The organism is Salipaludibacillus aurantiacus (assembly GCF_900111295.1).
Classification (GTDB): Bacteria; Bacillota; Bacilli; order Bacillales; family Salisediminibacteriaceae; genus Salipaludibacillus; species Salipaludibacillus aurantiacus.
Genome location: NZ_FOGT01000001.1, coordinates 115,055 through 171,906 on the forward strand (window position 1 = coordinate 115,055; position 56,852 = coordinate 171,906).

General features: G+C 40.9%; 63 protein-coding genes (2 of these 63 running past the window's edge). 12 read left to right on the plus strand and 51 right to left on the minus strand.

Annotation, left to right across the window (positions count from 1 at the left end):
• Both BMW59_RS00530 and BMW59_RS00535 read right to left on the minus strand, forming a co-directional pair.
• Positions 1-62: the start of a twin-arginine translocase TatA/TatE family subunit gene (locus BMW59_RS00530; protein ID WP_093047062.1), read on the minus strand. It extends 136 nt beyond the left edge of the window; the window shows 62 of its 198 coding nt (coding positions 1-62); the start codon lies at positions 60-62; the stop codon falls past the left edge of the window.
• Positions 63-172: 110 nt separating this feature from the next.
• The gene (locus BMW59_RS00535) at positions 173-541 is read right to left on the minus strand and encodes a hypothetical protein (RefSeq protein ID WP_093047063.1); all 369 of its coding nucleotides are present in this window, start codon (positions 539-541) and stop codon (positions 173-175) included.
• A gap of 93 nt (positions 542-634) precedes the next feature.
• On the opposite strand from BMW59_RS00535, the gene BMW59_RS00540 reads away from it, so the two are divergent.
• Positions 635-1,528 carry a diacylglycerol/lipid kinase family protein gene (locus tag BMW59_RS00540; RefSeq protein WP_093047064.1) on the plus strand — a complete coding sequence of 298 codons (894 nt, stop codon included), beginning with the start codon at positions 635-637 and terminating at the stop codon, positions 1,526-1,528.
• Here the strand turns inward: BMW59_RS00540 and BMW59_RS00545 are convergent.
• Genes BMW59_RS00545 through BMW59_RS00560 form a run of 4 tightly spaced genes read right to left on the minus strand, consistent with a single transcriptional unit; the run spans position 1,515 to position 5,681 of the window.
• Positions 1,515-2,267 (minus strand): NRDE family protein, encoded by a 753-nt coding sequence (locus tag BMW59_RS00545; RefSeq protein WP_093047065.1) that lies wholly within the window; start codon positions 2,265-2,267, stop codon positions 1,515-1,517. The genes BMW59_RS00540 and BMW59_RS00545 overlap by 14 nt on opposite strands.
• Positions 2,255-3,601 carry a purine-cytosine permease family protein gene (locus tag BMW59_RS00550; protein ID WP_245732886.1) on the minus strand — a complete coding sequence of 449 codons (1,347 nt, stop codon included), beginning with the start codon at positions 3,599-3,601 and terminating at the stop codon, positions 2,255-2,257. Before BMW59_RS00550 ends, BMW59_RS00545 begins: the two co-directional genes overlap by 13 nt.
• Before the next feature lie 20 nt (positions 3,602-3,621).
• Positions 3,622-4,134 (minus strand): hypothetical protein, encoded by a 513-nt coding sequence (locus BMW59_RS00555; protein WP_093047066.1) that lies wholly within the window; start codon positions 4,132-4,134, stop codon positions 3,622-3,624.
• Positions 4,131-5,681, minus strand: a complete 1,551-nt coding sequence (locus tag BMW59_RS00560) for a sensor domain-containing diguanylate cyclase (RefSeq protein ID WP_093047067.1) — start codon at positions 5,679-5,681, stop codon at positions 4,131-4,133. The genes BMW59_RS00555 and BMW59_RS00560 overlap by 4 nt, the downstream gene beginning before the upstream one ends.
• A 266-nt stretch (positions 5,682-5,947) precedes the next feature.
• On the opposite strand from BMW59_RS00560, the gene BMW59_RS00565 reads away from it, so the two are divergent.
• Both BMW59_RS00565 and BMW59_RS00570 read left to right on the plus strand, forming a co-directional pair.
• Positions 5,948-6,997, plus strand: a complete 1,050-nt coding sequence (locus BMW59_RS00565) for a toxic anion resistance protein (RefSeq protein WP_425441242.1) — start codon at positions 5,948-5,950, stop codon at positions 6,995-6,997.
• A gap of 81 nt (positions 6,998-7,078) precedes the next feature.
• Positions 7,079-7,942 carry a hypothetical protein gene (locus BMW59_RS00570; RefSeq protein ID WP_177174133.1) on the plus strand — a complete coding sequence of 288 codons (864 nt, stop codon included), beginning with the start codon at positions 7,079-7,081 and terminating at the stop codon, positions 7,940-7,942.
• 50 nt (positions 7,943-7,992) lie between these two features.
• On the opposite strand, the gene BMW59_RS00575 is transcribed toward BMW59_RS00570, so the two are convergent.
• Positions 7,993-9,285 (minus strand): anti-sigma-I factor RsgI family protein, encoded by a 1,293-nt coding sequence (locus tag BMW59_RS00575; RefSeq protein ID WP_093047069.1) that lies wholly within the window; start codon positions 9,283-9,285, stop codon positions 7,993-7,995.
• A complete protein-coding gene (sigI, locus tag BMW59_RS00580) occupies positions 9,285-10,034 on the minus strand; it encodes an RNA polymerase sigma-I factor (RefSeq protein ID WP_245732887.1) in 750 nt (249 codons plus the stop codon). Before sigI ends, BMW59_RS00575 begins: the two co-directional genes overlap by 1 nt.
• Before the next feature lie 202 nt (positions 10,035-10,236).
• Here sigI and BMW59_RS00585 point away from each other — a divergent pair, with 202 nt between their 5' ends.
• Both BMW59_RS00585 and BMW59_RS00590 read left to right on the plus strand, forming a co-directional pair.
• Positions 10,237-11,196, plus strand: a complete 960-nt coding sequence (locus BMW59_RS00585; protein ID WP_177174134.1) for an MBL fold metallo-hydrolase — start codon at positions 10,237-10,239, stop codon at positions 11,194-11,196.
• Between the two features lie 126 nt (positions 11,197-11,322).
• Complete coding sequence (locus BMW59_RS00590; RefSeq protein WP_093047070.1) at positions 11,323-12,288, plus strand: DUF2777 family protein; 966 nt, start codon at positions 11,323-11,325, stop codon at positions 12,286-12,288.
• A 115-nt stretch (positions 12,289-12,403) separates the two neighbouring features.
• Here BMW59_RS00590 and BMW59_RS00595 read toward each other — a convergent pair whose 3' ends face one another.
• From BMW59_RS00595 to BMW59_RS00610, 4 genes are all read right to left on the minus strand, one after another.
• Positions 12,404-13,984 carry a PH domain-containing protein gene (locus BMW59_RS00595; RefSeq protein WP_093047071.1) on the minus strand — a complete coding sequence of 527 codons (1,581 nt, stop codon included), beginning with the start codon at positions 13,982-13,984 and terminating at the stop codon, positions 12,404-12,406.
• The gene (locus tag BMW59_RS00600; protein WP_093047072.1) at positions 13,977-14,456 is read right to left on the minus strand and encodes a PH domain-containing protein; all 480 of its coding nucleotides are present in this window, start codon (positions 14,454-14,456) and stop codon (positions 13,977-13,979) included. The genes BMW59_RS00595 and BMW59_RS00600 overlap by 8 nt, the downstream gene beginning before the upstream one ends.
• A gap of 31 nt (positions 14,457-14,487) precedes the next feature.
• The gene (locus tag BMW59_RS00605; protein ID WP_093047073.1) at positions 14,488-14,697 is read right to left on the minus strand and encodes a hypothetical protein; all 210 of its coding nucleotides are present in this window, start codon (positions 14,695-14,697) and stop codon (positions 14,488-14,490) included.
• Positions 14,698-15,173: 476 nt separating this feature from the next.
• The gene (locus BMW59_RS00610) at positions 15,174-16,298 is read right to left on the minus strand and encodes a conserved virulence factor C family protein (protein WP_093047074.1); all 1,125 of its coding nucleotides are present in this window, start codon (positions 16,296-16,298) and stop codon (positions 15,174-15,176) included.
• Positions 16,299-16,447: 149 nt separating this feature from the next.
• Here BMW59_RS00610 and BMW59_RS00615 point away from each other — a divergent pair, with 149 nt between their 5' ends.
• Positions 16,448-17,179: a metallophosphoesterase family protein gene (locus tag BMW59_RS00615; protein ID WP_093047075.1), complete on the plus strand. Its 732-nt coding sequence runs from the start codon at positions 16,448-16,450 to the stop codon at positions 17,177-17,179.
• A 60-nt stretch (positions 17,180-17,239) separates the two neighbouring features.
• On the opposite strand, the gene BMW59_RS00620 is transcribed toward BMW59_RS00615, so the two are convergent.
• From BMW59_RS00620 to BMW59_RS00635, 4 genes are all read right to left on the minus strand, one after another.
• A complete protein-coding gene (locus BMW59_RS00620) occupies positions 17,240-17,665 on the minus strand; it encodes a TlpA disulfide reductase family protein (protein ID WP_093047076.1) in 426 nt (141 codons plus the stop codon).
• 23 nt (positions 17,666-17,688) lie between these two features.
• On the minus strand, positions 17,689-17,991 hold the full coding sequence (locus tag BMW59_RS00625) for a thioredoxin family protein (RefSeq protein WP_093047333.1): 303 nt from the start codon (positions 17,989-17,991) through the stop codon (positions 17,689-17,691).
• 134 nt (positions 17,992-18,125) lie between these two features.
• Positions 18,126-19,982 carry an SLC13 family permease gene (locus BMW59_RS00630; protein WP_093047077.1) on the minus strand — a complete coding sequence of 619 codons (1,857 nt, stop codon included), beginning with the start codon at positions 19,980-19,982 and terminating at the stop codon, positions 18,126-18,128.
• Positions 19,983-20,193: 211 nt separating this feature from the next.
• On the minus strand, positions 20,194-20,820 hold the full coding sequence (locus tag BMW59_RS00635) for a cyclase family protein (RefSeq protein ID WP_093047078.1): 627 nt from the start codon (positions 20,818-20,820) through the stop codon (positions 20,194-20,196).
• Between the two features lie 194 nt (positions 20,821-21,014).
• On the opposite strand from BMW59_RS00635, the gene BMW59_RS00640 reads away from it, so the two are divergent.
• Positions 21,015-22,199, plus strand: a complete 1,185-nt coding sequence (locus BMW59_RS00640; RefSeq protein ID WP_342739396.1) for a YeeE/YedE family protein — start codon at positions 21,015-21,017, stop codon at positions 22,197-22,199.
• Between the two features lie 82 nt (positions 22,200-22,281).
• On the opposite strand, the gene BMW59_RS00645 is transcribed toward BMW59_RS00640, so the two are convergent.
• Together BMW59_RS00645 and BMW59_RS00650 are read right to left on the minus strand one after the other, a co-directional pair.
• Positions 22,282-22,476 (minus strand): hypothetical protein, encoded by a 195-nt coding sequence (locus BMW59_RS00645; RefSeq protein ID WP_093047080.1) that lies wholly within the window; start codon positions 22,474-22,476, stop codon positions 22,282-22,284.
• Positions 22,477-22,529: 53 nt separating this feature from the next.
• Positions 22,530-23,102 (minus strand): cysteine hydrolase family protein, encoded by a 573-nt coding sequence (locus tag BMW59_RS00650; protein ID WP_093047081.1) that lies wholly within the window; start codon positions 23,100-23,102, stop codon positions 22,530-22,532.
• A 169-nt stretch (positions 23,103-23,271) separates the two neighbouring features.
• On the opposite strand from BMW59_RS00650, the gene cbpA reads away from it, so the two are divergent.
• Positions 23,272-23,895: a cyclic di-AMP binding protein CbpA gene (cbpA, locus tag BMW59_RS00655; protein ID WP_093047082.1), complete on the plus strand. Its 624-nt coding sequence runs from the start codon at positions 23,272-23,274 to the stop codon at positions 23,893-23,895.
• A gap of 152 nt (positions 23,896-24,047) precedes the next feature.
• On the opposite strand, the gene BMW59_RS00660 is transcribed toward cbpA, so the two are convergent.
• The 3 genes from BMW59_RS00660 to BMW59_RS00670 all read right to left on the minus strand — a co-directional run bounded on the left by BMW59_RS00660 (position 24,048) and on the right by BMW59_RS00670 (position 25,635).
• Positions 24,048-24,494 carry a TcaA NTF2-like domain-containing protein gene (locus tag BMW59_RS00660; RefSeq protein WP_177174135.1) on the minus strand — a complete coding sequence of 149 codons (447 nt, stop codon included), beginning with the start codon at positions 24,492-24,494 and terminating at the stop codon, positions 24,048-24,050.
• Between the two features lie 232 nt (positions 24,495-24,726).
• Positions 24,727-25,086, minus strand: a complete 360-nt coding sequence (locus tag BMW59_RS00665; RefSeq protein WP_093047084.1) for a YppE family protein — start codon at positions 25,084-25,086, stop codon at positions 24,727-24,729.
• 36 nt (positions 25,087-25,122) lie between these two features.
• Positions 25,123-25,635 carry a MerR family transcriptional regulator gene (locus BMW59_RS00670; RefSeq protein ID WP_177174136.1) on the minus strand — a complete coding sequence of 171 codons (513 nt, stop codon included), beginning with the start codon at positions 25,633-25,635 and terminating at the stop codon, positions 25,123-25,125.
• Between the two features lie 171 nt (positions 25,636-25,806).
• Between BMW59_RS00670 and BMW59_RS22140 the strand changes: the two genes are divergently transcribed.
• Positions 25,807-25,935 carry a hypothetical protein gene (locus tag BMW59_RS22140; protein WP_255717048.1) on the plus strand — a complete coding sequence of 43 codons (129 nt, stop codon included), beginning with the start codon at positions 25,807-25,809 and terminating at the stop codon, positions 25,933-25,935.
• 102 nt (positions 25,936-26,037) lie between these two features.
• On the opposite strand, the gene BMW59_RS00675 is transcribed toward BMW59_RS22140, so the two are convergent.
• On the minus strand, positions 26,038-27,006 hold the full coding sequence (locus BMW59_RS00675; RefSeq protein ID WP_093047086.1) for a DUF2515 family protein: 969 nt from the start codon (positions 27,004-27,006) through the stop codon (positions 26,038-26,040).
• A gap of 171 nt (positions 27,007-27,177) precedes the next feature.
• Here BMW59_RS00675 and recU point away from each other — a divergent pair, with 171 nt between their 5' ends.
• Positions 27,178-27,789 (plus strand): Holliday junction resolvase RecU, encoded by a 612-nt coding sequence (gene recU, locus BMW59_RS00680; RefSeq protein ID WP_093047087.1) that lies wholly within the window; start codon positions 27,178-27,180, stop codon positions 27,787-27,789.
• 35 nt (positions 27,790-27,824) lie between these two features.
• Positions 27,825-30,596 carry a penicillin-binding protein 1A gene (locus tag BMW59_RS00685; protein ID WP_093047088.1) on the plus strand — a complete coding sequence of 924 codons (2,772 nt, stop codon included), beginning with the start codon at positions 27,825-27,827 and terminating at the stop codon, positions 30,594-30,596.
• 44 nt (positions 30,597-30,640) lie between these two features.
• Here BMW59_RS00685 and BMW59_RS00690 read toward each other — a convergent pair whose 3' ends face one another.
• The 19 genes from BMW59_RS00690 to BMW59_RS00780 all read right to left on the minus strand — a co-directional run bounded on the left by BMW59_RS00690 (position 30,641) and on the right by BMW59_RS00780 (position 48,376).
• Positions 30,641-31,165 (minus strand): YpoC family protein, encoded by a 525-nt coding sequence (locus BMW59_RS00690; protein ID WP_093047089.1) that lies wholly within the window; start codon positions 31,163-31,165, stop codon positions 30,641-30,643.
• Positions 31,162-31,824, minus strand: a complete 663-nt coding sequence (gene nth, locus BMW59_RS00695) for an endonuclease III (RefSeq protein WP_093047090.1) — start codon at positions 31,822-31,824, stop codon at positions 31,162-31,164. The genes BMW59_RS00690 and nth overlap by 4 nt, the downstream gene beginning before the upstream one ends.
• Positions 31,825-31,827: 3 nt before the next feature.
• On the minus strand, positions 31,828-32,544 hold the full coding sequence (locus BMW59_RS00700; protein WP_245732888.1) for a DnaD domain-containing protein: 717 nt from the start codon (positions 32,542-32,544) through the stop codon (positions 31,828-31,830).
• A gap of 135 nt (positions 32,545-32,679) precedes the next feature.
• Positions 32,680-33,969, minus strand: coding sequence for an asparagine--tRNA ligase (gene asnS, locus BMW59_RS00705; protein WP_093047092.1), 1,290 nt, complete (start codon positions 33,967-33,969; stop codon positions 32,680-32,682).
• A gap of 139 nt (positions 33,970-34,108) precedes the next feature.
• On the minus strand, positions 34,109-35,290 hold the full coding sequence (locus BMW59_RS00710; protein WP_093047093.1) for a pyridoxal phosphate-dependent aminotransferase: 1,182 nt from the start codon (positions 35,288-35,290) through the stop codon (positions 34,109-34,111).
• Positions 35,291-35,331: 41 nt separating this feature from the next.
• On the minus strand, positions 35,332-35,823 hold the full coding sequence (locus BMW59_RS00715) for a cell wall elongation regulator TseB-like domain-containing protein (RefSeq protein WP_093047094.1): 492 nt from the start codon (positions 35,821-35,823) through the stop codon (positions 35,332-35,334).
• 10 nt (positions 35,824-35,833) lie between these two features.
• Positions 35,834-36,007 (minus strand): YpmA family protein, encoded by a 174-nt coding sequence (locus BMW59_RS00720; RefSeq protein ID WP_093047095.1) that lies wholly within the window; start codon positions 36,005-36,007, stop codon positions 35,834-35,836.
• 90 nt (positions 36,008-36,097) lie between these two features.
• The gene (locus BMW59_RS00725; protein WP_093047096.1) at positions 36,098-37,402 is read right to left on the minus strand and encodes an amidohydrolase; all 1,305 of its coding nucleotides are present in this window, start codon (positions 37,400-37,402) and stop codon (positions 36,098-36,100) included.
• A gap of 12 nt (positions 37,403-37,414) precedes the next feature.
• Positions 37,415-40,234 carry an ATP-dependent DNA helicase DinG gene (gene dinG / locus BMW59_RS00730; RefSeq protein ID WP_177174137.1) on the minus strand — a complete coding sequence of 940 codons (2,820 nt, stop codon included), beginning with the start codon at positions 40,232-40,234 and terminating at the stop codon, positions 37,415-37,417.
• A gap of 249 nt (positions 40,235-40,483) precedes the next feature.
• Entirely contained in the window at positions 40,484-40,867 is a 384-nt protein-coding gene (gene panD / locus BMW59_RS00735) for an aspartate 1-decarboxylase (protein WP_093047098.1), read from the minus strand.
• Positions 40,868-41,737, minus strand: a complete 870-nt coding sequence (gene panC, locus BMW59_RS00740; protein WP_093047099.1) for a pantoate--beta-alanine ligase — start codon at positions 41,735-41,737, stop codon at positions 40,868-40,870.
• Positions 41,730-42,575 carry a 3-methyl-2-oxobutanoate hydroxymethyltransferase gene (gene panB / locus BMW59_RS00745; RefSeq protein WP_093047100.1) on the minus strand — a complete coding sequence of 282 codons (846 nt, stop codon included), beginning with the start codon at positions 42,573-42,575 and terminating at the stop codon, positions 41,730-41,732. Before panB ends, panC begins: the two co-directional genes overlap by 8 nt.
• Positions 42,576-42,861: 286 nt before the next feature.
• Positions 42,862-43,824 (minus strand): biotin--[acetyl-CoA-carboxylase] ligase, encoded by a 963-nt coding sequence (locus tag BMW59_RS00750; protein WP_093047101.1) that lies wholly within the window; start codon positions 43,822-43,824, stop codon positions 42,862-42,864.
• Positions 43,821-44,963 carry a CCA tRNA nucleotidyltransferase gene (locus BMW59_RS00755; RefSeq protein WP_093047102.1) on the minus strand — a complete coding sequence of 381 codons (1,143 nt, stop codon included), beginning with the start codon at positions 44,961-44,963 and terminating at the stop codon, positions 43,821-43,823. Before BMW59_RS00755 ends, BMW59_RS00750 begins: the two co-directional genes overlap by 4 nt.
• Before the next feature lies 1 nt (position 44,964).
• Entirely contained in the window at positions 44,965-46,098 is a 1,134-nt protein-coding gene (bshA, locus tag BMW59_RS00760) for an N-acetyl-alpha-D-glucosaminyl L-malate synthase BshA (protein WP_093047103.1), read from the minus strand.
• Position 46,099: 1 nt separating this feature from the next.
• On the minus strand, positions 46,100-46,813 hold the full coding sequence (gene bshB1 / locus BMW59_RS00765; RefSeq protein ID WP_093047104.1) for a bacillithiol biosynthesis deacetylase BshB1: 714 nt from the start codon (positions 46,811-46,813) through the stop codon (positions 46,100-46,102).
• Positions 46,803-47,216, minus strand: coding sequence for a methylglyoxal synthase (locus tag BMW59_RS00770; RefSeq protein ID WP_093047105.1), 414 nt, complete (start codon positions 47,214-47,216; stop codon positions 46,803-46,805). Before BMW59_RS00770 ends, bshB1 begins: the two co-directional genes overlap by 11 nt.
• Positions 47,217-47,240: 24 nt before the next feature.
• The gene (gene dapB, locus BMW59_RS00775) at positions 47,241-48,041 is read right to left on the minus strand and encodes a 4-hydroxy-tetrahydrodipicolinate reductase (RefSeq protein WP_093047106.1); all 801 of its coding nucleotides are present in this window, start codon (positions 48,039-48,041) and stop codon (positions 47,241-47,243) included.
• Entirely contained in the window at positions 48,038-48,376 is a 339-nt protein-coding gene (locus BMW59_RS00780; RefSeq protein ID WP_093047107.1) for a nucleotide pyrophosphohydrolase, read from the minus strand. Before BMW59_RS00780 ends, dapB begins: the two co-directional genes overlap by 4 nt.
• A 211-nt stretch (positions 48,377-48,587) precedes the next feature.
• On the opposite strand from BMW59_RS00780, the gene BMW59_RS00785 reads away from it, so the two are divergent.
• Complete coding sequence (locus BMW59_RS00785; RefSeq protein ID WP_093047108.1) at positions 48,588-49,460, plus strand: YitT family protein; 873 nt, start codon at positions 48,588-48,590, stop codon at positions 49,458-49,460.
• A 194-nt stretch (positions 49,461-49,654) separates the two neighbouring features.
• Here BMW59_RS00785 and BMW59_RS00790 read toward each other — a convergent pair whose 3' ends face one another.
• The 10 genes from BMW59_RS00790 to BMW59_RS00835 all read right to left on the minus strand — a co-directional run.
• Positions 49,655-50,344, minus strand: a complete 690-nt coding sequence (locus BMW59_RS00790; protein WP_093047109.1) for a zinc metallopeptidase — start codon at positions 50,342-50,344, stop codon at positions 49,655-49,657.
• A gap of 86 nt (positions 50,345-50,430) precedes the next feature.
• Positions 50,431-51,246 (minus strand): sporulation protein YpjB, encoded by an 816-nt coding sequence (locus BMW59_RS00795; RefSeq protein WP_093047110.1) that lies wholly within the window; start codon positions 51,244-51,246, stop codon positions 50,431-50,433.
• A 92-nt stretch (positions 51,247-51,338) separates the two neighbouring features.
• Positions 51,339-51,929: a lipoprotein heptaprenylglyceryl N-acetyltransferase LhaT gene (gene lhaT / locus BMW59_RS00800; protein ID WP_093047111.1), complete on the minus strand. Its 591-nt coding sequence runs from the start codon at positions 51,927-51,929 to the stop codon at positions 51,339-51,341.
• A 61-nt stretch (positions 51,930-51,990) separates the two neighbouring features.
• Positions 51,991-52,821 carry a menaquinol-cytochrome c reductase cytochrome b/c subunit gene (locus tag BMW59_RS00805; RefSeq protein WP_093047112.1) on the minus strand — a complete coding sequence of 277 codons (831 nt, stop codon included), beginning with the start codon at positions 52,819-52,821 and terminating at the stop codon, positions 51,991-51,993.
• A gap of 33 nt (positions 52,822-52,854) precedes the next feature.
• Positions 52,855-53,526, minus strand: coding sequence for a menaquinol-cytochrome c reductase cytochrome b subunit (gene qcrB, locus BMW59_RS00810; protein WP_093047113.1), 672 nt, complete (start codon positions 53,524-53,526; stop codon positions 52,855-52,857).
• Positions 53,527-53,543: 17 nt separating this feature from the next.
• A complete protein-coding gene (locus BMW59_RS00815; protein WP_245732889.1) occupies positions 53,544-54,050 on the minus strand; it encodes a QcrA and Rieske domain-containing protein in 507 nt (168 codons plus the stop codon).
• Between the two features lie 135 nt (positions 54,051-54,185).
• Entirely contained in the window at positions 54,186-54,665 is a 480-nt protein-coding gene (locus tag BMW59_RS00820) for a YpiF family protein (protein ID WP_093047114.1), read from the minus strand.
• A 69-nt stretch (positions 54,666-54,734) separates the two neighbouring features.
• Complete coding sequence (locus BMW59_RS00825) at positions 54,735-55,286, minus strand: ReoY family proteolytic degradation factor (protein ID WP_093047115.1); 552 nt, start codon at positions 55,284-55,286, stop codon at positions 54,735-54,737.
• 165 nt (positions 55,287-55,451) lie between these two features.
• Positions 55,452-56,726 carry a tetratricopeptide repeat protein gene (locus tag BMW59_RS00830; RefSeq protein ID WP_093047116.1) on the minus strand — a complete coding sequence of 425 codons (1,275 nt, stop codon included), beginning with the start codon at positions 56,724-56,726 and terminating at the stop codon, positions 55,452-55,454.
• A 94-nt stretch (positions 56,727-56,820) separates the two neighbouring features.
• A protein-coding gene (locus BMW59_RS00835) for a hypothetical protein (RefSeq protein ID WP_177174138.1) crosses the window boundary here: on the minus strand, positions 56,821-56,852 show its 3' portion. 841 nt of this gene lie beyond the right edge of the window; the window shows 32 of its 873 coding nt (coding positions 842-873); its start codon lies off the right edge, out of view — the gene reads right to left on this strand; its stop codon occupies positions 56,821-56,823.

A 56,852-nucleotide genomic window follows, 5' to 3' on the forward strand; every position in this document is an offset into this window, starting at 1 on the left:
AATATCACTAACGCGATTACAAGTATTAATATTAAACCGGGAATTCCAATATTGGATAACATACTAACCCCCCCAACCTTAATCTCAAACTGCAAGTATTACACTCTCTATTATAAAGGCTAAGACAGGATTTTACTATAAACATACTAAATTCTCAAATAAAGTTCATATTTCATTCACTTAGTGACAATGAATTAAGTAATTCTTCGATGGGTACGCCTGCTCCAAACCCTATTGCATCTCCTTCTCTCACTTCAGGGATATGCTCTTCGGAAAAAGTTATTTCTCCAATCAGTTGTAATTCCTCTTCCTCCAGTTCGTTTTTAAGAGGAGCTTCCTGTTTCTTACTTTCACTTTCATTAGAGACTCCGGGAGTATCAGAGACATCCCTGCTCACTGAAGATCCCGAGTCACTGTCCGCCTCATAGTTTTCTATTTCTGCCGTTTCACCAAGACGGTCAATGGATATTAAATTAAAAAATACCCCCCAGACTGCAAACGTCATGGCAAAAAACACACCTAAAGTTACCCACTTTATCATCTTATCCTCATCTCCCATGTACGTCTTTTTAAACAAAAATGCTATAATACGAGAAACTTACTCTTATTCAAATTATTGTTAAGGAGCCTCTCAATGTATCTCTTAATTGTAAACTCGCATTCAGGACAATCTGTTTTTAAAGATTTTGCACAGAAGCTGACAATTAAACTGGACACATCTTTTGTACCATATTTTACCCATGATTATCAAGAGGATGATTTTTGGGTGCAGGTAAAAAGTTTTATTAAGGAAAAGAAAAGCGGGTTATTGGGAATTGTGGTTGTAGGAGGAGATGGTACTTTGCACCGGGCAATAAATGAATTACACCAGTTCAACCTTCCTTTTGGCCTCGTCCCGGCAGGATCCGGCAATGATTTTGCAAAGGCACTTAATATTCCTTTACAGCACGAAAAAGCGTTCGCAAGAATATTAACGCGAACACCTGACACATACGATCTCATTAAAGTAAACAATCACCTCGTACTTTCTGTAGCGGGAGTGGGAATAGACGCAGAAACCGCTGCCAGGACACGTAATTCTTCACTGAAAAAATGGCTGAATCGTATTGGACTCGGCAAACTCAGCTATTTAATTACTTTTATTACCATTCTCGGTTCCTTTACCCCCTATTCACTGGAACTGACCCAACAAGACGGCCAAAAACATAACTTTACTAAAGTTTGGCTTACTGCGGTCGGTAATACCCCTTTTTATGGAGGGGGCATTCCTGTATGTCCGCAGGCAGATCCTCAGGACGGCTTAATGGATGTAACTGTTGTCCACCGGTTATCATGGTTTAAGTTACTTTTAGTGCTGCCTGCAGTATTTTTTAAGTTTCACACAAAGCTTCCGTATGTGACATGCCTTAAAACTAAACAGATGACTGTGACTACTAAAGCTTCAGTATTAATTCAAGGCGATGGAGAATTAATCGGGCATACCCCACTGGAGATCTCTATTCTGCCTAGCAGCATCAGGTTTTTCTAACAGGGAAATGATAGGTAATGCTCAGAAATTCGGGTACATAACTTTTTTCTGTAAAGGTGATATTCCCGGATCGGTCAGCCAGAATAACCGTACTGCTTCTGGTCCCATAGTTTTCAGTTTGGATAAATACAGGAGAGAGTTTTCTCTCGAGGGCAATTCCTACTCCGGTATCCGGCAATTCCTTGTCGGCAAATGGCTCATTAAATGAAAGAAGCTGGAGTAAATATTCAACCAGCCTGCTTCCCGTATAGGCGGTGCTTTTTTCGATTCCTTTCTTTAACATAAGAGACTTAGGCCAAGGTGAATTTAAAGAGGCGTTACTTAAAACATGGATACCGCGGGTTAGAACCTTTTTGTCTCCAGACTGGTTAGTGATAAAAGTTAGTTTATTCAGATTACCGTATAACAGGTTAAAGCCGCCATACTTGTCTCTCATATTCAGATTCTGTTTGAAAGTGTTCCTTTTATTAAAGTACGAACTTATTAGTTCCCCCCGGGACCTTAAAGCATCACTATCAGAAGATGGTCTTCTGACATTAGTGAGAGCTGCCAAATCCCCTGACGAAGAAATCCCAAGCCAGCTCCCTCCTCTTTCCAAGTCTTTTCCTCCGAGTACAGAAGGATCTTCCGGCCAGAAGTGAGCTTCCTTAGTTCTTCTGTTATAAAATTCGTCCCGGTTAGCTGCCATTATAAATGGATAGTCCGGATGCACATTCAGAGCCGTACCTATAATACACATGGATGACGCCTCCTAGTCATTAAATAAAGTATTGTATAACACAGCACAGAGAGGTTAAAAACAGCGAAGCCCGGGGAATAGCCTTCTGGAATAAAAAGGTAGGTCAAGATTCCCGCAAAAACAGTCATAAACGCAGGAATATTTATTTTATTTCCTCCATTAGCCAGATAATTTAACGCTTCTGCCGGTATGGACAGTTTTTTTACTATTACATAGTCAGCAACTATGACACCGGACAGCGGAATAATTAACGCGCCTAACGCAGAAATAAAAACTTCCGCTTCGTCAACGACCTGCGGAAAACCGCTTAAAATAATTCCCGCCCCGCCGAAAAGAAGAGCACTCCTGATTCTTTTAAGTTTAGGAAAAGTATTCAGTAAACTGTATCCCCCTGTATAAGCATTGTTCATATTGATAGTTAGCATACTGAATAAAGCCGAAACCATTATTACAATTAATAACATGGCCGATCCGGTCCATTGGCTGCTAATCAGAAAAGGATTCCAGTGACCCGCCGCGGCAGCTGTATAAGCACCAAGCAAAGCAGTAATTAAAAATCCTAAACCATTGCCGATATAAATGCCAAAAAAAGCATGTTTGGACGACTTGCTGTAACGGGCCATATCAGCAGATGAGCTGACTCCTGAAATATATTGAACAAACGCAAGACTCGCGTAAAAAAGCATCACAGGTATACTGCCCATTCCTTCCCCATAAATAACCTCCGTAAACGAGGCCCCTTCCGGGTGAGAAGTAATAAATACATAAAACATGGCAGCTGCTGAAAATAATAAAAGAGGAATAAAATAAGCTGTGACTTTCCGAATGGCCTGAAATCCTATTAAAGCAAGGCAGACCATAGCGACAGCCAGCACCATTGACAAAAGTGTAAATGGCAGATAAATGTTAAATCCCCGGCTTAAAATTTCCTGAACCATATATGTGCCGCCGATGGTCTGTACACTGAACCAGTAAAGAGAAGTAACAGTCCTCACAGGCGAAGAAAGCCACATGGCTCCTTTATCCCCTATCATTGTTCTAATGACGTATTGTGCCGGCAAACCATATTTCGCCCCGGGCAGAGACAGCAGTGAGACAAATAAAAAAGCAATCCACGCGCCGGCAACTGTAGATAAAACGGCTCCTGTAAACGACAGGCCGCCTTCCAAAACGGCCAGAGCAGGAACAAGCATATTCCCTGCATTCACGGAGACACCCATTTGTATTTTAGTATAATCAGCTGCTGTGGTGGTTTTTAAATGCTTCGGCACAGGTTCCAGACCAAGCCGTTCTATTTTGGAATGATAATGAAGCTGTTTCAGTTCTGAAGACACTCTTTTCACTCCTGTCTAATTCAGACCGGTTCATCTATAATTAATATCCGGTCATCCCTTCTGATCTGTCTATAAACTTCATCAATAAAAGCTATTTTTGTGACCGGGTGAATCAATATGTATAATTTCATATTCTGATGCTCTTTCTCATTAATTAAATTTTCATGTTTAAAACGGTCCAGAGCAGGAATTCTTAATTTATCTGAACTCATATAAGCAATATGTGTCTCTCCCTCTGTTGTTTTCAGATATATTCTCAACCCTTCAATTTCCGGGAAGATAAACGATCTGAATACCGGTTCAGCCTTAAAGCTGGAAAGCGGAGCCTGAAAAATATCCGGGTTTCTGTTGGGAAGAGAAACAAAATAAGTCAATTCTTCATAAGAATAATAAATATCCTTAACCTGTTTATTTAACTTAACAAGTTTCTTCTTTGAGCTCCATTTTATAAGGAAGATTAAAAAAGATCTACTTAAAAGAATGGTACTTAGGAAACAAAAAATAGTTAGAAACGCGCCAGTTAACTGAATCATAAATATACCTCTCTCTCTTGTTCGCAGTAGACGGCCACCTGATCGCGTCCTTTCTTTTTTGCACGGTAAACAGCCTCATCTGCTTTCTGGATTAAGTCACTGCCGCTTTCTGCCAGTTCCGGATAACTGGCTACACCTATACTTACAGTTATACGGTGCAAGGGCTGGGTTTCTCTTCCATTAAATGGATAGGTCCTGACTGCTGTACGAATAAGTTCAGCCGTTTTTTCACCTTGCCGTAAGGTCTTTTTCGGAAGGAGAACAATAAATTCTTCTCCCCCAAACCTGCACACGACATCCTCTTTAGCTACCGCTTTTTTTAACAGCCTCCCAAACTGAATTAATATTTCGTTTCCTAAGAGGTGGCCATGCGTATCATTAAAATTTTTAAAATGGTCAATATCGAGCACAAGAGCTGTTAAACAATTATTTTTAGCAGCAGCTGTTTCAAGTAAGTGTGGAAGCATCCTGTCCAGAAACCTCTTATTTTTCAATCCGGTTAAAGCATCTTCAATCGCAGTGTTTTCTGATTTCTCATAGAGCATGGCGTTCTCGATTGCCATTGCTCCCTGTGTTGCAAGCGGCATGATATTATCCAGATCTTCATGCTTTATCGGTTCATTATCTACTATGTTATCTATAATCATTAATCCAATCACTTTTCCACGGGTTAACAAAGGGATAACAGCAAATTCTTTCATTGAAAACGTCTCTTTCATATGTTTCAGCAGTCTGTCTTCTTTATCGACCTCTCCCTTAACAATGATAGGTTCCATCTCTGATAATACATGGTAGCACAATGGCTGTTTTTCATTAATTGTATAAGAGTAAGACCTTATTTTTCGATTTAATTCCTGATCATTTACTTCTGCTTCCCGCTGAAGCTTGATAAAATCACGTAATGTTAATTTTTGCATCACGACATTTTCCCAAATAACATGCCCCTCCTCCATACTTAAGGGCCCTATTCCAAGGCGCCCGGAGTATTGATTTGGGTTCGATTCTTCCTGAAGCAGAATAAAGGCTCTGTTGAATCCCAGACCGTATCCCGCTGTTACCGCTGTTAAAAAAATGTGTATTACTTTGTCCAATTTAAGGGTACTTTGCAGTGCTAGTGACACCTCTCTTAATACATGAAGGTTTTTGGATTGTTTATAGAAAAATTCCTGCCATTGTTTCAATTGTGTGTTATGCCGGCGGAAGTAATAGAGTATTCCCCCGGTCGATAATCCAAATAAAACGTATCCGCCCGCTGCCATGATCCAGACTTCCAGCGTATATAAATTAAATAACAATAAAAGACCCGCCATAACCGCGGCAACCGTCATAGCCCCCATCCAACCATATGCAGCGGCAAAAATGTACAGTAGAAAAAAAACCAGCCATCCTGAATGGTCTAAACCGAGTAATAAGATATTTCCAATTGTAAAAAGGACACCAGCTGCAATAAAAATTTTTCTGTTTATATGACTGGTAAATTGAAACCTGTACATATTCAAAAATAAATATATTAAGCTATTAATAATTAGTAACATAACTAACAGCATAATTTAACTCCTCCGGCCCAAAAATTGTAAGCGGCTTATTTTTCTATTCCCTAAAAAAGAAATCACTTCCAATATCCTGTTACCATTTTACCATATTCCATCAGGGAGTTTAGTTTATTTATTTTATGCAGGAGGGTATCTTTAGTTTGTGTCATCAGTTTTATAGCTGTATAATTTAAGGTATATACGCATAACCTGAAACTTTTTTTCATAACAGAACGTAAAAACTTATAAGATAAATTTCCTCAAAAACGGAGGTTTTAACTGTGGATGAAAATAAAAACTACCAGCCAAAATCGGAAAATGATTCTGATATTCAAAATAATGAGGACAAGGTGAACTATATAGAAAATCTGCGGAATGAACAAAGCATTGGTGAAATCCTTGATTCAATAGGAAAACTCGGTGCCAGAGAGCAGGAGAAGGCAGGTGAATCACTCGAGGCTTTAAAACGCCCAGTCAGCGATATGATGAATGAGCCAAATCACGATTTGCCTGACCAGCTTTCAAAGCTTAAGGAAGTTGTAGGCGAGTTAGAGCCTAATTATCTGCAGCAGGGCAAATTCAGACAGTTTTTAACAAAAATGATTAGAAAAAGCCCGGTTGAAAAGTACGCTCAGAAATATCAGTCTATTGAAGCTGAAGTGGATACTATTATCGAAGCACTGCTTCATGGGAAAGACCGACTTCAGGAAGACACTGTCATGCTTCATCAGTTAAAAGATGTGGCCCGTGAAAGAATTCAAGGGTTAAATGAGCAGATCCAGATTGGGAAACAGCTTAATGTGATGCTTGAAGATGAAATGAAAAAAGATGAATGGCAGGAGGACCCTACACCAGTTCAAAAAGGGCAGCAGAAAGTCCTTTCAAGAGTAAAGAATATGCAGCAGGCGGTGCTCGTGCTTCAGCAGTCGCTTGCCTCTGTAGATATTATTGTAGAAAATAACGAAAAACTTGAAGAAGCAATTTTTAATGCTATAACCATGACTAAAAACATTATTACTGTTACTGCATCCATTCAGCTCTCTCTCAGTAACCAGAAAAAAGTCATCGATGCTGTTCATAACGTAAACAAAACAACGGAATCCATGCTGTTAAATAATGCGGAAATGCTGAAATCCAATACAGAAGAAACATTAAAAACACTTGAAGAGCCAGCGGTGGCGCTGGAGACATTTAAAAAAGCATACGAGGATGTCTACTCAGCTATTGAAATGACTGAACAGTCAAACGAACGAATTATCGCATCGAGCAAAAAGTTTATTACAGAGATGGACGAACTAAATACTCAAATGGAGCGGAAACTGTTAAATTAATCCGCTAGCGAGGTGAAATCAGTGAATTGGCGTGAGCGGTTATGGGAACAAAACTGGGTTATCCCTCTGTTGCCCAACTATATGAAACCTTTAAATGAACCTGCGCTGTTAAATGAGCATACGAAAGAATTCGTTTATGAAGCCGAGGAATTTATTTCAGATCTCTCTGCTCTGTCCGAACTGCCTCGCTTAAATAAAACTTTTAAACGGAGCATCCAGGGGTTCGCTTATAAAATTAAGATAAAACAAAAGAAAATCCATTTGGAAATGGCTGACACAAGCAAATCTCCATCAAATATTAAGAAAAGAGTATATATCACTATCTACAGGAAAAACGTTAAGATGGAAAACGGATTTGGTAAAATTATCGATTCTACAATTTATTATCAGTTCAATGGAAAAACAGTTGTAAGAAATATCCGGAAACACCCCTTATTTCTCTCGCTTTTTCACCATATTCACCGGCTGGATCTTTCCCTTTCCGGAGAAAATGTGAATGTCGAGGAATTAAGAGGCCATCCTGTTCAGGAGGAACAGAATTTGGCTCCTGCCGAAGATGAAAAAGGCCAACTGAAAATGTTACTCAGTTCAGCTGAGCACACGCGCAACTATTATAGAGCCGTTGCACCTGATATAGAAAAGAGTTTGGAGAATATATATTCCGAGCTCCTCCGATGCACTGAAGACTTTCATTTACTCGACCTGGAGGAAAAACATCATATGAAACGTATGATTCAGCATGATCTTCCTAACCTTTTAAATACTTTCCAATCACTAAATGAAACCCAAAAGAAAGAAAAGTATAAGGAAATGATAAGCACACTCTCTAATATGACTAATTTCCTTAGAAAACAAGCTGATGACCTTCAGTCAACACGGATGGACCGAATGAACCATCTCCTTAAATTAAATGAATTAAGGTACAGCAATGATTCAAACAAATAATACTGCTGCCAAGCATTAAAAAGATGTAAGCGGACGTTGCTTACATCTTTTTAATTTCCTTTACCTTTGTTGTTTCCTGTTTCCCCCTCATTGGCAGACCCGGGCTTTCCTCCTCCGGCATGATCCGGTTTACCATTTCCCCCATGATCTGGTTTACCGCCTCCGGTATGGTCTGGCTTGCCGCTCCCCGCATGGTCTGGTTTGCCGCTGCCCGCATGATCAGGTTTTCCGCTGCCGGCATGGTCTGGTTTGCCACTGCCCTTCCCCTCTTCATTACTATTGTTGCTTTTATCTTCTTCAGAGACCTGATTTTTATTGGAAGATTGCGATCTATTCTCCTGCTTGTTCTCTGTTTGACCCTCTTTATTTCCTAAGCTTTCATTTTTATTTTCAGAAGACGGACTTTCGGATCGGGAGTGGTTATTCTTCCCCTCTCCTTTTCCGGGAGGTTCATCTTTATGCGGATGACTTTGCTGTCCAGCCGGGTTTAAAGAAGAAGAGTCCTCACTGTCTTTCACCTCCGCCCCTTCTGAAACCTCATCTGCCTCAGGTTCAGCTGGCCCACCATGATTACCGGAATCACTCTCACTTGTCATTTGTTGCATAGAATCTGTTTCATTCGGTGAATATCCCAATATTTCCTGAAGGTCCTGAATCGGAATGTCACTTACAGATGATGAGTCTAAGTCTATTTCTTTGTTATAAGATAAGAGCAATAACTTTACAGGTGACATAGAGGCTTCCCGGGCTTCATTTACGAGTTCTCTTTCTACGTTAACAAAATAAATTTCAAATCCGTATTCTTCGGTAATTTCTGATGACCATGCTTCCAGTTCTTTTTTCCAGTTCCCTTTCTTTTCAAATGAAAAAGGAGAACTGAAATATAAAGCATTGGCAGGTTCAACTAAACCATTTTCCAATCCTTTTTTTATAAGTAAAGACGTGGCATTCACTAAAGACATACCGTCCATCGGCTCCTCTACTTTACTTAACAGCAATTTGCCTTTTTTATTATATCCTTCAGTATATAAGATGTCATAATTTTCATCGACAGCCATCTCTATACTCGGGTTAATATCCAATGATACCACTCCATGAACCTCAGAGGACTGCAGTAAGGAAGAAAAAGGGAAGACCAGTATGAAAATTAAAACAAAGGCTGCAGGTACACTATATAATTTCTTATCAACGTTATGGAAGAAGGTGTATAAAGCAACTGGAGAAAATTCTATCTCCTCGCCTATTTGGGCCTGTTTTTCAGGTTTAGCCCGAATGATTTCGCCATCCTTCGTTAACACGATCACATGACGCTTTTTCACTTCCATAACGACCCCTTTGTTCACTACAACCACTCCCTTAAATAATCCTTCAGATATTTATAGTCTTCGAGCAGAACTATCACAATAGCTATAATATACTTTCTGTTTCTTTCAATTGTTTTTCGGCTCATGGTAATATAATTCATAAGCTGTTTTACAGGCAGTCTTTTTTTTGTTAAAAGAGTATTCAGGATTTCTTCCTGCCCGACAATTGTTTTAGCTATTTCAACCATGTTCATTCGTGCATCGTGATGTTTAGGACATTGTTCTGCCACCTCGCTCAAAACTATTCCGAAGGACTTGAGCCTTTCTTTTAAATGGAGAATTTCTTCCCGCCTATATTCGCTTTCAAGGTCTCTGTAATAATCCTGAAAAGCTGCTGACACTTCTGCTACATTCTCCATATTTTCTTTGTCTTCTTCTTTATAATCAAAGGATAAAGGCGTTTTTCTTCTCTGTTCCATGCGTATGTAATCTATTACTCTTCTTCTGATTACTAAATTGGCAAATGAGAGAAACGAGCTTCCCTTATCCGGAGAGTACTGGTGGATCGCTTCACTGAAAGCTATCATGGCAATACTGAATTCATCATCGGTAGCCGGATTTATAAACCTTTTACAGACTCCGGCAGTAACTTTGCGTATAAATGGAATATATTGATTTATCAATTCATTTTCAATATGATTGTTGCCTGATTGTATCTCTTTTATTTTTAAGTTAATATCATTATTATGGTCAGGTTTCGCTAAAAGGCGCTTTAGCACAACAGACACCTCGCTATGTGTGCAGTATTATAATTCGGCTCCCCCACTTATTTTAAGGGGGGCGCAATTAAACATCATATACATAATTTGTGTGTCTGACAGGTGACCTTACTCCTAACTATCAATTACATTTTTATGTTAGACCCTTTACAAAAAGATGACGTTTCACTACAATGATGACAATTAAATAGGACAGAAAGGATGACAAACCTTGGCACAACGAGTGTATAGTATTAATAAGCATACTTACCTGATTGACGGTTTTGATCTGAATAAGGAAAGACGAACCGGTACTTACGTCCTAACACATCCTATCAGCAATGACTTCTCGATTATAGAAACCGGTCCCAGCTTATCTGTCCCTCATATAAAAGAAGGACTAAAAGAGCTGAATTTATCTTTAAACCACCTTAAAAATATTATTGTGACGCACATCCATCTTGATCACGCAGGAGGCGCAGGACTTTTGCTAAAAGACTGCCCGGCAGCTGAAGTATTCGTCCACCCTAAAGGAGCAAGGCACTTAGCAGACCCTTCAAGGCTTGTTACTGGAGCCAGGGCTGTTTATGGAGACAAGTTTGATGATTTATTTGATCCAGTTCTGCCGATCCCCGAGGTAGCCATTACTGCCTTGGACGATAGAGAAAAAATACTGTTAGATGCAGAAAGAGAATTGCTTATCCTTCATACACCAGGCCATGCTGAACACCATATCAGCATTTATGACCCGCTTACAAACACGGTGTTTACCGGGGATACAATAGGCATACGATACGCCAGCCTTGAAGATAAGGGTGTTTATTTGTACCTCCCTTCTACTTCTCCAAACCAGTTTGATCCGAATAAAATGAGAGATTCACTCAGCACAATCCTTGATCTTAAACCTGAAACAATTGCTTTTGGGCACTTTGGTACGTCTTCAGCCCCTTTGCTCGTAAAAGACCAGCTAATAAAGTGGCTGGATGTGTTTACAACTGAAGGAGAACAAGCTTATGAAAATAAGGAAGACCACTATCAATTGAAAAATACCCTGCTTAATTATGTAAGTGATTTTTTATCTGAGGAACGTATCTCTGCAACGGATCCAGTATATGAAGTTATTCAGCTTGACCTTTTAATAAGTGCAATGGGGATCCTCGACTATTTAAGCAAAAAGGATAAAACCAAATAAAAATTGTAGACAAAACTTATCAAGACCGATAAAGCAGTGACCGGACAGTAGTATAATAATTAACGGAAATTCCTTTTCGGCATAATATTTATAGTAGTTAAAGTTTTCACTAAAGTGGGGTTATGTATGGACAGAAAGACAGCGAAAGAATATACAGGTCAACAGGTTTTACTCGATGAAGGTGAGGAAGGCACTTACGTTGGAGTGCTTTTGGAAGTTCTCACTGAACCTAAGACTCCCTGGTCAGGCAAAGTACAAATAACAGGAGTACTATCCTGCCCGTCAATTAACTTAAATAACGGACAGGGGGTCCACCTGTTTTACAGCGCAGATGAGGTCACCGAAGTGGCGGGAAGAAAAATAAGCCTGCTTAAAACCGCGTTTAACAAGTCTTTTAATGAATCTTTTGCAGATGCGCTGAAAACAAAATGGGACAGTCTGAGGGATATGAACGATAAAAATGATAAATATTTATCAATCATTCAGCAGGAACTGAGAAAAATTAATTCAGAGCATGTCATTTATGAAGAGGCCTTTGTCTATTATCAATTAGTTAAAAAGGGCAGAAACCTCTATATCTATGATGAACAGAAACGGGAATCACTTTCTTTGGAGGATTGCCCTTTTGAATTCGAAGTGGAAGTTAATGGACAATGGAAAACGGCGTTTTATAAAAAAGGATTTACTTTTGAAACGCTGCAGCAGGAAAATGTAGAACTGCAACACGGGTCTACAGTCCGATTGAATCGGGCTCAGTTTGATCCTTACAGAATATTATTGAACGAACTTGACGACCCTTCTCTGCTTGCTTTGGAAAAAGGTTTGAAAAAGTTAGGTATCGGACATGAGCATTCTGTTTATTGCCACAATTCATTACTGATTAAATTGTTAAGTTCATTTAACGAGACGTCTTTTTCCGGGGTGAACTTTTTATCCTATGCTAATGAAACAAACCAGTTTGCAGTCCAGCACCATTACGAACGGACGATATTAGAAAACGAGCCTGACATAACATTTGACCGGTTTGAATTTACTTCTGATGATGGGCAGCGAGTACTTACCTCTTATGCCACGCATGTTTCAAAAGATTAAGTTAAGAATGCTTGCCGCCCCCTGCCTGAATAAATTAAGTTTTTAAAGAGTCATATTTCTAAAGCTTAAAATAAAAAACATCAGGCCTTTTCCCTCAGGAAGGCTCTGATGTCTTTTATTTATTGCCGTCTTCCGGTGTTCCATAGGAATACCAGGCATATCTATCCTCTATTTGCCGTCCGCTTACATGACGAAGGGAAAACGTTTTTCCCATAAGACTCGTTAAAACTGACACGTGAACCGTATATAAGTCATCCATCTTTTGTAAAACATTTTGTGAAGACTCAAAATCCTGTATTCTTCTTTTAGGTAAAATTACTTCCGTCTTAGATAAGGCACGGGATCTTATACAAAGAAAATCTTCATAAGCTGTAATACCGGCAGCCCGGTACTGAATATATCCTATAAATGCTGCAATTAGCGGCAAAGCAACTGAAAACCATCCATAAGGAAGAAAATAAGTAGCTGCCGCCGATAAAGCCACGGCTGGAGCAATCAATTTAATCATATACCTTCGCAGACTTTCTTTTGGAAGGCCTTCATAAACAGGCGTAAATGCAAATTCCGGGACAAACTTTCCGAGCAGTTCTTCCACTTCCTCCCGCTTACATAGCGGAATTAATACTGTAGAAAGGTCTTCTTCCTTTGTCCCTCCCCCGGTACTTTCAACATACACAGAAACATACCGGAAAGGCTGCCGGATTGGGCTTTGAACTATTCTGACTGCGGTGATTCTTGAAGAGTTGAGAGTTAGTTGTCTCTGCTCTAGCACCCCTCTCGAAATATGAATATCCACCCCGTTTTTTTTGATTTTAAAAAATCCGTATTTCAGAATAGTACTGGTCAGCGTAAATAACCAGGCAATAAAAAGTATTATAACTAATAAAGACCCAATCAGAAGTAGACTGGAATGGATAAACCAGCCGATGACTTGATCCAGCAGCCATTCAGGGAGAAACTGAGGGGCCTGGGAGACAACCGCAGCGATAAATGTGGCGGCGATCCCTACTCCGCTTGATGTTAAAGCCGCTATGACGAGACGTCTTGACCCAAGCTCCCACTGTTCGTCCGGCTCGGTTTCTTCAATAGTCTCTTCTAGATGGTCATCCAACTCATCTTCAGCTAAATGAACTGCAGCTGCTTCGGAATCCTTTGTAACTCCCCCCTCTTGAAACGTTTCTTCCTCGGTAGTTTCTTCAGCTGGACCCTCATTTTCCGAAGTGTTTAAGTCGTGTGAAGTGGCAGAAGCAGGATGTTTATTCAATAATTTGCTTTTAATTTTCAAAGCTTCTTCTCTTTTTAAGGCAACGATACGGAACTCAGGTTCGCCGCCTCCCCCTGCCGTCTCAATTTTTACTTCTACAAGCCCGAACAGGCGCTGAACTAATTTGGCATTTATATCAATACTTTGAATGCGGTCTTTTCTTATAAACCTGTTCTTTTTAAATATTAACCCTTGTTTAATCTGGAGTTCATCAAATTGGAGATTATAATAAAACTTCCACCAGCTTACGAATCCATTAAGTACAGAAAATAACAGGATACCTGTGAAAAAGATAAAATAAAATATTGGATTTGCCGCCTGTGCTGACTGTCCAAAAATAAAGACAGCAATTAAGGTAATGATCATTTGTTTTAAATTACTTAAAAAACTGATAAATATGGATGCCGGATGTTGTCTTTTCCAATCATTCATCTGGATCAGCTTCCCTTGCTAATTGAGCGATATGGTCCCGCAGAGCATCTGCTTTTTCCAATGAAAGCCCTGGAATTTCATGAACCGTTGCCGCTGTAGATATAGTCACACTTGCCAGGTTGTAATAGCGGAGGATTGGGCCTTGACGCGTATCAACATGTTGAACCCTTATCATAGGAATAATTATTCTTCTAACGACAAAGACTCCAAACATTAACTCTACTTCATTTTCATAAATTTTATAGCGCCAGCGCTTCCATTGCATTTTCTGAATAACAAAAATATTAAGCAGTGATAATAAAATAGCAAATGCAATTAACACATATAACGGCCACCCGGGAAGATTCCAAATGAGTGAAACTCCCCAGTAACCTAACGGGAGTAAGAAATAAAATAGCGCTCCCAGGCCTGCTGTTAGTTTCCAGACTTTCAAAGTTTGCTTTGCTAAAAATTCATCAGGCTTTGGTCTCATTCATTTTTCTCCTTTTATGTACATTTCTCCCTCAGTCTTCCTCATTGACGTAAATAATCTCCACCCCTTCTGATTTCAGATAGTTAATAACTTGTTCATTTAATTCTTCATCTCTTAACAGTCCAAGTGAGGGTGCAAGCTCCAATTGTTCCAATTGGCCCTTTTCTGCATCCTCAATAAGTTCAATAATCTCTGTCATCTTTCTGTCTTCCAAAACATCGATAAGCTTATCCCTGCTCATTAAAATTCCTCCCAATACTGTTGATAGTTGTATGCTATCATAGTCATATTTGTTTTTCCATTTATTATAATGCCCTGCCCCATTTAATAATACATAATTAATCAGGCCTGTTGAGTAAAGTAAAATCGGAAAAATCCAATTTCCTGCTCAGATAATAATTATTCTAAGTTGCTGATAGAAGGGGGAAATTTGCTGATAGAAATCTTTTTTTGCTGATTGAATTATTTTTCCGCCGATAGAAATCATTTTTCGCCGATTGGACCCCCAATTTGGCTGATAGAGACGCTATTTCACATGTAAATTTAATTTTAACTGGTTAAACAGCTCCTGTAACTCATATCACTGTTTTTATTTTTTAAGAGTCCTTCTTTTTTAAGTATATAAAAGCGAAAAACCGAACAAATACCCGTAAGAATTGTTCGGCTCTCTTTATCGTTACTATTCTTTTGTCCCGGCATCACACTTGCCGCAGTCTGTTATTTCTCAAAGGCGTCTGTCATCTGCTTCCAAACTGAACCTTTTGCTTCTTCTCCACCTTCAATTCGAGCTAGAGCTAATTTTGCCTGCATGCTCACTTCAAATTCAGGATCGTTTTCAGTCTTTTGTAAAGCAGGAATCGCAGACTCATCTCCTATTTCATAAAGGAACATTGCAGCACGCCATCTAACTAGTTTACTGGAATCATCCAGCGCTTTAATCATCGCAGGAATTCCTGCTTTGCTTCCTATATCAGACATCGCATCACCCGCTGTACGCCTGACAGTTACGGTTTTATCCAGTAAAGCTTTTTCCAGATAAGGTATCACTGCCTCGTCTTCTATCATTCCTAAATAAACTGTAGCAAGCCGTCTAATTGAAGGTTTTTCATCCTGCAGCGCTTTTTCCAGTACAGGAAGATCTTCAATGTCAGGGTTCATTTGTTCCAGCAGTGCGAAACGCTTTTTCCAGTCTTCTTCATCAAGCATGTCCACTGTTACTTTTAACCATTCTCTTTTTGGCTTCTCAAGAGTCAAACTGTCATTACTATTTGTTGCAGTTTCAACTAATTCTTTCAAACGCCTGTCCGAATAACTGGCCTGAATTTCCTCTGCCACCTCATCAGCCACTTCCTTAAGATCTCCGTAGCGCGGGCGCTGTTCACGCCATTTTCTTAATAGAACAACATTATCATCTTCCTTTGTAGCTTTTGCCACAGCTTCAATGAACCGTTCAGGCAGCCCGACTCTTTCTTCTGTTTCTCCATCGGAAACTTTAATTTGCATCGGAATACCCTTAAATTCCTGTATTTGAACGTTCACTTCTCCAAAGTGCTCATCAACTTGCGCTTCTGAAGTTTTTTCAGCCTCTTCTCCAAAAACCTTTCTTACTTCAGGAAGAATAACTTTCCAATCCACTTTTGGCGTGCGTTCGACCGCAATAAAATCTGCTACGTGATAGACTCCTTTTACTCCATTAATATTAAAAATTTCCCGTATGAACGTCGGTGCCTCGTCTTTATTGTTTAATGTATAGTTATTCGCTTTCCCCTGGGGAAGAGACTCGCTCAGCGTCAGTTTCATTGTATTCGGACTTGGTGTAGGTTCCAAAGATACTATTTTCATTTTCAGAAGCCCCTTTCTACTATCATTATGTTGTTTTTTTATCTTATCATAAAGCTTTGTTTAACCCAATGAGAGTGCCTGTGGTTCACTTATTTCCTACAGTTTGTTAAAGTAGAGGCAAAATTAGTTTTAATAAGGGGGCAATTATTATGAAACTTGCTCTTATTTCCGATATTCACGGAAATGAACAGGCTTTCAAAGCAGTGCTCGAAGATATATCTGCTATAGGTGCAACTCATGTGGCTGTACTTGGGGATATTTCTTTTCGAGGTCCAAAACCTAAACAGTGTCTTGATCTTGTGAGAGATCTTGATGGGAAAGTGATTAAAGGAAACGCCGATGAATGGATTGTAAGAGGAGTCAATAAAGGGGAAGTCCCTGATAAAGCGTTACAGATGATGCAGGAGGAGCAGGCATGGGCAAAAGAACAGATGACCCAGGATGATTTAACTTACTTAAACGAATTACCGGAAACAGTCGAAATTCCACTTTCAAACCAGTGCCAGTTGTTTGCCTGCCATGCTACACCCGACAGTTTATTTGATATTATTTCAAACGAAGCTGACAATAAAGAGTTTTCTATTTTCACACAAACAAACGAACGGGCTGACTATTATGCGTACGGCCATATCCACCTCCCTTTTTTAAGGTCTTTTGAAAGCAAAAAAATAATAAATACAGGCAGTGTTGGTCTGCCTTTTGACGGAGATGCACGAGCGTCGTATGTCCTCTTTGACAGGAGCCTGAAAGATATACAAGTGCAGTTCAGAAGAGTTTCTTATGATGTGGAAAAAGCATGTTTTGATCTTGATGAATGCGGCTATCCTGAACCTGCACGGCAACTTATAAAAAACATTTACCGGAACGCTGTAAAACCTTAATTAAACAAGCAGATGTAAAAAGCTATTCCGCCAGTCGGAATAGCTTTTTTAATACTATAATTATTCTGATAAGACCTGTCCGATCCTGGAAACCATTTGCTGAAACGAAGCTTTGTCATTGAACCTTTCAACTATTTCATGTTCTTTATTAAGCAGAAAAGTTGAAGGTACAGACATACAGCGGTAAGCGTCATACATTTCAGTCCCGTTATCAAATAGAGAAGGAAAAGAAAACTTGTTTTCTTGGTAATACTTTTCTGCAGCTTCATTTTTATGTTCTCTGCCTGGAACGTTAATCATCAGTACTTCAAGGTTGTCCGTCTGCATAGCCCGGTATAATTGTTCTTTATTTGCCAGGTCTCTTTGGCAGTCAGGACACCATGATACCCAAAAAGTAAGCAGTACTGCTTTCCCTTTATAGTCTGATAAAGATCTCGTCTTATTACTGTTAAACATATCCCGTAAAGAAAAATCAGGAGCTTTCATGTGATTCACCTTTCTGTTCTTTATTAATTCCGGTTTTTTATAAAGTCATAAACGTTGGAAACAGATTCGAACGCATACAATTTACTTTCGGGTTTTCCGTCTTCAAACCTGACCAAACAAGGGACACTTTCAATTCCCCATACTTCAGCTTCTTTCTTAAAGTAATTCAGATCAGCTTCTATCGCTACTTCCGCCTGCTCAGCTTTTTCAACGATATTTAAGAAATAGCGCGCTAATTCGCATGTCCCGCACAGAGGGGCGTAAAAATAAACCCATACCTGTTTTTCCGACTGCAGCCGGTATTTTAATGACTTATAATCATTCACACTATCCAATCTCAATTCCCCCTATTACACCTTCAGCAAACAATATACCATAGAGTGTCAAAAGACAAAAGGATACCGTATTTACCTTGAGTTTTGGCAAAATCCACTCAGTATTACCATCTGTGAACCAAGTATTAATAAGGGAAGAAAAACGGAATAGTGAACATCATCACAATAAACAATATAATCTGGAGAGGAACACCTGCTTTTACGAAATCCATAAATGAATAACCGCCTGCTGTCATAACCAGGGCATTTGGCGGAGAAGCAACCGGGGTTGCGAAAGCCATACTGGCAGCTACTGATACTGCAATTAAAAAGGGATAGGGACTGACACTCATTTGCAAGGCAGTCGTAATTGCTATAGGTGCAAATAAAACGGCTGTAGCCGTATTACTGATAAATTGGCTGAAAAGCATAGTGAAGAAATAAAATCCTGCCATAACAGTTAACGGACCCAGACTGCCCAGCCAGTCTATCATCACATTTGATAAAAACTCTACCCCTCCTGTCTTTTCTAGGGCGGTGGCCATAGGAAGCATGCCGCCTATTAATAGAACACTCTCCCAGTTTATTCTTGAATAGGCTTCATCCATATTCCGCAAACACCCTGTTAAAACCATCGCCATGGCCGCCAGCATTACTGCAGTAACCGGGGCTGTTATTTCAAAAGTCATGAGAAGAAGCATTAAAAGCATAATTAAACCAGCTAACGGAGCCCTTCCATTTGCTTTAGCCTTGGAAGCCTGTTCTCCCGGCTGCCCTACCACCACCACATCCTGATATTCTTTCGCTATAAGTTCAATTTTTTTCCATTCTCCCTGAATAAGCAGAGCATCGCCAAACTGAAGCCTTTCGTCTGCCCATTCCTGAAAAAAGTAGCGTCCTTTACGATTCATCCCGACTATATTAAGTCCATATTTCTCTCTGAATTCCAGACTGCTAACTCTCTCATTAATGAATTTTGAATGAGGTGTGAGCAGCAGCTCTGCTATTCCAATTTCTGCATTAATAAGGCTTTCATGTATGTCTTCCTCTGAATGAGAGTGCAGAAGTAAGCCGTAATCTTCAGTAAAACTGTCAATTCCCTCTTTTTCGCCTTCCAGAAAAAGAATATCTCCTCTTTTAATGACTGTATTAGCATAGGCAGGTTTCCTTATTCTTTTCGACTGGAATGTTTTTTTATCCCGCCACTTCCGTTCAATGGTTAATATATAAATGCCGTACTTGTTCGTTAATTTTAAATCTTTTAATTTCACTCCTGTCAGCCTGCTGTCTTCATCAGGGAGTGAAACACGGTAAATTTTATCGGTTACACCGTAAATTTTCATTAACTCGTCAGGGGCAGTGGATGAAGACTGGCCGTCTTTTACAGCTATCCTGTCCGGGATCAGATATTTTCCGAAAACCATAAGAAAAAGTATGCCTGTTATAAGTGCTACTAGCCCAATAGGTGTAAAATCAAAAAAACCGAGTCTTTCATAGCCGTAATCAGCAAGGGTCTGACTGGCAATCAAATTTGGAGGTGTTCCAATAAGAGTCAGGACTCCCCCAAGACTGCTGGCAAACGCAACAGGCATTAAAAACTTTGACGGACTCTCATTCATTTTCAAAGCGACGCTTATAATGACAGGCATTAACACAGCCACCGTGCCAGTATTACTCATAAACGCACTTAATACAGCTACTAAAACCATAAGCATAATTAAAAGTAAAAATGGGTTCCCCCGCCCCCACTTAATTGTAAGTTTTCCAGCAGCTTCTGCCAGGCCGGTTCTGAAAATCCCTGCTCCAACAATAAAAAGGCCTGCAATCATTATGACCAGGCTATTAGAAAAACCGCTTAAAGCTTCTTCTGTAGTGATAATGCCAAGGAGTAAAAGCGTAAGTAAAGAAAGGAGAGCTACAACATCAGACCTGAGCTTTCCCCACATAAAAAACAGCGTAGTTACAATTAAAACAGTAAACGTCAGTAATAAATCAGTGTTCATTACATAACACCTCTTCCCTGATTTAAGGAAACCACTATATGTAAAGGCTTTCACATACCTCTTTAAACAGACGGGAGCACAAGTGCTGCTCCCGTAAAACTTTTGAATACCTCAACTGATTGACAGGACGCTTTGCTGCAAGAGTCATATGAGCCTTTAATGCTATTATAACTTAATGACAGGACGCCAAAATAAAATTATCATAACAACATTATGAACGTTTGATTTCTTTCAGCACCGCTCTTACCGGTGAACCGTCTCCCCCCTTCAGCTTAAGCGGAAATGCGGTTAGTTCATAGATGCCCGGCTGTACGTGATGAAGATCAAGCCCTTCAAGAATAAAGGTACCTGCTTCTTTAAAAGCGTGGTGAGCAGGCAGTGTCTTACTCTCCAGCGGATCTACCGAGGGAGCATCAATACCTGCAAGTTCCACGCCTTTCTCACCGAGCAGAAGGGCGGCCTCCTCTGTAAACACCGGGAAAGAATCATAAGAATGCCCTCTTTCACTGCTTGTTGTTTTAAATAAAACTTTCCTGGTTCCTTTAAAATCTATGTTTTGAAGAAAAGATTCTTCAATAACGAGTAGGTTCACCGCTTCCACTACGATACATTCCCCGCTAACTGATTCGAGAGGAATCTCATCGACCCTCATTCCTTTTTCATCATAATGGTAAGGGGCATCGATGTGTGTCCCTGTATGAGTACTCATGACTACTCTCCCTACGTTGACAGAGTCTCCTTGCAGTATTGCCATCGTGGGGTCGTATTCGAATGGCTGATCACCAGGCCAGACTGCCATATCTGATGAAAGAGACCTTGTAATATCGATATAAGACATGCAATCACTCTCCCTTTTTAACTTAGTTTAACATGGTACTTTTTGAAGCAATATTATTTACAAAAAACACACTATCCTTTATCCTTTCATATAGATTATTAATCCCGATAAAATCTATATGTTTTGGAGTGATAGTAATGAATAATCTCGCTTATAAATCCGGCAGGGAAACGTCAGCACCCCCTCTGCCACCGATGCAAACATCTTTTTTTGCAGCAGGTACTATCCTTTTTATTATATTGGCCGTTATCAGCTATTTAATTGCAGGAGCACCAATGGCCGTACTGTCTGTATTTGGGCTTGTACTTGGGTTTACTTTATTTCATGCCCGCTTCGGCTTCACTTCCGCTTTCAGGAGATTTGTTGCTGTAGGCAACGGTGAAGCATTACGGGCGCATATGGTTATGCTTGCGGTAGCAATTACCCTTTTTGCCCCTATTCTGTATTTTGGTGTTGGACTATTCGGGGCCGAACCATCAGGGTATGTCTCCCCGGTCGGTACAAGTGTAATAGTCGGGTCTTTTCTGTTTGGTATCGGTATGCAGCTTGGCAACGGCTGTGCTTCCGGCACTCTCTATTCTATAGGCGGCGGACGCTCCTCAATGATACTCGTTTTAATCAGCTTTATCGCAGGATCGGTTATTGGCGCATGGCATTTTGAATTCTGGACAGAAACTATGCCTAATTTCGAAGGGATTTCCCTGGCAACTGATACAGGACTTGGCTTTTTCGGCGCCTGGGTGTTGCAAATGGTTATTTTTGGCGGAGTGATCTTACTTACTTTTTATGTTGCTAAAAAAAGAAAATCCCCAGTGATGAGTTCTCTGCCATCTTCAAGAGGCATAAAACGAATTGTAAGAGGGTCTTGGCCCCTTATTGCCGCAGCTGTTATTTTAGCCGTATTTAATGCTTTAACACTAATGGTGCGCGGAGAACCTTGGGGTATTACTGGCGCTTTCGCTTTATGGGGCTCAAAGATCGCCCAATTTATCGGTATTGATGTCCTTTCTTGGGGATACTGGTCGGGCGGCCGTGAAATCCAGCTTGAACAGTCTGTCTTCCAGGACACAACGAGTGTAATGAACTTTGCAGTTATGATAGGAGCCTTTATGGCAGCGACAGCCGGAGGGGTATTCAGCTTCAAAAAGAAAATCCCATTAAAGATTGCTCTGGCGTCTATTATTGGAGGACTCTTGATGGGTTACGGAGCCCGGCTTGCCTTCGGGTGCAATATTGGAGCTTATTTCGGAGGTATCGCTTCTTTCAGTGTACACGGCTGGCTATGGATGGTTTTCGGCATGCTTGGTACATTTGCGGCGTTATTTATCAGGCCGTTATTCGGGCTGCAAAACCCTAAAAAAGATGATAAATTCTGTTAAATCATAAAGAAAGGGAGCCGTCCTCAAAAGCATGCTTTTGGGGCCGCTCCCTTTTCTCTATTCATAGACCTGAATAGCTCTACTACTCGTTTTTATTAAGCTGAGTCTGGGACCATTCATACATATGTCTGGCAAACTCGTCAACATCCACATCCAGAGGATAACCGACTTTGAACTCATTTTGTTCATTCTCATCTAAGCGCATATATGAATTTTTTAATTCCTGGCTCAAGTGCGCCACTTCTTCAAGCTTTCTTCTAATCATTTGTAATTGCATTATACATCCCTCCTATACTAACAGATACCCAGTATAAAAAGGTTCCACACAGGTTATTTTACTTCCACTCCTTTTTCCACGACTTTAGCACCTAAAGTTTTGGAAAAATGCTCCAGAGCCCAATCATGTCCCATCGGATTAAAACTTTCTACAGCATCCTTATGGACCACAATTTTAAAACCTTTATTATAAGCGTCGACAGCAGTATGAAGAATACATATATCTGTACAAACGCCCGTCAAATGAACTTCACTGATTCCCCGCTCCCGAAGCTTTAATTCCAGCTCTGTGCCTGCAAAAGCACTGTACCTCGTTTTATCCATCCATAAATAATGGTCTTTTTCATGAGAGGGAAGTTCTTCAATAAAATGTCCGAGTTGGCCATATAATTTCCTCCCTTTTGTCCCTTTAATATTATGGGGCGGAAAAAGGTCAGCTTCAGGATGGTAAGGATCTTCTTCTTCGTGTGCATCGACGGCGAAAACAATATAATCTTCTGTATTCATAAACAATTTAGTTAAGTCGGTAATTCTTTTCTCGATTGATTGTCCTCTTGCGCCACATGTGAGCTTACCGTCATCTGCCACAAAATCGTTTGTGTAATCAATTACAATGAGCGCTTTCATTTAATTCCTCCTTAGGATGCATAGTCAGGAAACTTAATTCTTATTGTACCATGTTCCAGGAAAGGGATTTTGTCACTTTTGTAACCGAGATATTTTCCCAAAAAATTTTCGACTAATATTAATCCAGACTGCTATAATTAAATTAGACTGCAAAAGAAAGGGGAGCTATATGAAGATCAAATATAACATTATTCCTAAAGAAAAAGTTGTTTTCTGCAAGGCGTCTTATACAATTAGAGAGGCAGTGGAAGAACTTGAGCAGAGTGGATACCGGTGTATTCCTGTGTTGGATGGCACTTCTTTTAAAGGAAATATTTATGTTCAGGATATCTACCGGGCAATCGTAAAAGAAGCTGTTTCCTGGGATGATTCTGTCATGACCCTTATTGATGATCAGGAAGTTTACATACAAGAGCAGGCATCTTTCTTCAGAATATTTTCCAGCATTAAACAATACCCGTATTTAGCTGTTTTAAATGAAAGCCATCATTTTACAGGTATACTTACCCATGCGAACGTTATGGAAATTCTGGAAGACTCCTGGGGAATCAAAACCGGAAGCTACACATTAACCATTTCAACTCACGAATATCAAGGTGCATTAAGCACTATTGTTTCGAGCCTTAAGAAGTATACAAATATACAGAGTTTGATGTCCCTTGATAAAGAGAGTACTTTCTTCCGCCGGGTGATCGTTACCCTTCCTAAGGAAACAGATGAAACAACTCTAAAAGAAATGATCAGCCATTTGGAAGCTGAAGGTTTCAGAGTTTTTGACGTAGAAAAAATCTAAAATGAAGCGGGAAAAAAGAATAGTAATCAAAAAAAAGCCGAACAAAATTTTCGAATTTTGTTCGGCTGTTATTTTTAAGAACAGGAGTGATTTCAGTCCACAGACGGACGCTTGCCCAGGTGCTTGTCTTCAGCTAAATTCAACTGTTATTACTATTCTTCTTCCTCGGCGCGTTCTATAGCTATAATACGGTAACCGCCTCTGCCCTCAGCAATATAGTACGTCCTCGTTCTTTTTTCAGTTTCTGTTATACCCAGCTGGTCTACTTTCACCTCTTCGTTCCATGTTAATCGGTACTCATCATACTCATTCGCTTCAATAAGAAGATCAGAAACATTTAATAATGTCTCCTTTTTCCTTTCTCCAGTCAGCTGCTGATGATGTCTTCTTTCCATATGATAAACATGGCTGTTGCCAACAAAAAAAGGTTCCACAACAGAATAGGACTGCTGTTCCAGACTCTCTTCCCATGCTTCTTTATAATCGTCCATAAATTGAATGAGTTCTGAGGCTGTGCTCTCATTCTCCAGCTCTTCCCAATTTTCGGGTTCGTCACACCCGGTAACAGAAAGCAGTATAACTATTCCCCAAAAAAACATAACTTTCCTTAACACTTTTTTCCACACCCTCTATTTTTATATCACCAATAGAGTATAACATAAAGGGTCTTTCAAAGTCTGTTGGTGATACCCCGAATAGAAAAACTCCTTTTGAAAGAATCCTTGAATTTTATAAAAGTTAAAATACACACAAAAAAAGCAGAATCTGTTTCAAAACCGCTTGTTAATGAGCGGATTTTCCAAATCCTGCTTATTTCAGCTGCCTGTATTTCTACGGCTGCAAAATGAGCGAGAGGGTGTATTCAATCGATTTGTATCGTTCAGTCAGTTTTTTTCTTTTCGTATCTTTTTGGAAACAAGTAACTGAAAGTATTTCAAAATTTTCCGCCATCTGGTCAATTTGTTCAGGGTGAAGATAAGGTGGCTTTTTCCATTTAATCCACTCTAAAGCCAGTGGCTTCCATTCATCCAGCTCTTCTTTTACCTGATCAGCAAAAGGTTTTACTGTCTCAATGAAATCAGCTGCTTTTTCTCCTTCTGAATAGAGCTTGAAATAGCCGTACGCCTCGTTGTTTAACTCCTTCAGTTTATTCGTTTGTAAATGTAATTTCTTCTGTTCGTCTTCTGTCATTATACGTCACCTCATGGAGATTGTAGCAAAAATAACTTAAAAACTAAATATACCTGCCAGACGGCGTTTTTTCTGGGGCCCATTTTGTGCCGTGAGATCCGCATTCTCTTTTTGCTGCAAACTCTCTTCCAGGGTTTTTAATCGGGAAGATAAATGACTGATTAATTCATTCAGTTCATTAATTTCCTTGCGTTGATTGAGAACCTGATATTCCACTACTTCGTCAGCTTTATTGTTAAGCTGCCTGTCCAGGTGTTCAACCTGCCGAATTAACATGTCTATTTTTTCATCCATAGCACTTGCCGGTACCATCTTGCCGCGTCCAGTCTCCCTGTCTCCTTCCATCACTATTTCCTTCAGCTTTTTCCCCTGCTTTGTTTCAGAATGAATAAACTTTATTTTATCGTAAGTATCGTCTGTCATTTCAAAATGTCCTTTAGCATTGATCTTCGTAGTCAGGTGAAAGTATTTAATCCAGCGTTGAACTGTTGACGGGTTTACATTAATAGCCTTTGCAACTTCTCTCGTTTTCCACATTTTTTCAGGCATCATAATCTCCCCTTTTCATTATTTACTCTGATTTTCTCCAAATCTCCGTCAAACCCTTCACGCCTGACAAAACTAGTTTATATTCGGCAAAGAAAGAAAAAAAACCAATAAAACAGCCATGAATCTTTTTATAGCATGAGAGCAGAATAATTATACGAGGGAGGTGAAAGCATGAAAAAGCAACGAAATGAAAGTAAGGAGCAGCTTAGGAAAGATTACCGCACGGATAGTAAATTTCCAAAAGACGCACAGGGACATATAGATAAAAAGAACGTTGGTCCAGATCGTCCTTCCACTTAATTAAGCCAATAAACTAATTAAAACGGTAACGGGGCTTTTCCTGTATTACCGTTTTTTTATACGCAGCTTCAATGCAGGAGCTGAACAAGCCACTAATGCATTTTATCCCTCTTCTTTCAAATCACTAATTAAAAAAGCAGCTTTTCCCGCAATTTCAAGTTGTGATTGTTTAGTTAAATACCATTTTGTCAGGCAGTATGACCGGGGAGGCTTTATTCGTTTAAATAATTGCCGGTCTGGATTATACCTCGGATCATTTGACCAGTCAGTTCTATGTTCATCATTATGGTGAATTTCCGGGAATTTGAACCTGAGTGGAAGGTGCCCGGCATTTTTATGGATATTAGGAATATCAATCGCCCGGTTTCCGAAGTAAGCATAATTAACAAAGTAGGAATAGATGCTATGTTTCTCTGGTGACTTTAACAGGATCCACGCCAGTTCTTTCCCCAACTTAATTCTTTTTCTTACATCCGGGAAGTGTGTGACAGATGCACCGTAAAGGTTACCAGTGTTGGAAGGAAACAATACGGTACTGAAGTGCAGCCGTTCCTGCCATTTAAAAACAGCTTTTTTAAAAAGGGTTTCTTTAAAGAAGGGTGCATTAATAACTGGTTTATCAATGACATGCTGCTCATTTACAATTAGAGCCTCCATCAGCCTCTGAGTATTTTGACTGCTCCAGAAATACTCCCATTCCTTAATCATCCATCCGGCAACTTTAAATTCCGACAGTTTATTAAATAAAGGCCTGCCTGTCTTTTTTGAGAACTCGTAAATCAGTAATTGAGGATAAGCATCAGAAAATATCATCCAGTTAGCTCTTTCAAAAGTTATAAAAAACCTTCTTCTCCATTCCTTGGATAACAGCCGGCTCAGCGGCTCTCCTGTTAAATCACTCATTGACCATCCCGCATTCCTCGAAACCATACTTGCTAAATAAGCCCACTTCATTTCAGGATTGCGGAGGAAATATTCCTTATATGCCTCTGTTCGTGAAATATTATCTTTATTTAAACGCCCAGTCTGCTGCTTTATCCAGCTAATTGCAATTTCAGCCGGTTCCTTCATACAACCACCCTTTTCCTCTATGCATGATCACTCCCTTATTCTCTCTCGCCTTCTCGCTTCTTACTCAGCTGAAAATAGCCATAAAGTCTATTCTCTTAATAATTAAATATGGTAAGATATAGTGATGATTTCTTTTCCTTTGAAAAATGACGGTAGAAAAGGAAGTTGATGATGACTATTCGATATCCGAACGGAAAAAAATTTGAAAATAAGCGAATCCTTTCAAGGAAAAAAAACGTCTATAAAAAAGATGAACGATACAGTAATCGGGGCATGACCCTGGAGGAGGATATTAACGAATCTAACCAGTATTACCGCTCGCATAAACGGGCCGTCATTCATAAGAAACCTACCCCCCTGCAGATTGTAAAAGTAAACTACCCGAAACGGAGTGCAGCTGTAGTGACTGAAGCTTACTTTAAGAAACCTTCTACAACTGATTACAACGGGGTTTACAGAGGTTATTATATAGATTTTGAAGCTAAAGAAACAAAAAATAAACAAAGTTTCCCATTAAAAAATTTCCATTCCCATCAGATACAGCATATGAAAGAAGTGCTGAACCATGGAGGTTTAACGTTTGCCCTATTAAGGTTTTCCTTATATGAGGAAGTTTACTTACTGGAAGCTGAGGAACTCATTCGTTTTTATGAAGAACAGGACACAAAACGGAAATCTATTTCGAAAAAAGATATAGAAAAATACGGCTATCATATTCCTTTAGGATTTCACCCAAGGATAGATTACTTAAAAACTATTGATAAAATACTGGAAAACAGGTAAAGCAATTATCTGTACAGTTTGAAAGGAAGATGAACATGTCTGAAAACAATCTTTCCAGACAAGAGAGAAAACAGAACAATAAAAAGCGGAAAAAACCGTCAGGCGGGGAGCCTTCAAACCGAAGCGGCAAGTTTAAAAAAATAATGACTGCACTGGCTGTCATTCTTCTTACGATGATGATTGCAGGAGGTATTTCAGTTGTTGCTATTATAAGCAGTGCTCCTGATCTCGATCAGGATAAACTTATTCTTGCTTTAAACCCCGAAATTATGGATAAAGATGATGAACTAATTACAACGCTCCATGCGGCAGAAAATCGGCGGATGGCTAATATTAATGATGTACCCGATGTGCTGAAGGATGCCGTGCTTTCGGTTGAAGATGCGCGTTTTTATGATCATTTCGGTATCGATATGCGCCGGATCGGCGGCGCCATACGCGCTAATATCACCGGTGGTTTTGGAAGTGAAGGAGCCAGTACAATAACCCAGCAGGTCGTAAAAAACCTCTTTTTCGAATTTGATAAAACCATTACAAGAAAACTGCAGGAACAGTATTTAGCTGTGCGTCTTGAGCAGCAGTTTACGAAAGATCAAATTCTTGAAATGTATCTTAATGCTATCTATTTCTCAGATTCTCGCTATGGTGTAGTTGAAGCAGCAAACTACTATTTCAGTAAAGACCTGGATGAGCTTACGATAGAAGATGCTGCATTACTGGCAGGTATTCCACAGCGGCCAAACGCTCACAATCCTTTTAATAATCCAGAGGGCGCTGAAAAAAGACGCAATACAGTTATTAACCGTATGCTGCATAACGACAAAATTACGGAAGAACAAGCAGAAGAAGCTATGAGCATTCCAGTAGAAGATCAGCTTCAGCGTAGCGAACGGGAAAATCACCAATATCAGGCTTATATCGACCAGGTATTAGACGAAGTTGAAAGTATTGACGGTGTGGAAGCAAGCGATATTTATACCGGAGGATTAAAAATATACACTAACCTGGATCAGGACCTCCAGTCCCATGTCGAGCACGTCATGCAGTCAGGGGATGTTATCGATTATCCTGACGATCTCTTCCAGGCGGGCATTACCTTAATGGAAACAAAAACAGGCGAAGTAAGGGCTATTGGAGGCATGCGTGAGCCTGCACAAGGTGTGAGGCAGTGGAACTGGGCAACTAATCCGAGAAGGCAAGCCGGATCTTCGATTAAGCCTATTCTTGACTACGGGCCGGCTATCGATGAACTTAAATGGTCGACTTACCAACAAATTGTGGATGAAGAATATACGTATTCCGATGGAACTCCTGTCAGAAACTTCAGCCGTTCCTTTGAAGGCTCTGTTTCTATGCGGGAAGCACTGAAAAAATCCTTGAACGTCCCTGCGGTTAAAGCCCTTCACGAGGTTGGTTTAGATAAAGCGCAGGCGTTCGGACAAAGTCTCGGCATACCATTGGATGAGATGCATGAAGCCTATGCTTTAGGAGCGAACGGTGTGTCTTCCTATCAAATGACCGGAGCTTACGGAGCTTTTGGAAATGGCGGAGAATATAACCGTCCGCACACTGTCAGAAAAGTTGAATTCCCTGACGGAACAGTCATCGAGCTTTCTCCTGAGCCGGAGCAAGCAATGAATGACTACACAGCATTTATGATTTCAGACATGCTGAAAGACGTGGTTCAATCCGGAACAGGGACAGCTGCTCAAATTTCCGGGCTTCCGGTGGCAGGTAAAACGGGGTCCAGTAACTTTACACCTGATGACAGAGAGAAATATAATATACCGGATTCAGCGATCAGGGATGCGTGGTTCGCCGGCTATACCACTGAATTGACTGCTGCTGTTTGGACAGGATATCCAAACGCCGAAGACGGGCAAATTATTATGAATAATAACGAACATCAAATCTCGCGGCATATTTTCAGGGAAGTCATGAGTTATGCCCATGAAAACCGTGAAACTTCCGACTTTTCACAGCCTGATTCTGTTGTAAGAGTAGCAATTGAGAAATCAACCGGCAAGCTGCCGAGTGACTATACGCCGGAAAGCGAGATTATTCACGAATATTTTGTAAAGGGAACGGAACCTTCGACCGTGTCTGAAGAGTTTGAAGAAGCGGAATCTATCCGTGGCTTGAAAGCTTCTTACGACGAAGAACAGCATGCCATCTCAATTGAATGGGATTATCCGGGCAATTTAAGAGATGAATTCAGTTTCAGGCTGGAGATTAAAGACAGCCAAAGCTCAGATTATACTTTGGTAGATATAACTAAAGACATGCAATATATATTAGAGAACCCTGAATACGGGGAAACTTATTCCATTCGTGTTACTGCCCTCTCTGACGAAGATGAGAATTTAACAAGCGATCCTTCAACAGTGGAAGTAAGAATTCCGGAAGAAGGTGACGGTGAGGACGACGACGAATTAAATGAAGAAAACGACATGAACGAAGATAATGAACAAAAAGAAGAAAATGAAGAAAACGAGGAAAACGAGGAAAACGAACTAAATGAGGAAAATGAGCAAAACGAGAATAATGAGCCTGACACTAACAATGATGTAAATGAGGATAACAGTAACACAGGAAATAACAACCCAGGTGATAATGACACAAATGGAAGCAATAATGGAAACAACACTGACACTAACAATGGAGAGGCCAATCAGAATGAACCGGAAGAGGAACCAGAAAATGAACCTGAAAATGAACCTGGCAATACCGATAATAACGAAGAACCACAGATCGAAGTAAGCGAAGAACCACCAAATAATGAAGATAATACCAGCAACAACGGTTAATTAACCATAAAAGGGTATCATCCTGTACATCGGATGATACCCTTTTATAATAAGTACAACGCCCACTTTTTAGCTGATTCTGCATAAAGCTGATCAAGTGCTGTAAACGCATGGTGATGGCCAGCTGACTCTAAAATAAAGTTTAAACGCTCTTCCAGGTTGACTGGCGCATATGGCATGTGGTTAATAGATGAAGCAATACGGTGCAAGTCTTCTACCGGCTTTTCGTCCACCCAGTGATTACATTGGATATAAAGCGCCGCATATTGAATCATTAATGATTTGGCATTAAACCTGTCCCGGTTTTTCAGAAAGGCCTTTATTATAGGCTTTCCATTATCCTTCCACCTTGTTTGAGCCAAAGCCAAAGAGTTGGATGGCTCTTCCCAGGGCCTGCTAATTAGCTCTTCCTTATCTTTCTTAATAAAGCGCTCGATGTCATCGTAAAATAATAACTCAGGTTTGTAATTCTCTGAAAGAAATCCCATGTCCCCGTCTGTTTCTATAAATGATGTGGGGTCATAAAATGGTTTAATACAGAATGGTTTTGGAACAGCAACTGAGCTCATTTTACTTCAATCCCTTTTTTCTTTAAACGTTTTTTTCCTTCGCGGCACAAATGAAGCAGAGGACATTCCATACATTGGGGTGACTGTGACTTACAATGGTACCGGCCGAAAAAAATGAGTCTGTGGTGCGTTTCGGACCATAACTCTTTAGGAATTTTCCGCATTAACGTTTTTTCCACTTCAAGCACTGAATCTTTCCATCTGCAAATACCGAGCCGTTTACTTACTCTTTCTACATGTGTATCTACAGCTATAGCCGGTTCATCAAAAGCAACTGATGCAACGACATTCGCGGTTTTCCTTCCTACTCCCGCTAAAGTCACCAGCTCATCTCTTTCACTTGGTACTTTCCCATCATACTTTTCTATAAGAGAATAAGAGAGCTTCTTAATATTTTTAGCTTTACTTCGAAATAAACCTATAGACCTTATATCCTGTTCCAGCTCTTCCAATGGCACTTCCATAAAGTCTTCCGGAGACTTATATTTTTTGAATAACCCCGGTGTGACTTTATTTACAAGCGCGTCTGTGGCCTGAGCGGAAAGAACGACGGCTACCAGCAATTCAAAAGGATTCGAATGGGTTAATTCACACTCAGCTTCGGGAAACATCTCCCCTATCGTATCAAGGACGTAGTCAATTTGTTTTTTAGTAAGCATGTTTTACTCTCCATCTCCTTCCAGCCAATTATAACCCGGATGTCTTTTCTTCGGTTTTTCTTCAGTCTGCTTTGAATAATTTTTTGAAGAATGATGGCTCCGTACCTTCTCCCCATGGGCTTTCGCCTGTTCAACTGTTTTAACTCCGTTCTTCTTCCAATCAAACAGGATCCTGTCAATGTATCGAAAGTTTAATCGCGAAGAAACAACTGATTCTCTCAATGCCGCTTCAATCATATACGGCTGGTGCCTGTCTTCGTCAAGCCACATAGAGACCATTTCCATCTCCATTGGCGATAAAGGCCTGGCAAATTCCTGCTCAAACCTTTGAAACAGACGCCCTTCTTCAGCTTTCTTCTCTTCGTCCTGCCCTTTCAATTCTTCTTCATTCAAAAGAAGGTGCAGTTTTTCAAATAAGGGATCAATTGAAATTGATTCAGAAATTTTTCCTTCCCTGCTTTTAACTTCTTCGATTTCAATAAAACGATTTGTTAAAAGCTGTTTTAACTGCCGGGTGCACTCCTGTTCATCGATTGTCATTCGGTTCACCAAGTCTTGAGGAGTGGGAAAATCATTACCTTCCTGGTGAAACTGGCGAATGTGTATAAGTAATAAAAATTGCAAATCCGATAATCCAAGAGCCTTATAATGTTTAAAAAGAAGTCCAGGCATAGTAAACGGCTTTTCCAGGAGCAGCTGTAAGCTTAAATCTTTTTCCAAGTTGATTCACCTCTTTTCCTTAAATTTCTTCAAAAAGAAGATGGTGCTCCAAAAGGCCGGTTAAGCTCTTTTTGAAACACCATTCCCGCTTCTGTAAACTACTATTGCTTTTTAGTAAATATGGCTGGTTCTCCCTTATGGGTAAAGGCGGTTTAACAGGCGTGGAAATGGAATGGTTTCACGTACATGTTCTGTCCCGCTTATCCATCCGACTGTACGCTCAAGCCCTAAGCCAAAACCTGAATGAGGGACAGATCCGTATTTTCTTAAGTCTAAGTACCACTGATAAGCTTCCTGTGACAGATTGTGCTCGTCATAACGCTGTTTAAGCAATTCTTCATCATCAATTCTCTGACTGCCGCCTATAATCTCCCCATATCCTTCCGGTGCAATCAGGTCAGCGCATAAAACGACATCATCCCGCTCAGGGTGCGGTTTCATATAAAAAGCTTTAATGTCTTTCGGATAATTAGTAATAAATACCGGCTTATCATATTTTTCAGCTATAGCCGTTTCATGAGGAGCGCCAAAGTCTTCTCCCCATTCTATTTCATAACCTTCTTCTTTTAAGAATTCAATTGCTTCATCATAAGAAATTCTAGGGAAAGGAGCTTTGACATTTTCCAGTTTGGACGTATCCCTTTCCAGTGCTTGTAACTCCAGCGGGCATTTTTCAAGCACTGACTGGACTATAAAGCTTACGTAAGCTTCCTGCAATTGCAGACTTTCCTCATGATCCATGAAAGCCATCTCAGGTTCTATCATCCAGAATTCAATAAGATGCCGTCTTGTTTTTGACTTTTCAGCACGGAATGTCGGTCCGAATGAGAAAACTTTCCCTAATGCCATGGCTGCTGCTTCCATGTAGAGCTGTCCGCTCTGGGAGAGAAATGCATCCTCATCAAAATATTTTGTATGGAATAAGTTAGTGGTTCCTTCTGCTGAGCTTCCTGTAAGAATTGGAGGATCCACTTTAACAAATCCGTTATCATTAAAAAATTCATAAGTTGCTCTAATAATTTCGTTACGGATTTTCATAATGGCATGCTGCCGTTTTGACCGGAGCCACAAATGACGGTGATCCATTAAGAATTCCGTCCCGTGTTCTTTTGGTGTAATCGGGTAATCATTCGCTTCGTGAATGACCTCAAATCCCTGCACGGTCAGCTCATAACCGGATGGGGCGCGGTCATCCTCTCTTACGACGCCTGTTATGTACAACGAACTTTCCTGCGTTAATTCTTTAGCTTTTTGGAAGGTTTCTTCTCCGGCTTCTGCTTTAACTAATACGCCTTGAATAAAACCTGTCCCATCTCTCAATTGTAAAAAAGCGATCTTACCGCTTGAACGTTTGTTAGCCAGCCAGGCACCAATTGTTACTGTTTCTCCAACATGTTTCCCAACTTCCGAAATAGTCGTTTTCACATTATTCCCTCCAGCAATCTGCATGTTATCTTTTAATAAGTGACATATCGCTTTTTATTATACCTTTCGTATAAAAAAGAAGTCAATCACACGGGAAGCACCTGTTTCCACAAATTGAAACAGGTGCCTCTCATTTAGTTTAAGAATGCTTCTCTACAAAACGCTTGATCCGCTCGAGTGCCCCTTCGATCTGATCAAGGCTGGTAGCATATGACAGTCTGATATTATCCGGTGCACCAAATCCGCTGCCAGGAACCACAGCCACTTTTTCTTCTTCAAGAAGAGCTTTAACCCAGTCATCTGTTGTATCATATGAACTCTTCTCAACAGCTTCTTTGACATTCGGAAAAAGGTAAAAGGCTCCCTGAGGTTTCACGCACGAAAAACCTGGAATCTCATTCAGTTGAGGATAGACTTTATTTAATCTGTCTTCAAACGCGGTGCGCATATGTTCAACAGAGCCGTCCTCCTCTGTATATGCCGCAATTGCGCCGTATTGAGACATGACAGCCGGATTAGAAGTCGTATGGCTTGCCACATTAGACATCTTTTTAATGATTTCCTTATTACCGGCTGTATAACCGATTCTCCAGCCCGTCATGGAATGTGATTTGGAAACGCCGTTCACTATAAGAGTCTGCTCTTTCAGTTCCGGAGACAGCTGGGCAATCGACACATGTTTTTTTCCGCCATAAATGAGCTTTTCATAAATTTCATCAGATACGATGACGATGTTATGCTTCAGGCAAAAGTCTCCTATTTCTTTTAATTCTGATTCTTCATACATGACGCCTGTTGGGTTACTAGGAGAATTGACGATTAACGCTTTTGTTTTATCAGTCACTGCCTCTTCCAGTTGCGCTAACGTCACTTTGAAATCGTGTTCTTCCTTCCCTTCCACGAAAACCGGATTTCCCCCGGCAATTTTCACCTGTTCAGGGTAGCTCACCCAGTAAGGCGTTGGAATAATAACTTCTTCTCCTTCCTGTAAAATCGTCTGAAAAAGAAGTGAAAGAGAATGTTTTGCTCCACTTGTTACAATAATTTCTTCATTAGTATAATCAATGCCCTGGTCAGCTTTAAATTTATCAGCTACTGCTTTTTTTAAGTCAGGCAAACCGGCAGCCGGCGTATATTTTGTATGGCCCTCCAGCATCGATTTGTAGCTCGCTTCAATAATGTACTGAGGTGTATTAAAATCAGGTTCTCCGGCACCTAAACCGATCACATCGTGGCCTTCAGCTTTTAACTGTTTAGCTTTTGCTGTTATTGCAAGGGTTGAAGATGGTGTAATGGATGTCACGCGAGAAGAAAATTTCATGATTTAATCGCTCCTTGTATATTAATTGGATTTGAAACAGCTTACGATAAAAATTGGTAATGGCGGATATACGTGCCATCTTCAAAAGTAAGATAATAAAATGAATGACGGTCTACTTGATCCATATAACTCACTTCATATACAGGTGTAGAGCCTGTCATCCCAAGCCGAACCGATTTTATTGATTGGATCTCCAGTTCGGATACGGCAATTTCCATAACTTCCTCTTTGGTAAGCCCTTCAGAATGCAGTCTTACCTCAATATTAACTTCATCCCTGTCTTCATCCTCTTCTACCCATATGTAAATATCTTCCCCATCTTCATTTACCGCATCAATAACCTGATAGGAACGACGGCCGTGATAATACTGAATATCACGCACTTCAGAAAGTGAGACATGTTCAGAGGCCAGCTGAACAGCCGCTTCTTCACGTTCCCTGAGCGGTTCTGCTGTAACGTAATAAATATAAGAAGAGAAGGCAATAAACCCTATAATAAAGACAGCTGAAATGGAAATAATCCAAGCTTTCATCTTTCATCACTCACGTTTCATAAATGGTAAAAACCATTTTCTCTCTTTCCTGGTCATCCAGGGCTAATCCGAACATCAGGTCCCTGTCTTTTAGAGTACGGTTCAGATTATCTACTATTTTATAAAGGTCTTCACACTCATTAACTTTTACAGTACTTAACTTTTTAACCCCTTTTTCTCCCATTGTCCCACTCCACCTCCAACATGGACAGTTCTGCAGCTAAAACGGAGAATATGCAACCTATTTTATCACATTTAAAAATGAATGTTAGTATTATAAGAATTTTTTTGCCAGCTGATTGGCTTCAAAAACTATCTTTTCTTCATCAAACAGTAATAATTGACGATCAGAATAAACTGCCTTCCCATCAATAAATGTATCAGTCACGTCGCTGCCTCTTGCTGCATACACAAGGTGGGAAAGGATCCTGTCTTTGTTCCAGGGAGTAAGGTGGGCCTGGCCGGGTTCCACTAAAATAAAATCTGCTTTAAAGTCTCTCTCTATTTTCCCCAAATTCTCTAAACTTAAAGCCTCAGCCCCTTTAAGTGTAGCCATTTCAAGAGTATCCTTCGCACTGGTAACCTCCGGATTTTCCCGTGTCCCTTTATGAATTAATGCAGATAACCGGGCCTCTTCAAACATATCAAGATTATTGTTGCTGGCAGTGGAATCGGTACCTAGACTCACCGTGATCCCCTTTTCCAGAAAATCAGGGACAGGAGCTACCCCTGAGCCCAGTTTTAAATTACTCGCAGGGTTATGGGAAATGGCTGCTCCCCTGTTTTTTAAAATTTCAATTTCTTCTTCGTTAACATGAACAGCATGGGCAGCTAAAACAGGACCGTTAAATACACCAAGTTCATCCAGATGACTAACCGGCCTCTTACCGTAAGTTTTAATATGCTCTTCCACTTCGCCTCTTGTTTCTGATACATGGGTATGAATCATCATCCGGTATTTTTCAGCAGTTTCAGCCACACGTTTTAAGAAAGTAGGCGGGCACGTATAAGGAGCATGCGGTGCAAGCACGATAGATAATCTTCCGTCTCCGGCCCCATTAAATGTCTCAAATAAGGAAACAGATTCAGCTAATTTATCCTCTTGTTCATGCGCAGGGCATAAGCCGATCATCCCCCGTCCGAGTACAGCTCTTAAACCTTTGTCTATAACCAGCTTTGCTGTCTCCTTCATATGCAGATGGTACATATCCAAAAACGTCGTCGTCCCTGACTTAATCATTTCAATCATGGCCACCTGGGCTGCCTGCAATACTGTTTCCCTGTCAAACCGGGATTCGTTGGGCCACATTACCTGCTTTAACCACGTCATTAAAGGCATGTCATCGCCCGCTCCACGTAATAAAGCACTCCCTAAATGTCCGTGCGTATTAATAAAACCGGGAAGGAGCCATTTTCTTTTACCGTCAATGACCTTGTCAGCCTGTTCAATTTCTATATCAGTGGGACTTCCCTCACCAGTTTTCTCAAATGTATTATTTTTAATAGTGACATACCCTTCAAAAATGTCGTTATTTCGGTTAAGTGTGACAATGGTTACGGAATGAATAATGGTAATCACTAACCTCACTCCTTACTTATCAATTAAAGGCTGGTTAAACCAATCGGCAATTCTCTCCTCCATCTCACTCATTGGCTCTTCAATCATAGGAATATCCGGAAGAGAACGGGTAAACGATTTGCCGTACCGGGTAGTCGTTAGTCTTCTGTCCAGAACAACGACTATTCCACGGTCCGTTGAGCTTCGAATTAATCTTCCAAAACCTTGTTTAAAACGGATCACAGCCTGCGGCAGAGCCAGTTTCATGAAAGGAGAGTGGCCTTCTTCCTTCAGGGTATCCGACCGCTTTTTAAATACCGGGTCATTCGGAGGGCTGAACGGCAGACGGGCCATAACAATGGCACTTAGGTCACTCCCAGGTATATCTACTCCTTCCCAGAAGCTGCTTGTTCCGAACAGAATGGCCTGGTCAAATTGCTGAAAATTTTTGGTGAGTTTTGATCTGCTTTTTGTTTGAATTCCCTGTGCGATGAGCATAAAAGACTCATCCAGCATTTTTTTTAATTGGAAATACGTTTTCCGAAGCATATCATAGGAAGTAAACAGTACAAGCATTTTCCCCTTGGTGACATGAGCTATACGGTATATTTGCAGAGCCGCTGCTTCAATATAAGCTTCCTCGCCTGCTTCCTGAATTAAAGGCATATCTTCCGGAACCATAAAAGACACTTGTTTATCCCAGGAAAAAGGAGAGTCCACTTGTTTTGTCTCTACTTGAAAGTCTTCCAGACCAAGCCTGTGAATCATATATTTGAACTGATTATTGACCGTTAACGTAGCAGACGTCAAAATAACTCTGTCTTTTTTAGCAAAGAAATTGTCTGCCAGTTTATCAGCTATCTGAATAGGTGAACCATGTACAGCTATGGACTGCTTAGGGCCCTTCGTTTCAAGCTCAAGCCAGTAAACCGAAGAGTCTTCATGATTTAGAATGAGTTCATGAAAAGAGAGGTACTGTTCTTCAATTTTAAATAACAAAGCTGCCATCCATTCAGCTTCCCGCTGGTGATGATCTGAAGTTTCTTTGTCTTCGAGCAGTAAATCCGTCTCCCTGATGATATAATTAAGCTTTTTAAGAAGAGCTTTAAATAAATTGTCGCACCTTCCAGCTGTCTCCCGTACTGTGTCCCAGAACTTGTCTGCTGAATTTATAATTTTCGATAGTCTGCCGGTTTCATTTTTGCCAGCCATTCCTTTACCGGCATACTGATTTAACAACAAAAATAAATCGTTCCATTCCTGTTTAAACTGACCGGATAATTCAAAGAATTCCTTGCTGTTTTCCTTTAATCCGGACCCCATCAGCCGCCAGATGTTTTCCGGCACCCATCCCTCTTTCTCTCTTACTAAATCATTAAGAAGCTGAGTCATTGTCAAATAATCCAGTTTCCCTCCAAACTGACGTGTCGCTGAATCTTCCAAATGATGCGCTTCATCAACGATCAGAGTTGAATAGGAAGGAAGTATCTGATGTTCTGCCGCCATATCAGTAAAAAGAAGCGAATGATTGGTTATAATGAGATCTGCTTTCTTAGACTGCTTTCTTGCTCTTTGGTAAAAACAGCGGCTGAACCATGGACACTGAGGCGTGGAACAAGATCTCGGGTCACTTGCAACTTCTTCCCAGAAGCGGGAATTTCCCGATGCCAGACTAAGCTCTTCAACATCCCCGGTATCTGTTTCCGTTAACCAGACTAGTATTTGAGCTTTCGATAATGTTCTGTCATATGAATCTATAGGATCATTAATTAAAATGTTTTCAAATTTCTGCAGACATAAATAATGGGATCGGCCTTTAAGCAGAGCAGCTTTGATCTTAAAAGGCAGAAGTTGCTGCAAAGCAGGAAGCTCTTTTGAAACAATCTGATCCTGTAACTGGACAGTTTCTGTACTGATCACTACCGGACCACTTTCTGTACGTGAATAAAGAGCCGCAGGTATTAAATAACCGAGTGTTTTTCCTGTTCCTGTGCCAGCTTCAATTAATCCTATACTGTCATTCTTGAAAACCTCATCAATAAACCTGATCATGTCCATCTGCCCTTCCCTGCGTTCATATGAAGGGATCTTTTCTTTCATAAAATTTACATTTTCCAGTGTCGAGTGAAGAAAATCAGTCACTGATTCAGGGACGGCACCAGCAGTTACTTCTCCTGAATAACCAGCCGGTTCCTTAACTGCAAGACCTCTAAAAGCGTCTATCTCTGGAAAGTCCTCAGGGGAAGATTTACTGAGCTCAATCCATTCCCGCAATATAGACCCTGTATCACTCTTTAAGCGTCCTTGCAGCTTTTCTAATTGCTGCAGCGTGAGAAGCGGAAGAGCCGACAGCCTTTGAAAGATTTCTATTAATAGTAAAGCTGTAGCTTCTGCATCGCTGTCTGCCCGGTGTGGTTCAAAATGATCCATCTCAAAACTTTCAGTCAGCTGAGACAGTTTAAAACTGTCCTGAGTAGGAAACACAATCCTTGAAAGCTCAACTGTATCAATAACTGGTCCTTCAAAAGGCACGTAACCTGCATTAACCAATTCATCATTTATAAATTTCAAATCAAATTCGACATTGTGTGCAACAAAATAAGCTCCTTCTAATTCTTCAAGCAGGCCAGGGGCAATTTCAGAAAACACAGGCGCTTCTGACACATGCTTCTCGTGTATATTAGTCAGAGACTTAATAAATGGAGGTATAGAGCGCTCCGGATTTATGTAAGTGGAATAGCGGTGAATAATTTGCTCATTTTCCACTACTGAATAAGCGAGTTGAATAATCCTGTCCCCCCGCGAAAAAGACACCCCGGTCGTTTCCACATCAAGGACAACAAAACGGTTCATAACATTACCTTCCTTCTTCATCAAAAAATAAAGCATCTCACTTATTGTAGCATGTGAAGGTGGAGGATTCACCTAAATATAAATGATAAATCTGTCCATCTCCATAAATAAACAGAGCCAGTGACAAAACTCAGATAAAAAAAGGAATGGCCCTCACTTAAAGAGAGCCATTCTTTTTAAATTAAGTTGAATTATTCGAACTGCACCCGCTTGTATTCTGAAGAGTGAGTGTTTGCTTAATCTGATGGTTCAGCGATAGGTAGCTGCCGGTTCGGTGCCCATCATCTCAATAATATTATTTGCTTCGTCCAGAATAGCCACTTTAGGTTCGTGTGTAAGACATTCTTTTTCTTCCAGCCATTTGTAAGAAATAATTATTACTTTGTCTCCTGGCTGAACAAGCCTTGCTGCCGCACCATTTAAACAAATTGTTTTTGAACCGCGCGATCCGGAAATAATATACGTCTCCAGCCTTGCGCCATTATTATTGTTTACTACTTGCACTTTTTCATTTTCCATCATTCCCGTCGCATCTAACAGATCCTGGTCTATTGTGATACTGCCTACATAATTTAAGTCAGCTTCTGTTACTGTCGCCCGGTGAATTTTCCCGCTCATCATTTCCCTGTACATTTAATTTTCCCCTTCCATTTCGCCTTGTCTCCATGTCTGATTATCTATCAGCCTCGCATTGCTATAATAGACCGCCACAGCCAGAATAAGATCACCTTCAAGCCTTGATAGCGGCGTAAGTTCTGGAAAACGGTAAACTGATACATAATCAATTTGCCCTGAGATTCTTTTTTCGAGCTTGCTGCGTGTCCAGGATTCCAGTTCATATGAAAACTGAAACTCCCCGCTTAATGCCTTTGTGACTGCCTCTTTCACTGTTTTATAAATTTGCGGTGCTTCCTCTCTTTCACTTTCAGTTAAATTAACATTTCTGGAGCTTTTAGCGAGACCGTCTTCTTCCCTTACAATATCTACAGGTACAACTGTTACATCCATATGATAATCTGAAACCATACGTTTTATTACCGCAACCTGCTGTGCGTCTTTCATTCCGAAATAAGCATAGTCAGGATTCACCGCTTGAAACAGTTTCATCACAACAGTTGCTACGCCATCGAAATGGCCGGGCCGGCTCGCTCCGCAAAGAACCTCCGTCCCTTCATGGACTGTTAAGGTAGCGCTCATAGGCCCAGGATACATTTCTGATATATGCGGGTAAAACAGCACATCTACTCCGTGAGTTTCTGCCAGCCTCATATCTCTATCATGATCCCTGGGATAATCTTCAAAGTCTTCTCCTTCTCCGAACTGAAGAGGATTGACAAAAATGCTCATTACTGTAAGGTCTGTACCTTCTTTTGCTTTTTCAACGAGTTTTAAATGACCTTCATGCAGGAACCCCATTGTAGGCACAAATCCAATGATTTTCCCTTTTTCCTTTTCACTTTTTAAATAGTCTTTCAACTCACTGATTCTATTTATTTCAATCATTTGCTCCTCTGCCTCCGTAAAGCTCTATCTCATCCCGTTCAACAGGCTTAAAGACGTGTTTCTTATCCGGGAAAGACCGATTCTTTACGTCTTCTTTGAATTGAACAAGAGATTGTTCAATAATTTCTTTTATATTAGTATATTGTTTAACGAATTTTGGCATATGCCCGCTGTGATAACCAATAATGTCATGGTAAACAAGCACTTGTCCGTCCGTGTACCGTCCTCCGCCAATTCCAATAACAGGAATAGTTAATGACTTGGCTACTGTCTCTGCCAGAGCTTCAGGCACACATTCAAGAACAAGGAGACAAGCCCCGGCTTCTTCTAGGGCAGCCGCATCTTTGATCAGCTTTTCAGCCTCTGCAGCTTCTTTTCCCTGAACAGAATATCCGCCGAGTACACCGACAGCTTGCGGCGTGAGACCAAGGTGGGAAACGACAGGTACTCCTGCCTGGACTAAAAGCGCTGTCTTTTCTATAACTGGTCCGTTTCCTTCGAGCTTTACAGCATGGGCGCCGCCTTCCTGAATCAGCCTCCGTGCGTTTGCAAATGTTTCTTCTATGCCAGCATGATAGGATAAAAAGGGCATATCCGCCACCACAAACGTATCAGTTGCTCCTCTTTTCACTGCTTTCGTGTGATGAACCATATCGTCCATCGTCACTGGAACGGTTGATTCATAGCCAAGCACGACCATCCCTAATGAATCGCCTACGAGAATCACGTCGACAGCTGCCTGTTCAGCTAACTTTGCTGAAGGTGCGTCATAGGCAGTTACCATAACAACAGGCTCGTGACTGCTTTTCATTTTTTTAAAATCTGTCGTTGTTTTCATTTCCTGACTCCTTTCATTGAAAGGACGAAAAAGGGGCTAAAACGCAAATAAACCTTCTCCAGCAAGGAAAGAAGGTTTGCACTGCTAACTTTTTGAGAAAAATACGAAAAGACACTGAAACATCATTCAGCTGCATCTCCTGTATTTCACTTCATCTGTTTAACCCTCTGTCCCCGTCCGTCTCCGGATCAAGGCAGACTATTGTCTACTCTATTTTTAACTGGTACAGTTCCTAAAGGATACTGTCCGTTTCAATTATAGCAAATTATCAGAAAAAATGTGACATTTATTTAAACTCAATATCGGCCGAATAAATCCGGTGAGTCTCGCCTTGATTGTCCTGTAATAAAAGGACGCCTTCATCGTCAATTCCTAAAGCATAGCCTTCAGTTGTTCCCGCCGTACTTCTGGCAACGATTTTTTTCCCTATAGACACTGCATGAGCTTCCCAGAGAGGTTTTATGAGGGAAAAACCTTGAGAAAGATAGGTCCTGTAAAGCCAGGAAAATTCGTTGAGAATAGCAGCAATCACCTCTGCCCGGTTAAACGGCTTTCCCGCTTCTATATTCATGGAAGTGGCAATCTCACTAAGGTCATCAGGGAACCCGCCATGGTTAACATTGAGACCAATCCCGATAATCACCGACTGGACTCTGTCAGGATCCGCCTGCATTTCTGTTAAAATTCCGCAGAGCTTTTTCCCGTTAACTAACAGGTCATTAGGCCATTTTATGGACAAGGGCAAACCGGAAACACTTTCAATTGCCCGTGTGACGGCTACTGCAGTGAGTAAAGTTAACTGAGGAGCCTTCCGGAAATCTATTTGGGGCTTTAAAATCAGGCTCATCCATACCCCTGCTCCTTTTTCTGAGTCCCAAACTCTGCCAAGACGCCCCTTCCCTCCAGTCTGCTCATCTGCTACCACCACAGTTCCTTCACCCACGCCCTCATTTGCAAGCTGCTGGGCGACTGTTTGAGTAGACGTAACAGAATTATGGTAAACTACATTTTCAAAAAGATCGTTCTTTTTAATTCTTGAGTAAATATCATGTTCACTCAGCAGATAAGCACTCTTAGTTAATTGATAACCTTTGTTTTGCACAGCTATAATATCGTATCCTTCGTTCCTGAGAGCTTTAATATGCTTCCATACAGCCGTTCTGCTGCAATTAAGCTCGTTACTGATCTTTTCACCGGATAAAAATGTGTTGTCATTCTGTCTTAATAGTTTTAGAACTTTACCTTTCATCTGTTAAACTCCTTTTCTGCCCAGGCAAGGACCGCTTTTTTTTCATTAGCGACAGCCCCTTCCACAACAGCTTTCTCTATGCTTTTAAGCCACCGGCCAATCTCCCATCCGGACAATGCCGGGAACTGTGCTATAAGGTCCCTCCCGGTTACCGGTAAGTCACTTTTATTTTTTACCGGTAAATCATTATAGACCTCGTGCCATTTATCCGCTGTTATCGTTCCAGGTTTAACCAGTTTGACAAGTAGAATAGCAATATCCAGCCGTTGTTCGCCAAGCACATATATATCGTAAAGGCTCCACCCGTCTGAAAAGAACTGGTGCACTTTAGAATGAATTGTGATGACATCTTTTGTGAGGCGGTTTGACCTTTTATAGTAAGACAGTCCTGCCTTAGCACTTTCCGGGGCGTTATTATAAAGAGCAACAGACCACCATGTTAGAAGATCATTTATAAAAAGAGGTTTCTTCAAAGTCCTCAAACTGGATTGCACTTCCGCATTCTTAAAGACAAATGGGAGCTGTTGGAAAACCCGCTGTTTCAGGAGCCAGTCCCAGTCTATCCCCGATAAATTGGTCTGGCTCATTTTTTCTGTTTCCGATGCAATACGTTCGGCAGCGGGTTTTAATATTAATTCAGCCAGGTCGTCCATATGATCCTGAGTCTCTTTATCTATCTTAAAACCAAGCTGAAGAGCAAACCTGAGAGCCCTCAGCAGCCTGAGTGGATCTTCAAGGAACGGAGCCCGGCTGTTTCCGATTGTCCTCAGCCTCTTAGTATCAATGTCTTCCTTCCCGCCGAAGGGGTCAATGATTTCCCCTTGCAGCGTTTTAGCCATTGAATTACAAGTAAAATCCCTATTCCTTAAATCCTCTTTAATTGACTTGCCTTTAAATGTGCTTACTTCCACCGGTTTACCCTTTACAGGCACAAGGACTGTCCCGTGCTGTATACCTACATCAATCGTCCGGGGAAATACCGACTGAATATCTCCAGTCTCCGCCTCCGTAGAGATATCAACATCATGAACAGGGTTTGACAGGTACTCATCTCTGACAGCCCCTCCGACTATATAACTTTCAAACCCAGCTTCCGTCAATACGGAAAGCACGTACTTTCCCGCTTCTTCCCAAGTCATATTATCCCCGCTTTTTCAGTGCTTTGTCATAAATCGTTTCATAATCTGAAACAATTCTGTCCCGGTGAAACGTTTCGACTGCCCTTTTGACAGCCGCTTCAGCCATGCTTTCCTGAATTTCAGGGTGATCTAATAAATGTACAGCATATCCCGCTGCCTCTTCCAGATCACCAAGCCTGCTGATATATCCGCTTTTCCCGTGTTCTATTACTTCAGGAATACCGCCAATATCTGTTCCTATGACAGGTACGCCGCAAGCCATCGCTTCAAGAATAACGAGTCCGAAACTTTCTTTTTCAGATAAAAGAAGTTTTAGATCACTCATTGAAAGCAAGTCAGCCACTCGCTTCTGGTTTCCAAGAAAGCGGACATGCTCTTTAAGACCTAACTCGTTAACTAAGTCACAAATTACCGGCAGCTCCGGTCCTTCCCCTATGAGAAGCAAGACTGCATCTTTCTGGCGGCGAATGATATCAAACGTTTTTACCACATCCTGAACTCGCTTAACTTTTCTGAAATTCGATACGTGGGAAATGACTTTTTGGTTCTCTTGAATTTTCAGGTCTTCTCTTAAATCATTGCACACCCTTGGATAATAAATACGGTGATCCACAAAATTATAAACTGTTTCTATCGGTTTATCGATACGCAGGAGATCTTTAGTCTGGGTAATTAAACTATCGGATACAGCGGTAACCATATCGGATTTCTCTATACCGAACCTGATCATATCTGAAAGGGAAGGGTCATAACCCAATACAGTAATGTCCGTTCCATGAAGAGTCGTGACGACTTTCACATCATGCTCAACCATTTCTTTTGCTAAGTAAGCGCTGATCGCATGGGGGATCGCGTAATGCACATGGAGAAGATCCAGTCCCTCTCTTTTAATTACATCAGCCATTTTGCTTGCCAGCGCAAGATCATACGGCGGATATCTGAAGACTGAGTACTGATTAACTTCTACTTCATGAAAGAAAATATTTGATTTTTGTTCATCAAGCCTGAACGGGAGACTTGAGGTTATAAAATGCACCTCATGGCCTTTTTCTGCCAGTGCTTTCCCTAATTCCGTTGCTACTACTCCCGATCCTCCAACAGTCGGGTAGCATGTAATACCAATTTTATATGTCATATCAATCTCCTAATAACTCCCTGATAAGCACAGGCTTTTCACTGAAAAAGCCTTCTGCTGCATTGATGCCCGCTTCCTCTCCCAATAGACGTTCTCTTGCCTGCAGGTTTTCCAGGAACCCGCTGTTCAAAGGTGTCTGGACTGTGCCTGTCCGGGAAAAAAACTGGCTTTTAAAGCAGTGTAAAGCTGCATATTTTGTATCTCTGAATTCCGTAATATCTATAAGGAAATCAGGTGCTGACAGGCCGTTGATCTGATAAAAATACAATGCTGAAGGACGGAAAGCCTCTTCCGTTTCTCCTTCTAGATATTTTTTAATACCGGCTGAAAAAAAAGCTTCTTTTACTAATTCACCGCAATGGCCGTGGTCGGGATGACGGTCTTCATGATAAGGTGCAAACAGGAGTTTAGGTTTAAATTTGCGAATAAGCTTCACCAGTTCTTCAATTGCCTCCTGGCGGCAGGAAAGAAGCTGCCTGTCTGGAAACTGGAGTTGCACCGGCTCCGGAACTCCCAAAGTCTTGCATGCCAGTTTAGCCTCTTTTTGCCTGGATTCCACTGTTCCATTAGAAGACAGTTCAGCTTCAGTTAAATGCACGAGCCGGATATTCTTCCCTTGAGCCTTGTACTTCGCAATGGTACCACCCATTCCTATTTCCACGTCATCCGGATGAGCCCCTACAGCCAAAATGTCTACTCTGTCTTTATGTATCATTCCCCTGCTCCTTCTCAATTTCCCGCCACGTAAATTCGCCTCTTTGTAAGCCTGAAAGCAGAATTTCAGCTGTAGCCATATTGGTGGCTAAGGGGATTGTGTAAACATCACAGAGCCGGATCAGAGCAGTGATGTCCGGTTCATGGGGCTGGGCAGTAAGCGGGTCTTTAAAGAATATTACGAGATCCATGTCGTTTTCTGCAATCATGGAACCAATTTGCTGATCTCCGCCCAAAGGTCCTGATTTGAACCGGTGAATATCAAGTTTTGTCTCTGCCATAATTCTTTTTCCTGTCGTGCCTGTGGAATACAGGCGATGGTCTTTCAGCACTTCCTCATAAGCTATCGCAAATTTGACGAGATCGTCTTTTTTCTTGTCATGAGCTATAAACGCTATATTCATCAGGGAATACCTCCTAATTGGTTATCAATCAACGATCTGGTCAAGACCGTAAACGAGCCCGCTTAAATTCATTACTGTTTCACACGCCAGTTTGACACCGGGCATAAAAGAGGCTCTATTAAATGAGTCATGGCGAAGTTTTAAAGATTGGCCCTCTCCTCCAAAAATAACCTCCTGATGAGCGACAAGCCCCGGCAGGCGCACACTATGAATACGCATTCCTTCATATTCTGCCCCCCGCGCTCCTGACAGCTGTTCTTTTTCGTCCGGATGACCTTGTTTTTTTGGTTCCCTCACATCTGAAATCATCTGGGCGGTTTTAACAGCCGTGCCTGACGGGGCATCAAGTTTACGGTCGTGATGCTGTTCTATAATCTCAATATCAGATAAGTATTTTGCAGCCATTTGGGAAAATTTCATAAGCAACACGGCTCCAATTGCAAAATTAGGAGCGATAAGGGCGCCAAGTTCTTTCTCTTTTGCTATTTCAGAAAGCTCCTTAATGTCATCGTCTGTAAATCCCGTAGTTCCTACGACCGGACGAACGCCATAGTCAAAAGCCGTGAGCATATGCTTTTTACCAGTTTCCGGGCTCGTCAAATCAACAAGCACATCGCAGGCCACTTGCTGAAAGCATTCCGACATATCTTCAAAAATAGGAACATCCAGTTCTTCCATACCTTCTACGTCTTTCATATTAAGTCCATTATTCCTGCGGTCGACTACCGCCTGCAATTTAAATTCTGTTTCTCTCTCTACCATTTTCACTGCTTCTCTTCCCATATTTCCTCTAGGTCCTGCTATAACTATATTAATCATATTTATTCCTCCGTTTTATCAATTCTTGTCCAGCGGTCATTATCTCGTGTTTTAAATTTTTCCATCACCAGCCCGAAAGCTTCCTCCATATCTATATCCAAAGAATTAGCAAGACAGATAATTACAAATAGAACGTCTCCAATTTCCTGTTCCATTGTCTTCTCTTCTTCGGACTGCTTTTTAGGCTTTTCACCATAGTAGTGATTAACTTCCCTGGCCAGTTCGCCCATTTCTTCAGTCAGCCTCGCCATCATTGCCAGAGGCGTAAAATACCCTTCTTTAAATTGCGATATGTATGTGTCCACTTCCTTCTGCATTTCCTCAATTGTTTTACTGCTCATCTATTTCATCACTATCCTTTCTCACAAGTTCAAAAGGCTACACGATTATCGTAGCGAAAACGATCGTTTTTGACAAATGTTTTATTCCCTAAAAAAAAGCTTTCGGAAAAGTTATTAATATAAAAACGATGAAAAATAGGAAACCCCCATTGGCGTAAAAGAAAAAATTCCTTATAATGTAGCAGTCTGAACATTTAAGGAGGTGTGAGCTTTGATTTCTAAAATCCAATTTAAAAATATCTTTTTTATTTTATTGGGAACAGCCATTATGTCTTTCGGCCTTGTTTATTTTAATATGGAAAATAACCTGGCTGATGGCGGATTTACCGGCATTACTCTTATTTTATACTTTATTTTAAATATTGACCCTGCATATTCAAATCTTGTATTAAATATTCCTTTATTCCTTATAGGATGGAGAATTCTTGGCCGGAATGCTTTTATTTATACACTCATTGGCACACTTGCAGTATCCGTCTTCCTTTGGCTGTTTCAGCGTTATAAGTTTTTCGCTATGCCTTTAGATGACGATATGACACTGGCTGCTCTTTTTGCCGGTGTTTTTATTGGGGCGGGATTAGGAATAGTCTTCAGGTTTGGAGGAACCACAGGGGGAGTCGACATTATTGCGAAACTCGGTTTTAAGTATTTCGGGTGGAGTATGGGACGGACAATGTTTGTTTTTGACGCCGCCGTTATTACTTCTTCCTTAGTTTATCTAAACTACCGGGAAGCTATGTATACCCTTCTCGCTGTTTTTGTTGCAGCAAAAGTGATTGACTTTATGCAGCAGGGAGCCTATTCCGGCAAAGCTGCCATGATTATTTCGGAACATGCTCCTGTTATCGCATCGGCAATACTAGAAGAAATGGACCGTGGGGCTACTATCTTAAAAGGAAGAGGCAGCTTTACAGGCAATGACCGGGAAGTTCTATATTGTGTAGTCGGAAGAAATGAGATGGTCAGGTTAAAAAACTTAATTTCAAAAGTGGATCCTCATGCATTCGTGACATTGGCTGACGTCCAAGATGTAATTGGTGAAGGATTTACACTGGATGAAAATAAGAAACCAATTGAAGTATAAACAAAAATAAATGGCAAGGTACCCGAAAATCAGCGGGTTTCCCTGCCACGAACAAGCGGAGCGGCACAGAAAGCAAGCGAGTTTATTTTCGAACAAGCAGCCTGCATAAATGATTTTAGGTATAAAAAAATGGCTCTCACTTATGTGAGGGCCATTTTTATTTCACTGGGTTTTGCCCCAGCCTCTTACTTTAATTAATCGTTATTCATCATCACATACATGAGGATAAAGCGGACTAACTCAGCTACTGCTACTAATGCAGCGGCTACATAAGTCAAAGCTGCAGCGTTTAGTACTTTTTTAGTTTCCCTTTCTTCATCATTCCTTATCACTCCAAGAGAAACAATCTGGTCCATCGCCCTGTTCGAAGCATTGAACTCAACAGGAAGAGTGACAAGCTGGAAAAGAACAGCGAAAGACATAAGAACAATTCCAGCTAAAAACATTTCACTAATAGTGAGAAGCATGCCGCCAATAATTAAAAAGATAGAAATATTTGACCCGAAGCTTGCTACAGGGACCAGGGCAGACCTGAACTTAAGAAAGCTGTATTCTTCAGCATCCTGGATAGCGTGTCCAACTTCGTGAGCTGCTACAGCTGCTCCAGCAATAGAATTGCCGTAATAATTGTGCTCGGACAGCCGTACAACTTTTTTTCGCGGATCATAGTGATCGGTCAACTGTCCCTTTACAGGCTCTACAGACACATCGTACAAACCGTTGTCGCTTAATATTTTACGCGCTACTTCCGCACCGCTCATGCCTGAGGAAGACGCAACTTGTGAATATTTCCGATAAGTGCTTTTTACTCTTGAACCTGCCCACATTGGAATGAGCATCAAGATGGCAAAATAAAGTAAAAAGCCGCCGAATGTTTCAAACATGATGTAATTCCTCCTACAATATATTCTTGTTTTATTATATATAATTTTATCCAACCCGTCATTTAGTGTCAATTGAGATGACTCGGTTATTGCCCTCTATTTCTTTTTAAGGAATTTCTTAATATTTCTGCTTTATATGCGCGGTATTTCTTCCATCCCGCATAAGTAAGACAGCTGAAAACGGCTCCGCTTACAGTAATTATAAGCCAGTAAAAGGACGGGTCTGTAACCTCATCTTCCATTTTCCCTTCAAATATTTCAGTTAAAGCTTCTTCCAAAACGTCCATATGACGGTCCCAATCTTTCTTTGACGGCTCTCCGGCTGCCATTTTTCTTAAAAATTGCATTTGAGAATTGATCTTCTGGTATTGGGAAGCTTCTAAAGCTACACTCCAGGCAGGTTCCACTGTGCCATAATAGGCTAAAAATGCGTCAGTCTGCTGTGTATAAGGGTTCCCGTTTTCTTCTATAGACATTCTCATCCCATGTAACTCATTGAAGAGAGGATCCCTCATTTTCTGCCACAATGGTTCATAGCTATCTGCATAAACATCCATCAGCAGTCTCAGTTTATATGTTTTCATTACCCGTTCTTCGTGAGGCATAGAGGCGCTTTTAACAGCTGATAAAGTATCATCGTAAGCGGAAGTAATAGTCTGCATCTCTCTCATAGATAAACCTTGTTCCGCTGCACTCACTTTAAGAAATTTTTCAGAAAAAGTTTCCATAATCTTTGCTGCCTCTTCATAATGCTGCTCTTTCACATATTGTAAGATCGTATCACTCGACCGATTTAACTCAGACCAGCCCTCCTTACCTTCAGCATGTCCCTCATTTGTTCCGCTGAAGGAGAAAAAGATAATAAGTGCACAGGTTACTACTTTCCACCATCCTGTCATCATGCCTGTCCCTCCTCTTATTCATAATTCATTCTATGAATAGATGGACAAGAGTAGACCGAAAAAGAGGAAAGAATTCACTTGTGTGTTCAGCTTTAAATACGTCTATTATTAAAATTTTTATTCAATAAGTAAACAGTCAGCAAAGAAAAAATACTCAGCCAAAAAGTGAAATAAGCAATTTCCTGAATATAAGGCTGTATAGATGAAGCAACCCAAGGGTGCATATCGTATATGTAGTCAATAACATCATTATGGAGTGTCCATACTGCAACGACTGTTAAATGCCAAGGTTTAATCCGGTAATAAGAACTATAAAGCAAACCCTGCACAGCCATTCCCAAATGAGAGGCAATCAGCATGTAATTTAATATCCCTATAGGTGTACCGGCAGCAGCTGCAGCTAAAATCATAGCAACAGCCCAGATACCATACTTAAGAAGTGTCACTGCGGCAAATGCCTCAATCAAAGGAATATTTTTTCCAAATAGAAAAGCAGCAAGCACAAAACAGAAAAATAGGCTGGCTGTCGGGCTGTCGGGCACGAAGATCAGAAATACAGGAGGGGTGCCGGCAAGCTGATCCGCATACCAGATATATCCGTAAATTGTGCCAAAAACATTAATTATAAGTAAAAGCGCCAGGAACCACCGCTGGCCGATTAAATTTAAAAAGTAAGAAACCATCAGCATCTCTTCCTTTTAAAAAAGCTGACTGAAAGTTATCAGTCAGCTTCAGAATTATTTATTAATCTTCTTCATTCTCTTCGTTATTATCCTCATCATCTCCGCCGCCGTTTCCGTTATCCGGATCCTGGCCGTCGTTAGCGATGAATGCTGCCAGTGTTTCCAGTTCCTCATCAGAACCTTCAAATTGGCCTCCAGGCATTTCGCCAAGCCCGTTTTGGATAATCTCCATAACTTCTTCAGTGTCATAGTCGCTTTCGAAAATATTCGGTCCGGCAGCGCCGCCTAACATATCTCCGCCGTGACAGCCGATACATGATTCCTGGCTCTGGTAGATTTCATAACCTTCTGCCGATTCATCAACTTCCACGCCCTCGACAATTTCACCTTGCTGGGCAGCTGCTTCCCAATCATGGTCATCGACTGATTCCCAAGTAAGGAAAATGATAGATGCGACCCCTAATAACATTAAACCGCTGGCAATAGGTCTCTTAAGAGGACGACGTTCTTTTCCGCTGTCAAGCCAGGGAACAAGGAGCAGAGCCCCGAAAGCAACACCGGGAATAACTACGGCTCCTATAACCGTATATTGTCCAGCCGCAAATTCATACTTCAATAGCTGGTATAAAAATAAGAAATACCAGTCTGGTAACGGTATGTAACCAGAATCTGTAGGATCCGCCACCCTTTCTAAAGGAGCAGGATGAGCTACAGTTAATACTAAAAACCCTATGAGAAAAACAGCCCCAACCATCCATTCGCGAAGCAAAAAGTTCGGCCAGAATGCTTCTGTTTTTCCCGGATATTCTGAATAATCCTTTGGTACGTTCGGTTTCCGTTCAGCAGGGACACGTGAATCTCCTACGAACTTCATCCCTTTCCCGCGATGCATAGCTTTTCCTCCTTTTCATCTCCAGCGCCATTCTTACAATGGACCGGAAATTCCTTGCTTACGAATCATATAAAAGTGAGCGCCTAACAACCCTAATAAAGCTCCAGGCAGGAAGAATACATGAATCGCAAAGAACCGTGCCAGTGTCTGTGCCCCAATAAGTTCTCCACCAGCTAACAATGTTCTAGCAAAACCACCTATCACAGGTGCGCTCTCTGCAATTTCAAGTCCTACTACTGTTGCAAAATAAGCTTTCATATCCCAAGGGAGGAGATATCCTGTAAAGCCAAGTCCTAATATAACAAAGAATAACAAGACCCCGACTACCCAGTTCAATTCGCGGGGTTTTTTATAAGACCCTGTAAAGAAAACCCTTAATGTATGAAGAAACATCATGACAATAACCAGACTGGCACCCCAATGGTGCATACCCCTGACGATCATGCCGTGTGTGACTTCATTTTGTAAGTAATAGACTGACTCATAAGCATGAATAATATCCGGAACATAATACATCGTCAAAAACATTCCGGACAAAATCTGAATAACTACTACAAAAAATGTCAATCCGCCAAAACAATAAACAAAAGCTGAGAAATGATGAGCCGGATTGACGTGTTCAGGCACTTCATGGTCAGCAATATCACGCCACATCGGGGTAATATCCAACCGTTCATCCACCCAGTCATATAATTTCTGTAACATTCCTTACGCCCCCTTTATTAACTGCGCTGATTAATTTGTCCCAGATAAATCGCTCCGTCGCGGACTTCCACATCATAAATGTCCAACGGTCGCGTCGGTGGCGTACCTTCAATATTTGTTCCATCCCGTTCGAAACGTCCATCGTGACAAGGACAGTAAAACTGCTCCGGGAAATTTTCATTGGAATCCCAGTTCACCGTACAGCCTAAATGTGTACAGGTTGGAGAAAGAGCGATAATCTCGTCTCCCTCTTTATAAATCCAAGCAGATCTGGCTTGTTCCGACGTATACCAGCCGTCTTCCAGTTCCATCTGGAAATCAACGCGCTGTGGTTCATCAGTCAATTCATCTTCACTTATACCTATGGATACAAATTCAGAATCTGCGCCTGCTTCCAATGCTGGATCAAGTGCCATTCTGACCATGGGGCTCAGCATACCAGCTGCCATAAATCCACCCACGCCAGTTAATGTATAGGTTAAAAATTGACGTCTGGATACCCGGTGTCTTTTCTCGTTACTCACGACCTTCCCTCCTCACTTCCAGTTCTTCACACAAATTTCACACACAAAAAACATACTAAGACAGTATTATAATAGCCCACTAAAACAGGCTGTGTCAATAAAAAATCACTCAAATCGTTTTAGAAGAATAGTATCCTAGTTTTCTCTTGAAAGCGGTTCACTTTGCCACTTCGCTGTAAATATAGGCATAATTTGCTCTACCTGCTGTTCTATGAGACGTTTGAACTGGCTGGCCTCCAGAGAGTCAGGAGAGGAAGCAGGCATCCACAGAAGTTCATCAGGCAGCTTTTTCTCTGCCGCTTTCCATTCTGCGTCTGAAGTAACATAGATAATATATTTAAACCCTTCCTGATAAAAATGATTGTCCCAGGCTTTCAAACGCTTTACTCTTTCTTCCATACTTTCTGAGGTTAGATATGTAAAAGAAGGCAATAAAAAAACACGCCCGGTAAACTGCTTTTCCAAAGATTCGGAAAGGTAGCCCGTAAATTCCCCCATGGTAATGATCTGCTTCTCTGATTTTCCCCATTGAAGAGGAATCAGTGGAATAATAGCCGTATCCACGTATTCTCTAGCCTGCTGGTAAGTCTGTATATGAGCCTGTGTCCATCTCATAAATGGTAACACTCCTTTAATTTTAACTGAATTCCGCAAATAGATGGTACTAAATGCAAAAGAAAAGCCCTACTCTTCCAGGGCTTTTAATTCAGAATATTTTTTAGCCAAATTAAGAAAAGCTGTTTCGTCTCCGCTCACAAGTGCCTGGTCAATTTCTTTCTCAAGATTTTTAACCCGGGAGACTCTGAGCGATTCTTCCAAAACCATTTCTGCCAATAAACTGTTTAAATTTTCCTCTTCTTTGTTTACAGGCAGATAAGGGTTTTCTTCCAAAACTGCCATGTATTGAGGCACTGTCTGTTTATCCTTAAAATTCAACTGGATATAAATATCCTCATTGCGATTGAGCCTTATGTCGTGAAATGATTTTTCCGCATCCATTGTGACGTGTTGGTTTTTATGAAACGCGAAGGGCACTTGATCAACGTCGTTTGCCGAAATCATCAAAGCTTTTGGACAACATTCCGCCTGCTCTACAAAGTGAACTCTCTCCATTAAAATATCATCACTCATAAGGAAGTTCAGTAACCAGGCGCACTCCCGCCGCTTCAGCTGATAGGTTTCTAAAAACCACTTTAAGAAATCCCGCTTATCAATGACTGGAACTGGATTATTCACCACGACCCCTCCCTTTAAATTTAATACCGGGGACAGAAAACTTAAACATTTGACTGAGACTTTTCTTAATATAATAACTATTCTCCAATTATTCGAATAATCCTGCTTAAATATCTTATTTTTATTTACTTTTATTACAGGCTGTACTGAACCTATAAGAAAACCTTAATCATTTGGTTTTTTCAGCTCAACCAGCCGCTCTTCGATATCAAATCGGTGAGGCTGCATTAATAAAAGCTCTTCCAATAAACCGATAGCCTGTTCCTTTTTACCGGCTGCCAAAAAAGCCATTGACGCTTCTTCAACAAGCACCTCATCTTTTGATAAAGAATCAAGGGCCACTTGATAAGATTCTGCAGCTTCAAGGACATTATCTTCCTCGAACAGGGCCTTCGCCCGGAACTTTTCAAATAACGGATCAAATTCCCCAAAGTCATCAAGGAAAGTTAATAAATCCAAAATTGCCTCATAATCTTCTTCATTATTAAAATAGACAAGCAGCTCTTTAACAGCCGAAACATTCGACGGGTTCAAAGCGATTACTTTTTCCAGAAAAGTCTTTCCTTCTTCATGTTTCCCTTTAGAAAACTGAAGTTTCGCCAATTCAAGATAAAGGTCTTCATTGAATTCATCTTTCTTGATGCCTTCTTCAAGAACTTCCATCGCTTCTCCCAATTTCTTTTGGGCGATATAAGCTTTAGCCAGATAACTGTATACCGTTGTATAATCAGGGTCCATTTCAATCAGCCTGGTGAACGCCGATACCGCTGTTTCATAGTCTTCAATCTGTAATGCTGTAAAACCGAATCCAAATAAGCCATCAGGAGTTTCCTCATCTTCGAGCCCTTCCCGGTAATAGGCTAAGGCATCTTCAAATTCTCCGGTCGCACTGTAGGCTTCAGCCAGTTTAAGTTCAGGCTGTATTGGCAAGTCTTCGGGAAGGCTGCCATTGTGAATCGCTTTTTTATAATACGAAATGGCCTGCTGATAGTCTCCCCGGTTTAAGTAAAACTCTCCTAATCCGAACTGCAGGACTGCTTCTTCCGGTTCGCTTTTTAAGGCGTCAATGAGCTTTTGTTCAGCCACTTCTTCGAGTCCTTGAGATTCATACAGGTCAGCTAACAGCAGCTGAGCCTGGACGTAAGCAGGATCTCCATTCTTTATCTCAGTAAGCATCTCGATTGCTTCGTCTTCTTTTCCTAATTCACTGTAACATTCCGCTGCAAAAGCAAAAAGTTCACCATGATCAGGATACTGAAACATCAGTTTTTCAATGATAGTTAGAGCCTTATCTACAAGGCCTAGTTCAAAATAAAGTTCCGCAATGGTCCTTTTTGTTTCGTCATCTGCTGTTTTTTCGAGGGCTTCAGTTTTCTTCAACCCTTCTTCATGCTGGCCTTGTTCAATTAGCTGGATAGCGTGCGTAAGTTTTTCTTCCATTATAGATGCTTCCTTTCTTTCGTTCTCTTTTCCCCATTTTATCTCACTTGGCAAAGGAGTCAACAGAACTGCAGGAAACACTTTAATCTTTTTACTATAAATATTTGTGCACAGCATTTATAGGAA

Excerpts from the sequence above, each read along its gene's own strand:
- BMW59_RS00535 (WP_093047063.1), bottom strand. The coding sequence starts at position 541 with ATGATAAAGTGGGTAACTTTAGGTGTGTTTTTTGCCATGACGTTTGCA.
- BMW59_RS00540 (WP_093047064.1), top strand. The coding sequence starts at position 635 with ATGTATCTCTTAATTGTAAACTCGCATTCAGGACAATCTGTTTTTAAA.
- BMW59_RS00545 (WP_093047065.1), bottom strand. The coding sequence starts at position 2,267 with ATGTGTATTATAGGTACGGCTCTGAATGTGCATCCGGACTATCCATTT.
- BMW59_RS00555 (WP_093047066.1), bottom strand. The coding sequence starts at position 4,134 with ATGATTCAGTTAACTGGCGCGTTTCTAACTATTTTTTGTTTCCTAAGT.
- BMW59_RS00560 (WP_093047067.1), bottom strand. The coding sequence starts at position 5,681 with ATGCTGTTAGTTATGTTACTAATTATTAATAGCTTAATATATTTATTT.
- BMW59_RS00570 (WP_177174133.1), top strand. The coding sequence starts at position 7,079 with ATGAAACCTTTAAATGAACCTGCGCTGTTAAATGAGCATACGAAAGAA.
- BMW59_RS00590 (WP_093047070.1), top strand. The coding sequence starts at position 11,323 with ATGGACAGAAAGACAGCGAAAGAATATACAGGTCAACAGGTTTTACTC.
- BMW59_RS00595 (WP_093047071.1), bottom strand. The coding sequence starts at position 13,984 with ATGAATGATTGGAAAAGACAACATCCGGCATCCATATTTATCAGTTTT.
- BMW59_RS00600 (WP_093047072.1), bottom strand. The coding sequence starts at position 14,456 with ATGAGACCAAAGCCTGATGAATTTTTAGCAAAGCAAACTTTGAAAGTC.
- BMW59_RS00605 (WP_093047073.1), bottom strand. The coding sequence starts at position 14,697 with ATGAGCAGGGATAAGCTTATCGATGTTTTGGAAGACAGAAAGATGACA.
- BMW59_RS00610 (WP_093047074.1), bottom strand. The coding sequence starts at position 16,298 with ATGAAAATAGTATCTTTGGAACCTACACCAAGTCCGAATACAATGAAA.
- BMW59_RS00615 (WP_093047075.1), top strand. The coding sequence starts at position 16,448 with ATGAAACTTGCTCTTATTTCCGATATTCACGGAAATGAACAGGCTTTC.
- BMW59_RS00620 (WP_093047076.1), bottom strand. The coding sequence starts at position 17,665 with ATGAAAGCTCCTGATTTTTCTTTACGGGATATGTTTAACAGTAATAAG.
- BMW59_RS00630 (WP_093047077.1), bottom strand. The coding sequence starts at position 19,982 with ATGAACACTGATTTATTACTGACGTTTACTGTTTTAATTGTAACTACG.
- BMW59_RS00635 (WP_093047078.1), bottom strand. The coding sequence starts at position 20,820 with ATGTCTTATATCGATATTACAAGGTCTCTTTCATCAGATATGGCAGTC.
- BMW59_RS00640 (WP_342739396.1), top strand. The coding sequence starts at position 21,015 with ATGCAAACATCTTTTTTTGCAGCAGGTACTATCCTTTTTATTATATTG.
- BMW59_RS00645 (WP_093047080.1), bottom strand. The coding sequence starts at position 22,476 with ATGCAATTACAAATGATTAGAAGAAAGCTTGAAGAAGTGGCGCACTTG.
- BMW59_RS00650 (WP_093047081.1), bottom strand. The coding sequence starts at position 23,102 with ATGAAAGCGCTCATTGTAATTGATTACACAAACGATTTTGTGGCAGAT.
- cbpA (WP_093047082.1), top strand. The coding sequence starts at position 23,272 with ATGAAGATCAAATATAACATTATTCCTAAAGAAAAAGTTGTTTTCTGC.
- BMW59_RS00660 (WP_177174135.1), bottom strand. The coding sequence starts at position 24,494 with ATGTTTTTTTGGGGAATAGTTATACTGCTTTCTGTTACCGGGTGTGAC.
- BMW59_RS00665 (WP_093047084.1), bottom strand. The coding sequence starts at position 25,086 with ATGACAGAAGACGAACAGAAGAAATTACATTTACAAACGAATAAACTG.
- BMW59_RS00670 (WP_177174136.1), bottom strand. The coding sequence starts at position 25,635 with ATGCCTGAAAAAATGTGGAAAACGAGAGAAGTTGCAAAGGCTATTAAT.
- BMW59_RS22140 (WP_255717048.1), top strand. The coding sequence starts at position 25,807 with ATGAAAAAGCAACGAAATGAAAGTAAGGAGCAGCTTAGGAAAGATTAC.
- BMW59_RS00675 (WP_093047086.1), bottom strand. The coding sequence starts at position 27,006 with ATGAAGGAACCGGCTGAAATTGCAATTAGCTGGATAAAGCAGCAGACT.
- recU (WP_093047087.1), top strand. The coding sequence starts at position 27,178 with ATGACTATTCGATATCCGAACGGAAAAAAATTTGAAAATAAGCGAATC.
- BMW59_RS00685 (WP_093047088.1), top strand. The coding sequence starts at position 27,825 with ATGTCTGAAAACAATCTTTCCAGACAAGAGAGAAAACAGAACAATAAA.
- BMW59_RS00690 (WP_093047089.1), bottom strand. The coding sequence starts at position 31,165 with ATGAGCTCAGTTGCTGTTCCAAAACCATTCTGTATTAAACCATTTTAT.
- nth (WP_093047090.1), bottom strand. The coding sequence starts at position 31,824 with ATGCTTACTAAAAAACAAATTGACTACGTCCTTGATACGATAGGGGAG.
- BMW59_RS00710 (WP_093047093.1), bottom strand. The coding sequence starts at position 35,290 with ATGAAATTTTCTTCTCGCGTGACATCCATTACACCATCTTCAACCCTT.
- BMW59_RS00715 (WP_093047094.1), bottom strand. The coding sequence starts at position 35,823 with ATGAAAGCTTGGATTATTTCCATTTCAGCTGTCTTTATTATAGGGTTT.
- BMW59_RS00720 (WP_093047095.1), bottom strand. The coding sequence starts at position 36,007 with ATGGGAGAAAAAGGGGTTAAAAAGTTAAGTACTGTAAAAGTTAATGAG.
- dinG (WP_177174137.1), bottom strand. The coding sequence starts at position 40,234 with ATGAACCGTTTTGTTGTCCTTGATGTGGAAACGACCGGGGTGTCTTTT.
- panD (WP_093047098.1), bottom strand. The coding sequence starts at position 40,867 with ATGTACAGGGAAATGATGAGCGGGAAAATTCACCGGGCGACAGTAACA.
- panC (WP_093047099.1), bottom strand. The coding sequence starts at position 41,737 with ATGATTGAAATAAATAGAATCAGTGAGTTGAAAGACTATTTAAAAAGT.
- panB (WP_093047100.1), bottom strand. The coding sequence starts at position 42,575 with ATGAAAACAACGACAGATTTTAAAAAAATGAAAAGCAGTCACGAGCCT.
- BMW59_RS00750 (WP_093047101.1), bottom strand. The coding sequence starts at position 43,824 with ATGAAAGGTAAAGTTCTAAAACTATTAAGACAGAATGACAACACATTT.
- BMW59_RS00755 (WP_093047102.1), bottom strand. The coding sequence starts at position 44,963 with ATGACTTGGGAAGAAGCGGGAAAGTACGTGCTTTCCGTATTGACGGAA.
- bshA (WP_093047103.1), bottom strand. The coding sequence starts at position 46,098 with ATGACATATAAAATTGGTATTACATGCTACCCGACTGTTGGAGGATCG.
- bshB1 (WP_093047104.1), bottom strand. The coding sequence starts at position 46,813 with ATGATACATAAAGACAGAGTAGACATTTTGGCTGTAGGGGCTCATCCG.
- BMW59_RS00770 (WP_093047105.1), bottom strand. The coding sequence starts at position 47,216 with ATGAATATAGCGTTTATAGCTCATGACAAGAAAAAAGACGATCTCGTC.
- BMW59_RS00780 (WP_093047107.1), bottom strand. The coding sequence starts at position 48,376 with ATGAGCAGTAAAACAATTGAGGAAATGCAGAAGGAAGTGGACACATAC.
- BMW59_RS00790 (WP_093047109.1), bottom strand. The coding sequence starts at position 50,344 with ATGTTTGAAACATTCGGCGGCTTTTTACTTTATTTTGCCATCTTGATG.
- BMW59_RS00795 (WP_093047110.1), bottom strand. The coding sequence starts at position 51,246 with ATGATGACAGGATGGTGGAAAGTAGTAACCTGTGCACTTATTATCTTT.
- lhaT (WP_093047111.1), bottom strand. The coding sequence starts at position 51,929 with ATGGTTTCTTACTTTTTAAATTTAATCGGCCAGCGGTGGTTCCTGGCG.
- BMW59_RS00805 (WP_093047112.1), bottom strand. The coding sequence starts at position 52,821 with ATGCATCGCGGGAAAGGGATGAAGTTCGTAGGAGATTCACGTGTCCCT.
- qcrB (WP_093047113.1), bottom strand. The coding sequence starts at position 53,526 with ATGTTACAGAAATTATATGACTGGGTGGATGAACGGTTGGATATTACC.
- BMW59_RS00820 (WP_093047114.1), bottom strand. The coding sequence starts at position 54,665 with ATGAGATGGACACAGGCTCATATACAGACTTACCAGCAGGCTAGAGAA.
- BMW59_RS00830 (WP_093047116.1), bottom strand. The coding sequence starts at position 56,726 with ATGGAAGAAAAACTTACGCACGCTATCCAGCTAATTGAACAAGGCCAG.